Here is a 57,671-nt window from a genome sequence, read left to right as displayed (position 1 = left end):
TCGTTGTCAGCGCATATGACGTGAATATGATAGCGACGGTTTGGCACAATCACCTCTAAGCTTAGGTAGTGATATAAATAATAGTCATATCAATTGCTAAATAAATTGCTAACGAAATCAGGAGCATCTCAAATATTCTGTTTAGCAAATACTAGCCTAGCACAATATTACTGAGATGCGTTTAGTTTATTACTAATTCCATTAATATATTGCGGGATTATAACAGCTAGCTGATTATTGAGCAGATAAAAAACGCTTCTTAGGATAAACAAAGCCGCTTAAGGCGAAAGGTAATAGTGTATATCAGTCTGCTGGCCTAACAAATGCTGTATTACCACACCTAACTTCTCATCATATTTGGTCGCATAAAAGGTCAATGGTGGCGATAGATTCACCCTTGTTGCCTTATCACTCAACGCTTCATCAGCTGCAACCTCGGCGGGCAACGCCAACAACTGGTTTGTTAACAACAGTTGCTTGACGCGCTCAGCGATTGCTTGCCCTGAGTCGACAATTTGTATCGCTAATTGCTGCTCTGCAATCTCTTGGCGTAAAAACGCTTTAAAAAAGGGATAATGGGTACAGCCTAGTACCAACTGGTCGATACCATCTTGGGTGAATAGGCGTAATTGCTGGCGTAAATCCTGAGCGGTTTTACTATCTTTTGGCATACCTGACTCGACCCAAGGGACCAATTTTGGGTCAAAATACTTGGTTACTTTGGTGGCATGGGGGCTGGCAACGTTAGTGATGACATCGTTAAGTAACGTCCCATTTAAAGTCGCTTTCGTTGCCAATACCGCGACATGACCGGTTTTACTGGCTAAGACCGCAGGTTTTAAAGCAGGTACCAAACCGACAATAGGCAGCTGCGGATAACAGCGTCTGGCGGTCTCTAATGCATAAGCTGAGGCGCTATTACAGGCGATAACGATAAGCTTGCAGCCTTGTTGGTACAGCCATTCTACCGCTGTCAGCGTCAAAGCCTTAATATCTTCACTATCACGATTGCCATACGGCACATGCAAGGTATCGGCATAATAAACATAACGCTCATGCGGTAATTGCTGAGCCAAGTGTAGATAAACCGACAACCCTCCAACCCCCGAATCAAACAAGCCTATTGGCGCGATGCGATCATTTTTAACCGCATTATTTATCACGCTATTATTCGACATAACCTTTTTAATATTCGTATTATGATTAGTAAATATCAGTGAGGCTGTATCAAGGCTCTCATAGCTTGTATTGTTTGGAGCTGCTTTTACGGCAATTTTCATTGCTATCTTACCGCCGTTTTTATATAGATGTTAAATATTATCGGATGCTAAATATGTTTTATGCTTAGCTGAATGGCATTGATAATGCATAGGACTTACCGCCACTTTGCAGCGTTAGTATCGTCTCACCACCACGCTCTGTCAATTCCCCAATTTCCGTTAAATGATAAAAGGCGTTACGCCCAATCAGCGCGTGCAAGTTATTTCGTACCATCATATAAGGACGAACTTGGGTATCGCTTTCTGAGGGTTTATTTTCTTCGTTTTTATCATTATCACAAATACTGCTAGCATCAATATTGCTAGCATCAATATTACTGGCATCGTCTTCAGGTATATAAGCACGCAGACTAATCGTATGCTCATCATCTAAACGCACCACATCGCCCGTGGTGGTAGTAAATTCCAGCCAGCGCTTATCGTCTTCATCAACGATACCGACATCGTTAATCAATAACGGTGCATCTTCTACTTGAATACGCAGCTTTTGTACCGGTGTCTTTAAAAAATACTCAACCTTGCCAGCATTTTCCTCTTTCCATAAGATAGTGGCAAATAAATTGACTAATGACTGCCGGGTCATGTGCACGCCTTCGTGCCACCACTCGCCATTGGCTTTGATAGTCAAATCCATATCCTCTACTTGCTCAGGATGCCATTTTTCAAGAGGCGGTATGGCGCGTCCTTCACGTATGCCGGCTGCCGACTTAAAATACTGGCTAAGCGCATCCATATTTTTAAGCTCGGACGCTATATCATGTGGGGCTTGAGCGTTATTTTCAGCAGCGGTATCGACACTTTTATTGTTATCATTCATCATACAATCCTTTATTTAGTAATCAAAGTTTGGCAAATCTGTTATTACTATAAATTTTAGTTTCGGGTATGATGAAAGCCTATCGTCATTGTACCCCTACTCAGTCATTCTTACCTTAACATTGATGCCCAGAAATGCGTATCGTGTTTGTAGGACTTTTCTTTTATAATGAGTAACGATTTTTTATTTCAAATGGTTCAGTGGGTGTTGTATTAATGACACATTTTACGTTGTAGGTTGATATTTTTTATATCGGATATTTTTAATCTTAACGTCGTCAATTGATGCCGCAAAGACAGTTTTTATCGGGCAGCCATATGTCTGAGTAACGTTAGCGCCGCAAGCCTTATTATTCAATTGTTAAGCTAATGATGCCCTGAGATAAGCCACTACAAGTTTAGGAGTAGGTATGCAAGAGCAAGACAATCAAACGCCAGTCGTTGATAGTGACATCGTAAATAGCGATACCGTAAATACTGATACACCAGTAGCAGAAACGGCAACTGTAGAAGCTAAAGAAGTCGCCATGACTGAAGAAGCCGCTGAAGTTGAAGCGACAGCAGCTGCTGCTTCTGTGGTAGACGCTCCTGTGTTAAAAGAAACACCTGAGCCTGTCGTAGAACCAGTCGTCGCAGAGCCTGAAATCGAACGTGAGTCGATGGAATTTGACGTTATTGTCGTCGGTGGTGGACCTGCAGGTTTGTCTGCCGCCATTCGTCTACGTCAGCTCGCTATCGAAGCTGGTAACGATGAGTTTATGGTTTGTGTGGTCGAAAAAGGCTCAGAATTTGGTGCGCATACCTTATCTGGCGCGGTCATCGAGCCACGTGCTTTAAACGAGCTGATACCAGACTGGAAAGAAAAAGGCGCACCATTAAATGTGCCAGCCACTGAAGATCGCTTCTACTACTTGAATTCAGCCACTCGTTCAACCAAGGTTCCTGACCCTCTTATTCCAGCCCCAATGCACAACAATGGCAACTATATTGTTTCATTAGGCAATGTGGTTCGTTGGTTAGCCGTACAGGCTGAAGAGCTTGAAGTCATGATGTTCCCAGGTTTCCCTGCTGCTGACATTTTATACAACGATGACGGTTCTGTACGTGGTATCTTGACTGGCGATATGGGTGTGGCTGCCAGTGGCGAAGCCAAGGCCAGCTTTGAGCCTGGTTACGAGCTGCTTGCCAAGTACACTATCTTCGCTGAAGGTAGCCGCGGTCATTTGGGCAAACGCTTAATCAGTCGTTTCGGTCTTGATAAAGACTCTGACCCTCAGCATTACGGTATTGGTCTAAAAGAGCTGTGGGAAGTTGCACCTGAGAAACACGAGCAAGGTGTGGTCATGCATGGTCTTGGTTGGCCATTGACCGAAACAGGTTCTACTGGTGGTTGGTGGTTATACTTTGATGAGAACAACCAAGTAAGCTTTGGTCTTGTCGCTGATTTGTCTTACCACAACCCATATATGTCGCCATTCGATGAGATGCAGCGCTTAAAAACCCACCCTGTCATCAAAAACGTACTAGAAGGCGGTAAGCGCATCTCTTACGGCGCACGTGCGTTGACCAAAGGCGGCTTAAACTCATTACCAAAATTCACCTTCCCAGGTGGCGTGTTGGTCGGTGATGATGCTGGATTCTTGAACCCTGCCAAGATTAAAGGCACGCATACTTCTATGAAGTCAGGCATGCTAGCTGCTGAGGCAATTTTCGAAGCATTACAAGCTGGTCGTGAGCATGACGAAGTAGTGGCTTATACCACTATGTATAAAGAGTCATGGCTGTACCAAGACAACTACGAGTCGCGTAACTTCTCGCCTGCGATACATCGCATGGGTCTGTTTATGGGCGGCGCGTTTACCTTTATCGAGCACAACTTGTTGAAAGGTAAAATGCCATTTACCCTACACGACAATCTTCCTGACTACGATCAGCTAGAACGTGCGGCTCATGCCTACCAGCCAACCTATCCTAAGCCAGATGGCAAATTGATATTTGATAAATTATCGTCAGTATTTGTCTCTAATACCAACCACGCTGAAGATCAGCCAACGCATTTAAAACTGACTGATTCAACAGTGCCTATCTCTATTAACTTACCCCTATATGCTGAGCCTGCGCGCCTGTACTGCCCAGCGGGTGTTTATGAAGTGGTAAAAGATGCCGAAGGCGCTAAGTTTGTGATTAATGCGCAAAACTGCGTCCATTGTAAAACCTGTGACATTAAAGATCCGTCGCAGAACATTACTTGGGTGACGCCAGAAGGCGGCGGCGGTCCTAACTATCCAAACATGTAAACCATGCTTGAGATAAATATAGCTTAATAAAAAAACCGCTCTTAATGATAAGGGCGGTTTTTTAATGTTTATAACTTTAATGGCTCAATTTCTTGATTTACTAGGGCGTGTCCTCATTTTAAAAATGGTGATAAAAATGAGATAAATTGTAGCCAAACAAGGAAAATAGTGCAGTTAATATCGGGATATTACCAAGCTATTTGACGAAGTTTGGCAAAATTTAGCCATTTTTAGACCGTTTAGATGTCCATCGATTGAATTGAGGACACGCCCTAAGAAAGGCTAATCAGTCCACGCATCACGATTGGCTTCATCTTTTAATTTCACAAAGTCATCGGGATTAAACTTGATTTGATCGCCCGTTTTACCTTCTTTAATTTGTCTTTCATAATCGCGCAATATGCGCAGCGCTACGGGTGACAAGATTAAAATCGCTATTAAGTTAACGAGTGCCATGAGACCCATCGATAAGTCAGCGAAGTTCCAAATCGCAGGTAAGCTCGCAATTGCGCCGACAAATACCATGCCCAAAACCATAAAGCGGAAAATCATGATCATGACCTTGGCATTTTTCTCACCAGAGATAAATTCAAGATTAGACTCACCATAACTGTAGTTGGCGATGATAGAGGTAAATGAGAAAAAGAAAATAGCAATCGCGACGAAAATCACGCCCATATCGCCCACATACTGCGACAATGCTAGCTGGGTTAACTGAATACCTTCTTGCTCGACACTCGGGTCGACGACGCCAGAGAGAATAATAATAGCAGCGGTTGCGGTACAGATAACCAGCGTATCCATAAACACACCCAGCATTTGCATAAAACCTTGCACCGCTGGATGATCAGGATGGCTTTTTGCCGTTGCTGCCGCATTAGGCGCTGAGCCCATACCGGCTTCGTTAGAAAATAGACCGCGCTTGATACCGTTAATCATTGCTTGCGCAATACCATAACCAATCACACCGCCCGCTGCCTGCTCAAAGCCAAAGGCCGATTTTACAATCAAGGCAATCGCCGCTGGGAATTCGCTAAAATTGGTAACAATAATATAAAGCGCCAATAAGATATAAAGAATCGCCATAACCGGCACGATTTTACCCGCGATACGCGCAACCGAACGCAAACCACCAAATACCACTGGCGCAACCAGTAGCACCAATACCAAACCTGTCATCCATGTTGGAATACCAAAGGCTTCATTGGTCGCTTGTGCAATGGTATTTGACTGCACGCCGTTGAATGCCAAACCAAAAGCAACCAACAAACAAAGCGAGAAAAATATTGCAAGCCAGCGTTTACCCAAACCTTTTTCGATATAGTAAGCCGGTCCACCGCGGTAAACATTGTCATTGTGCGGCACTTTATAGGCTTGCGCTAAGGTTGACTCGATAAAACTGGTCGACATCCCCACGATCGCCGTCATCCACATCCAAAACACCGCCCCCGGTCCACCAAGATAGATAGCAATGGCTACCCCTGCCAAGTTACCCGTACCGACGCGCGCCGCCAGTGAGGTCATCAGCGCCTCAAACGAGCTGATACCACCATCTTTACGGCCTTGATTTGACACCCGTAATAATTGCCACATATGACCGAAGTGACGAAATTGAATAAAACGCGTAGCAACGGTAAAATAAAGACCGGCACCAATCAAGACAAACATTAGCAAGCCATACCAAGGATTGCTGGCGATTAACCAATCATTATTACCCCAAATAATACTAACACCGTAATTAACGATGCTATTAAACCAACCTGCTATGCCTTCATTCATAAGAACTCCTCACTTACGCTGTATAAATTTTGCTTATTTTTATCTAAAAATTCATTTAATCGATTAAAATAGCCAATAACCTTGCTAAAAATGCCTGCTACCAAGATACCGTGTGCATTCTATAGAGATTAAGACGCATTCCACTATCAAATTTGGTTATCATGCTAAGAAGTTTATTTACGAAATAAATGTTACTTACCCTTGAACTGCTATAGAATGGGTAAAGTAACAAATTAGAAGCATTTATTAGACAGTTATCGTACGATTTTAGTAAAATCAATCGTTGATACCAGTTATAAGAGCTTAATTTCTTGATAACATTGACCGCTTTGTGGTTATTTAGCAAAATTGAGATATTATTTGAAATTGAGTTTTCAATCACGATGTTTCTTAATAGCAATAAACTGGAGTTTATAGACAACGGCGTTCGGTTGATATTGACTTATTGGCATGAATAGCTAGCGTATTAAAAACTTTAAGACTCTTGTCAGGAAGACGGGATCGTAAAAGACAGCGGATTGTTCCACCCCATTGTATTTCCTCGATAAATCCCCTTTTTCTGCAAGATATACTTAAAAGCCGTAATCACCACCCTCGTTAACTTTTTATTTTAAAAAACACTCTGTTCATACGCTCTATTTCAACAATCTTTACCTGAACTTTTTTTATAGACTCGACTATTAAATACCTCATTTTGATAGCAGCAATTTTTAAATAACAGGTTGTTAGATGAGTATTTTTTAAAACGTTATGAATGGTGCACTTTTAAGTATTTTTATCATTTTGATGGTATGAGGCAGCAAATAGCTATTTCTTGTCGTTTATTGACTAACAAATAGCCAACGCCTCTTTCATGGGTAAGTATTTTTTTCAGCCAAGTACTTGAGTCCGATTGCATAAGCCACCTATATCGCAGTTTTATAGGGCTAATAGCGCGTGAAGCGCCACGCAATCAGCACTTGTTAGGCTCAAATCAATAATTATGTTTTTAAGCTAGACAAAAGGAGTTGTCCTATGGAGAACCACAACGATTCATCAGGTTATTGGCGTGCCAATCTCCGTCTCATTAAAGTTAGCCTTGTCATTTGGGCCTTAGTCTCTTATGGTTTTGGCATCTTACTACGTCCATTATTGTCAGGTATTAGAGTAGGCGGTACCGATATAAGCTTCTGGTTTGCACAACAAGGGGCTCTTATCGTATTTATCGCTTTAATCTTCTTCTATGCATGGCGCATGAATAAACTCGATAAACAATATGGTGTAGACGAGGAATAGTCCTATGAGTCAATTTACGATTAATATTATTTTTGTAGGTCTGTCCTTCGCTTTATACTTCGGTATTGCTTGGTGGGCACGTGCAGGTTCGACCAGTGAGTTTTATGTTGCTGGCGGCGGTGTACATCCGGTTATGAATGGTATGGCAACCGCCGCTGACTGGATGAGTGCGGCGTCATTTATCTCGATGGCAGGTATTATTGCAACCGGCGGCTATGCGGCATCAACGTATTTGATGGGCTGGACAGGCGGTTATGTACTACTGGCCATGCTCCTAGCACCTTACTTACGTAAATTTGGTAAGTTCACGGTTCCTGATTTTATTGGGGACCGTTTTTATTCTAAGACTGCGGCCATGATTGCCGTTGTTTGTTTGATTATTGCTTCAACCACTTATGTTATCGGTCAGATGACCGGTGCTGGTGTGGCATTCTCACGCTTCTTAGAAGTTGATAACACCACCGGTCTGATTATTGCGGCGGTTGTGGTTTTCTTCTACGCCGTACTTGGTGGTATGAAAGGGATTACCTACACGCAGGTTGCGCAGTATGTGGTTCTAATGATTGCGTATACCATTCCTGCCGTCTTTATCTCACTTGAACTGACGGGTAACCCGATTCCAGGTCTTGGTTTGTTCTCAAACCATGTTGAAGCAGGCATTCCTATTTTAACCAAGCTTGACCAAATCGTCGTCGACTTAGGCTTTACGGCTTATACCGCTGATGTGCCGAACAAGCTAAACATGGTGCTATTTACCTTATCATTGATGATTGGTACAGCGGGTCTACCGCACGTTATCATTCGCTTCTTCACGGTTCCTAAAGTTGCTGACGCGCGTTGGACAGCTGGTTGGACGTTAGTTTTCATCTCGCTACTCTATTTTACTGCTCCGGCAGTAGGTGCGATGGCGCGTTTAAACCTAATCGATACCATTTATCCACAAGGTGTTGATGCCCCTGCGATCGAATATGATCAACGTCCAGATTGGATGAAAACATGGGAAGATACCGGTCTTATTAAATATAACGATCTAAATAACGATGGTCGTATTCAGTTATATAGCGATAGCGGACTTGGTGCAGCAGAGCTAGCATTGGCTGCGGCTACCGCTGACGGTGGTGATGTTGCTGCCGCGACTACGACGGTTGAAGAAGCAAAAGCTGAGCATGCTTTAGAGCGTGATGGTGTGTTTGTTGATAGAGGCTGGGCAGGTAACGAGCTTGACGTCAACGCTGATATCTTGGTATTGGCTAACCCAGAAATCGCACAGCTACCAGGTTGGGTTATCGGTCTTATCGCCGCCGGTGGTTTGGCAGCAGCGCTTTCAACGGCAGCTGGTCTACTACTCGCAATCTCATCTGCGATCAGTCATGACTTAATCAAGCGTAACCTGAATCCAAACATTACTGATGCAGGCGAGCTAAAAGTCGCGCGTATCACGATGGCTATCGCGATTGTGGTTGCGACATGGCTCGGTATTAACCCCCCAGGATTTGCTGCACAGGTCGTTGCATTAGCCTTTGGTATTGCAGGTGCTTCACTGTTCCCTGCATTGATGATGGGTATTTTCTCGAAGCGAATTAATAACTTGGGCGCCATCGCTGGTATGCTCACAGGTTTGATTAGTATCTTGGTTTATATCTTCGTCTTCAAAGGCTGGTTCTTTATCACTGGTACGGCAAACTTTCCTGATACGGAAGAGTATTGGTTACTTGGTATCTCACCACTATCGTTTGGTGCGATTGGTGCATTACTTAACTTCATCGTCGCATTTGCCGTTTCTTATGCGACTGCACCACCACCAGCCCATATCCAAGAGTTGGTTGAAAGCGTACGTTCGCCACGCGGCGCTGGCGGCGCAATCGATCACTAAGCTTCGATATAAGCTAAAAAATGATGTGCAAATGATAAGTACTTTTTTACGATAATATATCACTCACAGGCAGCAGCTGCTTGTGAGTGATTTTTTTATCCATCGCTCTTAAAAGTAAAAATAATGAGAAACATGATCATAAGTGACATAATAAATGCACTTAACATACTTGTAATCGTAGGTTTGTTTTTAATAATTGGTATTAAATGCGCTAATGGCGTTAAGGAAAAGTCTTATGCTTTTTGAGTTTATCGCGACCATAGCCGCTGGGTTTGGTTTGGCTGGGATAGCATTGGTTATCACTCACCTGAGTAAACTTGCCGGTAAAAAAGCGCCAAGATGGCTTATTCCATTATTTGGTGCCATCGGTATCTTTGGCTTTCAAATAAGCCAAGAGTATAGCTGGTTCGGTCAGCAGGTCGCACAGCTTCCAGAAGGTGTCCATGTGGTCAAAAAAGTTGAAGAAGGCACGTGGTTTCGTCCTTGGTCATATGTTAAACCACAGACATTACGCTTTATCGCCGCTGATAGCGGACACGCTCGCGCCAACGCCGATGCGCCAAATATTTACTTGGTGAATTTATATTTATTTGAAAGACGTAGAAGTGTGCAGCAAGTACCTCAAGTGATTGACTGTGCCGCCCCTGCCCGTGCAGATTATGTGCTACAACAAAAAGGCAGTAAGCTCAGTATTGATGAGCATGTAAAACAGACCACCAAGTGGCGAGCTTTAGAAAAGAGCGACCCACTATATATCAATGTTTGTATCAATAAAAAATAACTCACTTATTGGGTTTTACAAACTTATTTATAAATATCTCTGTACTTGATTGAACAGGCTGTCTTAATATATGTGCCTAAAATAAAGTTAACGACGATTATTTACTCTGGTATAGGCGTGCTTAGAATTGGCACCCAACAACAAACCGGCGCATAGCCCACCAAAATGCGCCGCGAATGAGATACCTTGCTGCGGCATTAGACCTTGTTTAATGGTCAACCAATAACCCGTCCCCATCACGATACAAGCCAATAAGTAGCCCCAGCGCCTCGCAAATACTGCGCCGCCTATCATATAACCAAGCATCGCAAAACACAGCCCCGACGCGCCAATATGGATAGACAAAGGCGAGCCAAGCACCCAAGTCACCAATCCTGACGCCACGATTAATTTGAGTACCGTACGGTAAGCATTATTTTCAAACAGCCCAAACAAAAACAGAATTTGTAATAGCGTCAAGGTATTGCCCAATAAATGGGAAAAATTACCGTGCATCGTCCATGATGCAAACACCCCAATCATACTGCCAACGTCTAATGCTCGTGGCACAATACCAAAAATATTCCATAGACCAAAAAACACCGCTTCATTCAGCACATACATGCCCCACATGGGTATGAGCACAAACGCATATAAGCCGATGACTTGCTTAATCCGCTCCATCACCAAGGTTAGTAATTGCTGCCAATTCATATTAGGTATTACCTTTTTAAGCCTCTTAATCTTATGCAAGCGTTACATTTTATAAAAACGCTATCAACGACTGACAGAAACAAGTGGGTTCTCTACAGGTTTAAATGACAATAACGACGCGTCTTTATCAGCCGTCAGAATACTATTGGCATGAAGTAACGAGGTCGAATGATAAGGTACTAAAGCGGTCGGCACAAAACTACGAGCAGCATCAATATGTTTAACTGAATCATCGAAGAAAATATGCGGCGCAAAGGTTTTTAGCACCGATGTTTTCTCAAGTCCACCTAAAAAAAACGCCATATCGAGATCAACACCCCAGTCGCGTAGCGTTTTAATCGCCCGTAAGTCCGCAGGGGCATTACGAGCAGTGACTAACGCTATCTTCATGGGAGAAGTATGCAAGCTTGCAGGCAATCGCTCTTGCATTTTTGACAGCTTAATCAACAGCTCTGCATAAGGTCCTTTTTCTATCGGTAAATCCCGCATTTCGGCTTCACGCTCATGAAAAGCCCGCAACCCTTTTTGTTTATAAAGCAGCTCACCTGAATCATCAAACAATACCGCATCACCATCAAATGCGATACGCAGCTGCTTAGTATCGAGCTCATAAGTATTTACTGGTGTGGCATCTAATATCGCACAGGCACAAATATTGGCATCGGCAACTTGCTGAGCGTCATCACGATTGGTGGTCAAAAACAAATCCACATTAAAATCTTTAATATAAGGCGCTATAGGGCTTCCGGATATAAATGCCGAGCGAGAAATGGTTAAACCATGTTGACGAATTGCATTAAGCACCTGAATACCTGTATCAGGGCTACTTTTTGAGACGATAACCACTTCTACCAATGGCGTCTCGATACCTGCGTCCTGCGCCTCGCAATCATGGCAATAATTATTCAAATTTAACAATGCTTTAATAAGCGGATAGCCGGCTCCAATGCTGAGCGAATCATTCTCGCGCTCAGCCATATAGTCGCGGAACTCTTTAATCGCCTCGCTAGGTCGCTGCTGCAATAGTGCTATCAGATGATTTTCAGACTCTGATAAATCAAATAAAGCGGTTGCTGATATCGCAACGATCAAGGTATTGGTAAAATCAACTGCCATAGCTTTCTCTATTTATAAAAACTTTGTTAAAAAAATCATGTTAAAAATATCAAACGACCAGTTTACTACATCTACCTCAATCTATAATGTTAAGAAATTTCTATAAGTAAATCTTTGTTTTATGACGGGTTAAAAGACATAAAAAAAGCCTGCATACACAGGCTTTTTATTTTTTAATAAATCAGGTTTATAAGTAATTTTATATTATTAATAATGATTAACTAAGGTCAGCATCTTCATTAATGACAAAGCTCACAATCATAATGACATGATACTTATTAATCTTACCATCGGTAATACCAACTTTCTGCTCTTTTACCCAAGCACCTTGAACATTGTTAACGGTTTTGGCGATACGCGCCACGCCTTTTTGAATAGCGTCTTCAAAACTTGTTTCTGAGGTGCTGCTTACTTCAATATTCTTTGCAATAGTCATAATCATCTCATCCTTGTGATTATTAATTTTTATGATATTAAGTTAAGTTCATTTATAAAAGCCCATGCTTCTCTAGCAATCCTGCATCGATAACATGAACTGTAATAATCATAGCTTTAATAAGTCATCTCAACAATACATAGCTGTTAAGTTATGTATTAAGGATATGTAAAATAGTTTTTTAACCCCAACCCGTAGACAAAGAAAAGCCCCTTTAACATAAGTCAAAGGGGGTTAGATATAAGTCTGTTATTATTGTTTTGACTTCAATATTATTTGTAGTCTCATCAACATAAACCTAACTGAATCAAAGTTTAAGGTAATATCGAAATATTCTTTCTTTATTCTATAGCCATCACTACCCATAATAACGGGACCCATTATGTTAACGCCGTCATATCGATGGCCTCTACCCCAGTAGTAATGCATAAAGAAGCCATAGTATCATTGTGATAATATGGCTATAAAATTAAACTTCTATTTTTTATTTACAGACTCAGACAAACTTAAATAAAGCCTTTTATATAAGCTTGTACTTTTGATACTAATTTAACAACACCAAAGATATCGCCGGAAATGCTACTAAAAGAACCAATCGAACCAAATCAGAGACAATAAAGGGGGCGACACCTCGGAACATATCGGATAACTTAATATGCGGTGCCATTGCTTTAATGACAAAAATATTCATACCCATAGGCGGTGTGATTAACCCAAGCTCTACCGTTAGTACTGCGATAATACCAAACCAAACTGGATCATAACCCAAGGCGACAATAATTGGGAATACCACTGGAATAGTAATTACCAGCATCGCTAGGGCATCCATAAATAGCCCTAAAAGAAAGTACATGATTAGAATGCAAATCAGTACCACCATTGGGCTAACTGCCAATGTACTAATCCACGTAGCCAAACTATAAGACAGGCGCGATACTGAGATAAAATAGCCAAGCGCTTCAGCCCCAAGCAGCATAAAGAAAACCACGGCAGAGAGAGCAAGGGTTTCAATCAATGATTGCTTCAACCCTTTTATGCGCATTCCTTTAGCAAAGGCATAAGCCCATGATACAAAAGCACCAACCGCCGCCCCTTCTGTTGGGGTAAATAACCCAAAGAAAATACCAGCAATAATCACGATGAAGATAAAGCTAAAAGGAATCAGACCTGTCAAAGAGAGTAACTTTTGCTTCCAAGAAGTAGTTTCTCCGCGCTGTGCTAAATGGGGCTTCCAGCGCACCATAATCATCACCGTGATTGAATACATCACCATACCAAGAATACCCGGCAAGAAACCAGCGATAAACATGTCACCAACTGACTGCTGAGTTAAGATAGCATAGACCAGTAGCGCAATACTGGGTGGAATCATGATTCCCAAAGTACCACCAGCGGCTAAAATACCGCATGCGAAACCTGGTTGATAACCGTACTTCTCCATTTGTGGCAATGCCACTTTGGTCATAGTAGACGCCGTTGCCAATGACGATCCTGAGATAGAGGCAAAAATACCGGACGAGCCAATCCCAGCAATTCCCAGACTGCCCCTTACGCCACCAAAGATAGTTCGGGTCGCATCAAACAGTTTTCCTGCCATACCTGAATGAGAAGCAAAGACACCCATTAGAATAAATAACGGAATGGCACTAAAATCATATTTTGCCAAAACATCAACCGGCAAGTCTTTGAGCATCTGTACGGCACCAATGGGTGCAGTCACGGCACCAAAACCAATCAGACCCACTCCTAACATCGCAAGTGCAACAGGAACACGTAGCATAACCATCGCAATCATACATAACAAACCAATGGCACCAATAATTTCTGGACTCATGCGCCTGTCTCCTCAGCGTCAAAGAACTCGCCTGTTTTAAAAATATTAATGGATTCGATCAATGACCGAATGGCAAGTAAAATGCTTAAGAAGGCACTGATAGCGTAGATGGGCATCATGGAGATGCGAAGGTCTTGGGTGACTTTGCCGTACTCTATCGCATCAAAAGCGCTCTCATAAAGACCCCATGCGAACACGATACCGATGATGAAAAAACCCATCATAAAGGTGCCCATCATGTAACCTTTAACAGCTTTTGACATTTTTTGGGTGAATACATCTACAATGATTTGTGAGCGTTCAACAAAAGCAGCAAAGGCGCCGAGTAAAGCAAAAAGCATAAAGTAAGAGACGATCTCAACGCTACCTTTGACCGTAAATCCAAACTCACCTCCAGTGAGCTTGAAGATATAGCGTGCGATAACATCCAACATGGTGACCAGTACAATAATAATTAGACTGATACCGCCTATAAGCTGACATAACCGTGAGATAAGGGTGCTAAGTTTGACTAAAAATGCCATGTGACAACCACTCCTTTAGGTTAGACCTTACAGGCTGCACTGGCGGCTTTGGCTTTAGCATAAACACCATTTGCATCTAAACCTAGAGCACTGACATCAGCAAGATATTTTTTGGTGCCTTTTTCAAGAGGTCCTTTCCAGTTAGGATCATTCAGTGGATCAGGGATTTCAACAATTTCATCACCTTTGTCTCTAGCTGCTTTTATTGCCATGTCATCATGCTTATCAAATACTTCACCGACCTTATTAGCAAGCGCCATCCCTGAGTTTTTATCCAGTACCTTTTTTAAATCGTCAGGTAAGCTTTCATATTTTTCTTTATTCATAGTGACCATAAGAGCCGAGCTATAAAAAGGAATATTGGTATGGTATTTAGTAATTTCATCGATTTTAAAGGCAGTGACAGCTTCCCAAGGAAAACTCAAACCATCAACAACACCGCGCTGTAAAGAGGTGTACATATCATTGGCAGGCAACCCTACTGGTGAGGCACCCGCACTTTCAATGATATCACCAGCAACCGCAGAAGGACGACGAATGCGCATACCCTTCATATCTTCAGGCGTACGAATCAACTTATTAGTCGTATGCAACGAACCCGGTCCAGCGCCATACATAAACAACAGATGTGAATCTTGGTATTCGCTGGCTAAAGTACCATCTTCATATAGAGTTTGGAGCATACAGCTCATTTGAGTCGCTGAGTTTGATAAACCTGGAAGCTCAGTAATCTGAGTTAAAGGAAAGCGTCCACTAGTATAGCCATGTGCTTGTGAACCAATATCTATCGTGCCTTTTGCAGCGGACTCATAAGTCACATCTGCCTTAGCAAGACCTGCTGAAGGATAAAGTTCCACTTTTAGACGGCCGTTAGAGTCTGTTTCAATCTGCTTGGCCCAAGGCTCAAAAACCTCTGTACTAATCGATGATGTTGCTGGCCAAAAATGTGAAAATCTTAAGACGGTGGTTTCTTGAGAGGTTGCTGATGAACCATCAGTAGTGTCAGCAGATTGATTTGAGCAGCCTAAAAGACTGATTGCTGCCAATGCACTAATTGAAAAAAGAGGAGCTAACTTCATTATCAATTCCTTTTGATAATTACAACAATAAGAGGATAAAGCTTAGATTAAGTATCTCGCGTCAAAAAGAACTGATATGTTTACAAGTCAAAAACATCCTGCTTATAGACCTGTAACAAGATACTATCCAAAATTAGCAGCTATAATGATAGAAGTCAAATCATTTTGAATGAATGCTTTTATTAGACAGTTTATTAATTCGAAAAATCCTTCTAACCCCAACCCTTGGACAAAGAAAAGCCCCTCAACAATTAAGTTGAGGGGCGATTCAGGAATAGAGAGCTGACGATGACCTACTCTCACATGGCCGGAGCCACACTACCATTGGCGCGATGATGTTTCACTTCTGAGTTCGGGAAGGGATCAGGTGGTGCCATCATGCTATTGTCGTCAGCAAAGGGGGTTAGATATGAGTCTGATGTTGTTATTTTGACTTTAAGTATTATCTTTTAGTCTCATCAACATAAACCTAACTGAATCAAGGTTTAAGGTGATATCGAAATATTCTTTCTTTTATTCTAAAGCTTTCGCTTTACAAGATAGATTAATTAGAGCTTTGATACAAACCACTTGGGTGTTGTATGGTCAAGCCAAACGAGCCATTAGTACAGGTTAGCTACACACATCGCTGTGCTTCCACGCCCTGTCTATCAACGTCGTAGTCTTCAACGGCTCTTTAGGGAAATCTTATCTTGAGGTGGGCTTCCCGCTTAGATGCTTTCAGCGGTTATCCCATCCGAACGTAGCTACCGGGCAATGCCACTGGCGTGACAACCCGAACACCAGAGGTTCGTCCACTCTGGTCCTCTCGTACTAGGAGCAGATCCTCTCAAATTTCCAACGCCCACGGTAGATAGGGACCGAACTGTCTCACGACGTTCTAAACCCAGCTCGCGTACCTCTTTAAATGGCGAACAGCCATACCCTTAGGACCTGCTTCAGCCCTAGGATGAGATGAGCCGACATCGAGGTGCCAAACACCGCCGTCGATATGAACTCTTGGGCGGTATCAGCCTGTTATCCCCAGAGTACCTTTTATCCGTTGAGCGATGGCCCTTCCATACAGAACCACCGGATCACTAAGACCTACTTTCGTACCTGCTCGACTTGTGGGTCTCGCAGTTAAGCGCGCTTTTGCCTTTATACTCTATGAACGATTTCCGACCGTTCTGAGCGCACCTTCGTACTCCTCCGTTACTCTTTAGGAGGAGACCGCCCCAGTCAAACTACCCACCATACATTGTCCTCGGTATTGTTATACCTGAGTTAGAACCCCGACATGACCAGGGTGGTATTTCAAGATTGGCTCCACAAACACTAGCGTGTCTGCTTCAAAGCCTCCCACCTATCCTGCACAAGTCAGGTCAAAGTTCAATGTAAAGCTGTAGTAAAGGTTCACGGGGTCTTTCCGTCTAGCCGCGGGTACACAGCATCTTCACTGCGATTTCGATTTCACTGAGTCTCTGCTGGAGACAGCGCTGCCATCATTATGCCATTCGTGCAGGTCGGAACTTACCCGACAAGGAATTTCGCTACCTTAGGACCGTTATAGTTACGGCCGCCGTTTACTGGGGCTTCGATCAAGAGCTTCGCTTACGCTAACCCCATCAATTAACCTTCCAGCACCGGGCAGGCATCACACCCTATACGTCCACTTTCGTGTTTGCAGAGTGCTGTGTTTTTAATAAACAGTTGCAGCAGCCTGGTATCTGCGACTGCCAACAGCTCAAGGAGCAAGTCCTATCACCATCGGCAGCGTACCTTCTCCCGAAGTTACGGTACCATTTTGCCTAGTTCCTTCAGCAGAGTTCTCTCAAGCGCCTTGGTATTCTCTACCTGATCACCTGTGTCGGTTTAGGGTACGATTCGTTTATAACTATTGCTTAGAAGCTTTTCCTGGAAGCATGGTATTTGCCACTTCGCTGTACAAGTACAGCTTGCTATCAGATCTCAGTATAATGACAGTCCGGATTTGCCTAAACTGTCTACCTACATCCTTTCACCTGGACAACCAACGCCAGGCTGACATAACCTACTCCGTCCCTCCATCGCATTATAAACAAGTATCGGAATATTAACCGATTTCCCATCGACTACGCCTTTCGGCCTCGCCTTAGGGGTCGACTCACCCAGCCCCGATTAACGTTGGACTGGAACCCTTGATCTTCCGGCGTGCGAGCTTTTCACTCGCATTATCGTTACTCACGTCAGCATTCGCTCTTGTGATACCTCCAGCATGCTTTACAACACACCTTCACAGGCTTACACAACGCTCCCCTACCACTTGAAAACAAATTCAAATCCGCAGCTTCGGCTCCTAGTTTGAGCCCCGTTACATCTTCCGCGCGGGCCGACTCGACTAGTGAGCTATTACGCTTTCTTTAAAGGATGGCTGCTTCTAAGCCAACCTCCTAGCTGTCTATGCCTTCCCACCTCGTTTCCCACTTAACTAGGAATTTGGGGCCTTAGCTGGCGGTCTGGGTTGTTTCCCTCTCCACAATGGACGTTAGCACCCACTGTGTGTCTCCCGGATATCACTCATCGGTATTCGGAGTTTGCATCGGTTTGGTAAGTCGGTATGACCCCCTAGCCGAAACAGTGCTCTACCCCCAATGGTGTTCGTCCGAGGCGCTACCTAAATAGCTTTCGGGGAGAACCAGCTATCACCGAGTTTGATTAGCCTTTCACCCCTATCCACAAGTCATCCCCTGGCTTTTCAACGACAGTGGGTTCGGTCCTCCGGTGCCTGTTACGGCACTTTCAACCTGCTCATGGATAGATCACTCGGTTTCGGGTCTATGCCCTGCAACTAATTCGCCCTATTAAGACTCGGTTTCCCTACGGCTCCCCTAAACGGTTAACCTTGCTACAGAACATAAGTCGCTGACCCATTATACAAAAGGTACGCGGTCACCCTAATAAATTAAGGCTCCCACTGCTTGTACGCACACGGTTTCAGGTTCTATTTCACTCCCCTCACAGGGGTTCTTTTCGCCTTTCCCTCACGGTACTGGTTCACTATCGGTCAGTCAGGAGTATTTAGCCTTGGAGGATGGTCCCCCCATCTTCAAACAGGATTTCTCGTGCCCCGCTCTACTTAATATGTTAACTCTAATGTTTCGAATACAGGACTATCACCTACTACGGTCAGCTTTCCCACGCTGTTCTTCTACATTAGAATTAATCGGCTTCTCCCCGTTCGCTCGCCGCTACTAGGGGAATCTCATTTGATGTCTATTCCTAAGGGTACTGAGATGTTTCACTTCCCCTCGTTCGCTTCTTGTACAAGTACAAGATACCTACCTTATGGTAAGTGGGTTTCCCCATTCAGAAATCTCCGGATCACAGGATATTGCCGCCTCCCCGAAGCTTATCGCAGGCTGTCACGTCTTTCATCGCCTCTGACTGCCAAGGCATCCACCATGTGCGCTTCATTACTTGACCATACAACCCCAAGTAGTCTCGACTTTAAATAAGTCTTAACTTCAAAGTGTTATAAAATCTAATTATGATAACGATATCACCTATGTTTATACGCTTGATTCAGTTCTCTTTACTTTTTTAATAACTCACTACTGGGATAACAACTGATGTCGTTAAGTAGTGAGTTATTAAGGTTAGGAACAACGCGTGAACACGTGTTCCTAACCCAGACTCATATCTATGTTTTTAAATAGTTCTTACGCTCTCGTCGAGTCATAAGTTCTGTATAAAACAGAAAGAAGTAATCTTAGACAAATCACTTGTTTCTGTTGAATACCTATTGTATTTATTGGCATCTAAAGCTTACTTGGCGTTTATAGTGGTGGAGCCAAACGGAGTCGAACCGTTGACCTCCTGCGTGCAAGGCAGGCGCTCTACCAACTGAGCTATGGCCCCATGTAAAATGGTGGGTCTAAGTGGACTTGAACCACTGACCCCCGCGTTATCAACACGGTGCTCTAACCAGCTGAGCTACAGACCCAATTACGCTTGTTATAAACGTAAGCTTAAACTAAAGAACAACTTGTTGTGAATTCTTGCTGACCGAATGCCATCTATAAGGAGGTGATCCAGCCGCAGGTTCCCCTACGGCTACCTTGTTACGACTTCACCCCAGTCATCAACCACACCGTGGTGAACGCCTTCCTTACGGTTAGGCTATCCACTTCTGGTGCAATCAACTCCCATGGTGTGACGGGCGGTGTGTACAAGGCCCGGGAACGTATTCACCGCGGCATTCTGATCCGCGATTACTAGCGATTCCTACTTCATGGAGTCGAGTTGCAGACTCCAATCTGGACTACGATAGGCTTTTTGAGATTCGCATCACATCGCTGTGTAGCTGCCCTCTGTACCTACCATTGTAGCACGTGTGTAGCCCTGGTCGTAAGGGCCATGATGACTTGACGTCGTCCCCGCCTTCCTCCAGTTTGTCACTGGCAGTATCCTTAGAGTTCCCGGCTTAACCCGCTGGTAACTAAGGACAAGGGTTGCGCTCGTTGCGGGACTTAACCCAACATCTCACGACACGAGCTGACGACAGCCATGCAGCACCTGTATTCTAATTCCCGAAGGCACTCCCGCATCTCTGCAGGATTCTAGATATGTCAAGACCAGGTAAGGTTCTTCGCGTTGCATCGAATTAAACCACATGCTCCACCGCTTGTGCGGGCCCCCGTCAATTCATTTGAGTTTTAACCTTGCGGCCGTACTCCCCAGGCGGTCTACTTATTGCGTTAGCTGCGTCACTAAGTCCTCAAGGGACCCAACGACTAGTAGACATCGTTTACGGCGTGGACTACCAGGGTATCTAATCCTGTTTGCTACCCACGCTTTCGAACCTCAGTGTCAATATGATGCCAGAAGGCTGCCTTCGCCATCGGTATTCCTCCAGATCTCTACGCATTTCACCGCTACACCTGGAATTCTACCTTCCTCTCACCTATTCTAGCCTAACAGTATCAGATGCAGTTCCCAGGTTAAGCCCGGGGATTTCACATCTGACTTATCAAGCCACCTACGCTCGCTTTACGCCCAGTAATTCCGATTAACGCTTGCACCCTCTGTATTACCGCGGCTGCTGGCACAGAGTTAGCCGGTGCTTATTCTGCAGCTAATGTCATCGTCCATGGGTATTAACCATGGAGTCTTCTTCACTGCTTAAAGTGCTTTACAACCAAAAGGCCTTCTTCACACACGCGGCATGGCTGGATCAGGGTTGCCCCCATTGTCCAATATTCCCCACTGCTGCCTCCCGTAGGAGTCCGGGCCGTGTCTCAGTCCCGGTGTGGCTGATCATCCTCTCAGACCAGCTACAGATCGTCGCCATGGTAGGCCTTTACCCCACCATCTAGCTAATCCGACTTAGGCTCATCTAATAGCGAGAGCAACAAGTTGCCCCCTTTCTCCCGTAGGTCGTATGCGGTATTAATTCGAGTTTCCCCGAGCTATCCCCCACTACTAGGTAGATTCCTAAGTATTACTCACCCGTCCGCCGCTCGACGCCTGATAGCAAGCTATCATCGTTTCCGCTCGACTTGCATGTGTTAAGCCTGCCGCCAGCGTTCAATCTGAGCCATGATCAAACTCTTCAGTTTAATCTTGCTATGAAGCTCTTTAAAGAAGCTTCTAAACTTGGCTCATCTAATCTGGCAAAATCGCTAAAAATTATGTTCGTAATGAATTAACTTTGAGTTTTTCTGCTGTCTTAAATGATAATTTTTATAGTTAATAATCTCTCCGAAAAGAAAAGATAGTCAACTTTATTTTTTAGCATTCTGAATCAGCAAAAATCCACACAAGTTGTTCTTTAGTTATGCTTTTAAATAGTGTCACGCTACTGTCGTCCAGTAGATGATATATAGGGTATTTCTCTTTGCTATCCAGTCTAAGTTAATAACTTATCCTATCTAGCGAGCCGACTATCATATCATAATGATTTGGTTTGTCAAGCTTTTTTATAAATTGTTTCAATAAGTTATCTGGGTTTGTTATATGTAATTCACATATAAGTCATTCCAGTTCGTCTTAATGAGGTGCGTATTATAGACGTTTAATTTGTTAAGTCAAGAGGTAAATTATTTTTATTTTAAACTAAATTAATCTAAAATGAATTTTCTGGACTGGATGATTAAGTAGTAGCTTGGTTAAAACCCGCTATTGTTAATCAGTGGTAATCATCTCCAATCCGCCTTCCCTTCCGACTGGGTGGCATTATACGCGCTTTGATGTGGGGGTCAAGGGGGTTTGTCGGCTATTTTAGCGATTATCTGACCTCACCATCAATACTCTCTATTTATCAGTCAGTTAGGATTAAAAATAGTTTCACCTTTATTATAAATAGCCTTTTTTGCTTAAAACCGCTTATTGCTTATATATAGCTGTCTTTTATATATGGCATTTATCTATATATGACACTTTTATAGCTTACCTATCTTTTTGAAGAAGTCTTTATAGGCAGCGACTTTCTTATCTAAGGCTAGTGGATAAGCACGCGAGGTAGAAGGCAGTCTATATAAGGTAAGATTATTCACATCGGCTTTTTTATTATTTTCACTCTGCCACTCATAAGGATAATCCATACTTTGATTGGTCTTCGGGTACTTGGACTTGGCAGGTGGCTCGGCTAATAAATTGAGTAGCACCTCAGTTGCTTTACCGCCCGTGGTAAATAAGGTCTCAACCTTTGGCACTTGTGGCAAAATAATATCTAGGTCAACGGCGGTGACAACAGTTAAGTTTTTATCTGAGGCATTACCGGTTTCGCGGATAGCCTGACTAACTGTCGGGCAAGAAGCAATGCCGCGCTCGAACATAAAGGCGCGAATACGCTCAGGGTCAAAACGCTTTTCATCGCCTACTCTAAAGTAATTCACATCGTCAAAAAATACGCTGCCATAGATACGCCACATATCATTATAAAAGTTTGGATAGTGAAAGCGCATTGCCCATTTATCAGCGGTCGGTGGAAAAGTGCCCATCATCATCACGGTGGCATCAGGCGGTAGCACTGGACCAAACGGATGGGTTTCTACTTCTGCGGCGCGAGCTTCAGACAATATCGAGTTAGTATCCATTTTATGAGTATTATCATGCGTATGGGATGGTTGTGTAGTCATAAGATTCTTCATCAGAAAAGCGGTTTTTTTGCTATCATAGCAAGCCTAAACACTACTTCATTTATTAGGGCGCGATTATAGTCAAACATAGTCGGCTTAAATAAAATTAATCCTGTTATAAAGGCACTTGGCTTATTTTTGTATTAAAGCATTAAGCTTACTATTGATGGGCCAAATATAGGGTTGAAGTGCGGTAAGTGTTTGTATCTTTTATACTAATGGCAACCGCAGTAACTGCGCAAGCATCAGACCAAAAACCAAGAGAGACCTTATGAGCGACTTAAAAATCACCGTCATCGATCACCCGTTAGTCCGTCATAAACTCAGCCTCATGCGCGAAAAAGACTGTAGCACCTATAAGTTTCGTACATTGACCAAAGAGCTTGCACGCTTGATGGCGTATGAAGCGAGCCGTGATTTTGAAATTGAAACCTTCCCGATGGAAGGCTGGTGTGGTGAAATCACAGGTGAGCAAATCATCGGTAAGACCGCAACGATTGTGCCGATTTTACGTGCCGGTATTGGTATGCTCGACGGCGTGCTCGATTTGATTCCGACAGCGAAAATCTCTGTCGTTGGTTTACAACGCGATGAAGAAACTTTGCAACCCGTACCCTTCTTTGAAAAGTTTGTCAGCCACATGGACAAACGCCCAGCCCTTATCATTGACCCAATGTTAGCGACTGGCGGCTCAATGGTTGCGACCATCGAGATGCTAAAGAAAAATGGCTGTACCAATATTAAAGCCTTGGTATTGGTTGCGGCACCTGAAGGCGTTCGTGTGGTCAATGAAGCGCATCCTGACGTCACTATTTATACCGCCGCATTAGACAGCCATCTGGATGAGCACGGTTATATCATCCCAGGTCTTGGCGATGCGGGCGATAAAATCTTTGGTAAGCAGTTATTTAACAAGTAAGACAACGCCAATAAATAAAGACAAGCTGTCGTTATAAACCATGACACATGTACAGCACATCAATGATAAGGATATAAGATGAACGTATTGATTACAGGCGCAAGCGCGGGTTTCGGTAAAGCGTTGGCTGAGCGTTTGGTTGCCAATGGTCATCGGGTGATTGGCTGTGCTAGACGCATAGAAAAACTCAATGCGCTAGCAGAAACTTTGGGCGAGGCATTTTTACCTGTGGTCATGGATGTCAGTGACACGGCGTCTATTCCACAAATCATTGCTGACTTACCTGCTGATTTCAAGCAAATCGATGTCTTGGTGAATAACGCTGGACTGGCACTTGGCACCGAGCCTGCGCACAACGCCAGTCTTGATGATTGGATGCGTATGACCGATACCAATATTAAAGGTTTAATGGCGCTGACCCATGCAGTGTTGCCAGCGATGGTCGCACGCGATAGCGGTTATATCATTAATGTCGGTTCGATTGCTGGCAGCTGGCCTTACTTTGGCGGTAACGTTTATGGCGCGACCAAAGCTTTTGTCAAACAGTTTAGCTTAAACCTGCGCGCGGACTTAATCGGTACGCAAGTGCGCGTGACCAACCTTGAACCGGGTAATGTCGCGGGCACTGAGTTTTCAAACGTGCGCTATCATGGTGATGATGATAAGGCTGCTCAAGTTTATGATGGCTTTAAAACCATGACCGGCGATGATATTGGCGATATTTTATTATGGCTGATCGAGTCGCCTGCCCATATTAATGTCAATCGCTTAGAAGTCATGCCGGTTGCGCAAACTTATAACGGTCTGACCATTGCTAAGCAAGATTCTTAAACGCTTAACCGACCGTTTGGCTCATTAACGTAACTCATAAGACCGAAGCAATATAGATTCCTCTATGTTGCTTCTTTTTTTGCCTTTGATATCTATCTCATTGACCAAGCGCAATTCCTGAAAATCTAAAATCGATACCTCATTACGTAAGCGTTCGCTGGTACGTTTATTGTGGCGTATCGGAAATCCTAAAACTTGCTTACCAGTAATCACTATCTGATTGATAATCGTGGTTGTATTATTGATAGAAGATTTTGTACTTAGCTTCTGAGCATTGATGATGGCGGTAGCAGGATTGAGCGTTGTGCTTAAAACTTTTATCTGGCGCACGCTTTTTGGCATATCACCTGCAAAAAACAATACTTGCCCTAATGGCAAATACTGCGCGTGCCGCATTAATTCCTGACGAAATAGCAAAGGCATATCTGCATTAAAGCTGTCTTCTGTTTGTCGAGAGAACGCCGTAAAATTACTTTGTAAGTAACGTCCAAATACGCTGTTATTAATCCAGTCTTGATAAGTATCATTTTTTAACAGCTGCTTTGTGAAAGCGTCGGCATCTGCTGTGATATCTATTGTAAGCATCGCTAGTAACAGCGTCTGCGGATTGGTAAATTTTTGCTGCTGCCAGATTTGCGGATACAGGCTGCTATCAAGCAATGGTAACATCGACTTGTTCATACCTTAATATCCTTATATTTTACTTGCTGACGTTTGATTCGATTGGTCAAAGTCTATAACAAGTCGCTACTTTTACCGCTCAACTGCTTTCAACACTTAACAAATTTTATGCTATGGTCAGTTACCTATTTTAATATAGTAGTCCTTCATTAGTGGCATAAATAATTCCACAATAAAGCATTTCGGCTAAATCGGCTTTATAAAATTGCTTAATGAAAACAAGGTATACTGCCTTATGAAGAAAAATTTAATTAACTTTCCTGCTAACTACCAGTTGAAAACGATTAATATCGCTTTGACTGACGGTACATTGCTACCCGTATCTGTCATAGGCAATGGCAAACCCGTGCTGCTGCTACACGCTTATGGCATGGATGCACGTGAATTTTTGCCATTTATTTTACCTTTGGTTGGCAAATATGCATTTTACCTGCCGCATTTACGAGGATTTGGGGCGGCAAAAGACATCAAGCTGACCCAGTTTGATTTTGTGCGCCAGTATGCCGATGATATCAGTGTCGTCATTGAGCAAATTTGTTTGGCGCGTAATATAGAATCCTTACCTGTTGCCGCTATTTCGATGGGCGCGCAAGTGATGTGGGCGTATTTTGAGCGTTATGGCAGCGAAAGAGTCAGCCGCTATTTAAATATCGACCAAAGTCCTGCTATCCATAACCAGTCCGACTGGCAAGGTGGCTTGTTTGGCACACGGCAGCAAGAAGTATTCGATATCTTTCATGAGGTAATTGATAGGACGTTACCTTATGCTGACATCGAAAGCTTTACCCATCTGCCTTTTGCCCTAAAACGCCGTGCAACGGATGTCGAACGGCTTTTTTCTCTACTATCCGTTAATCGCACGCGCTCAAAAGCCTTTATCCAAGTGATGACCTATAAAAACGACCCCAAACTTGCGCTTTATGATCATAGTATTTGGCATCATAAGATGCGCTGCTTGCAAGCTTATTTGACATTGCCATATGACTTTCGCGGCGCTTTAGAGCGAGTCACCATTCCAGTGGTCAATCTGATTGGCGGGCGCTCAAAGCTATATGATGCTAAATGGCAGCAAAAAATCACCCAAATGCTACCTAATGCAACTGAGGTCGTATTGCCGCGCTCAGGTCATGCGATACCAATGGATGAACCTGTTGGGTTTTATAAAGTATTAAAAGGGTTTTTGCAGAATTAGTTGTTGATTTATATAAAAAAAGCGACCTTAACGGGTCGCTTTTTATTTGGGCAATAAATTTTGAACATTTTGAGATATCAATCAGCTAATACTTTAACTAACTCAAATCTAGCTACTTGCTTACCATCAACTTCAACAGTTTCAGTAAACATCGCTAATGGTCGTACCCACACGCCATACTCACCGTATAGGCAGCGGTAAACGACTAAGGCTTCTTCGGTTTCTGAATGCTGAGCGGTATGCAATACTTGGTAAAGGCTGCCTTTATAATGGCGGTAGATGCCTTGGGGAATGGCTTGGTTCATTTTCAAATCCTAAATTTTATTATAAATGTACGAATCACATACTGCCGAAGTATATTCATATCGCAAAATAAGTAAGGCCGACAATCAATGTCGACCTTATTTTTAATACCAATAGCTTGTCCCAGTCACTTATTAAGCAACCGTCACTTTCGCATAAGCCTTTTTGCCTGCTTGGATAACCACTGTCTGACCAGAGGTTAAGCTAAAGCCTGCATTGACCACTTCGCCATCTACTTTTACCGCGCCACGTTTAATCATATCTTTAGCAGATGAGCTGTTTTTGGCAAGCTCTGCTTGATTTAATATCTGCGTGATAAATAATGCGTCCTGCCCTTCTAACTCTAACGTCACTTCTGGTAAATCGACTGGCAATTCGCCATCAGCAAGTACGTTACCCGCTGATTTGTGCGCATTAGCAGCCGCATCAGCATCATGGAAACGCTCGATTAGTTCTTCAGCAAGAATACGTTTGATTTCTTGTGGGTTGCGACCGTTTTCCATCTCTGCCATTAACGCCTCAACTTCTTCCATCGGCTTAAAGCTTAAAAACTCAAAGTAGCGACGGATTAAAGTATCTGGCATCGACAGCAGTTTTTGGTACATGGTGCCCGGCGCATCGTAAATGCCGACATAGTTACCGAGCGACTTAGACATTTTATTAACGCCGTCTAGCCCTTCTAAAATTGGTACCGTGATACAAACTTGCGGCTCTTGCCCGTAACGACCTTGCAGGGTGCGCCCCATCAGGATGTTAAAGGTTTGATCAGTACCGCCAAGCTCGACGTCGGCTTTTAGCGCGATAGAGTCATAACCTTGCACCAATGGGTATAAAAACTCATGGATGGCAATTGGCGTTTGCGCCGCGTAGCGTTTAGAGAAATCATCGCGCTCAAGCATACGTGAAACGGTCAACTGGCTAGAAAGCTGAATCATATCGCCCGCTGACATATCCTTGAACCATTCAGAGTTAAAGACAATCTTAGTTTTTTCTTTATCCAAAATTTTAAAAACTTGTTCAGCATAAGTCTGCGCGTTGACTTTGATTTGCTCATCGGTCAATGGCGGACGCGTGCTGTTTTTGCCAGAAGGGTCACCAATCTTGGCGGTATAGTCACCGATTAGAAAATAAATCTCATGACCCAAATCTTGAAAATGCTTCAGCTTATTAATCAATACGGTATGACCCAAATGTAGGTCAGGCGCGGTGGGATCAAAGCCTGCTTTGATACGTAGCGGGCGATTCAGTTTTAACTTCTTAACCAAATCCTCTTCAGATAGGATTTCTTGTGTACCGCGTTGGATTAAGGCAAGTTGTTCTTCTAGGGTATAAGTTTGGGTGGTCATGATGCTCTCTTTATTGTCTTTATTTAAAGGGTAAAGCGTTTGGGCTATTTATACCAAGCCAAAAAAAATACGATTAGCAGCGTCAAACTCGTTGAGTCTACTATCTATTAAATGTAGTACTTGAACTCATTTATCACTACTCTGGTTTTTGGGAATGGGATTAAAGTTTCGTAGCCGGTAAAAGATGTTAGAATTTGACAGATATACTAGCGTTTTTTAAGGTAAATTGCCATGACCAACCCTGCATCGATTGCTGATACTAATGATAATACTCATTCGACTATAAATTATGATAATAATTTAGATAACACTTTGGATAACGGTCTAGAGAATAGCTTAGCGCATATTGACGACTTAAATTATGCCACCTTGACCGATGCGCTTGAGCAAACGGTGTTTGAAAACTTCGATGATGGCTTATATATCGGCATGATGTCTGGCACCAGCTTAGACGGTATGGACGCCGTGCTTTGTCAATTCGATGGTGAAGAAAACACTCAACAACCCATGCGACTATTAGCAACTCGTAGTCAGGACTTCCCACCGCGCCTGCGTGAAGTGTTATTGGCTTTATGTCAGCCTAATGGTGTCCAAGAGTTAGTGCCAACAGTGGGTGAACCAAACAGCGAATTAGACTGGTTCGGCTGGGCTAGTAAAGAATATGCTGAATTTGCCAGCGACGTGGTCAATAATTTATTGCAGCAGTCCAATACCGATGTAGAGTCGGTGTTGGCAATTGGCTGTCACGGTCAAACCGTGCGTCATCGTCCACAAATGGGCTTTAGCTTGCAATTGCTCGATGCCAATATCATCGCTGAGCGTACTGGTATTAGCGTGGTCAGTGATTTCCGCCGTCGTGATATGGCCGTTGGTGGTCAAGGTGCGCCTTTGGTTCCTGCCTTTCACCAAGCTTTATTTGCCGCCCCTGATAGCACACGGGTGTTATTAAATTTGGGCGGTATTGCTAATATCACGGTATTGCCAGCCAATGACAGTTCTGTTAATGATGCTCTTGTTAATAATAGCCCTGTCATTGGTTATGATACTGGCCCTGCCAATTTATTATTAGATGCGTGGACAGCATTGCATACTGATAAAGATTATGACGCTGGCGGCGCATGGGCGCAGTCAGGACAAGTCGTTGAGCCGCTACTTAACCAGCTGATAGAACATCCGTTTTTTGCGCGAACCTATCCGAAAAGCACGGGGCGTGAAGACTTTAACTTAGCATGGCTACAAAGCGAGCTGCAAAAATTTGACCAAGCATCTGCTCATATTCGCTATTCATCAGCCGATGTACAGGCAACGCTCACTGAATTGACCGCCATGAGTGCCAGTATGCAAATCAATATGTTTATTAATGCACAAGAAAATAGCTCGGTTTACGTCTGCGGTGGCGGTGCGTTAAACGACTACTTGATGACTCGCTTACAAGCACATCTGCCCCATTGCATGGTAGAAACCACTGCCAGCTTAGGGCTGAATCCCGCTTGGGTCGAAGCCGTCGCCTTTGCGTGGCTGGCACGCCAAACCCTAATGGGCGAAACCGGTAACTTGCCAGCTGTAACTGGCGCAAGTAAAGGCGTTGTACTGGGTCAGGTTTGTTTTGCCTGATTGGTCAAATTTTAGTTTACATACGTACACTTATGTGTTTTATAATGGCTTTTGAAATAACATCCTCTTAGGACCGTAAGTACAGGATATAGCGCATGAGCCAGCATAGCAGTTTACCGACCGACTCACTTACCGAGCAAACGATGAATAATACTCCCGTGGATATTGCTGCCAAACAGGCATATAAGCCAAGACAAAAACCACCGCACTACGAGCGTTCTGACGATATGCGCGTGGTGGTCACCGGTATGGGCGCGGTGACGCCTTTGGGATTAGATGTCGAAAGCTCATGGGCAAGCCTGCTTAACGGCGAGAGCGGTATCGCGCCAATTACCCATTTTGATGTGACTGACTATCGGGCGCGAATTGCCGGTGTGGTCAAGGATTTTGACGCCAAGCAATATATGAATGCCAAAGACGCGCGCCGCTATGATGAGTTTATGCATTATGCCGTTGCAGCGTCTGCTATGGCATTGAAAAATGCCGGCTTTATCGATGAAGTCAGCGCTGCTGATGCGCCTGTGCAAAATGTCGACCAAGAGCGCTTTGGGGTGATTTTAGGGTCAGGCATTGGTGGTATCCAAACCATTGAAAACAGTCGCGATACCCTGCGTGAAAAAGGCGCGCTGAAAGTGTCGCCTTTTATCATCCCTGGCTCTATCGTCAATATGGCAGCAGGTTTGGTTGCGATTAAACACACTTTAAAAGGTCCAAACCTTGCGACCTCGACTGCTTGTACAACAGCGACCCATGCAATAGGGATTGCCGCACGCTTGATTGCGTATGGTGATGTCGATGTCATGCTAGCAGGTGGTAGTGAAAAAGGCTCAAGCCCACTTGGTATATCAGGTTTTGGAGCGATGCATGCCCTCTCAACTCGTAATGACGAGCCAACCAAAGCCTCACGTCCTTTTGATAAAGACCGTGATGGTTTTGTGCTTGGAGATGGCGCTGGTGTCGTCGTGCTTGAAAGCCTTGCCCATGCTAAAGCGCGCGGAGCAACGATATTGGCTGAATTGGTTGGCTTTGGTATGAGTGATGATGCAAGCCATATTACCGCACCACCAGAAGATGGTAGCGGTGCGGCACGGGCCATGCGCAATGCCTTAAACGATGCCGGTATCGAGCCTGCCGCAGTTGGCTACGTCAACGCCCATGGGACCAGTACTCCTGCTGGTGATGTCGCCGAATCTATTGCGATTGAAACCGTCTTTGCGCCAGTGAAAGACAGCATATTGGTCAGCTCAACCAAATCTATGACTGGTCATTTATTGGGTGCCGCTGGTGGTGTTGAGGCGATATTTACCGTCCTTGCTCTGCAACATCAGCATGTACCGCCAACCATTAATTTGGACAATGTCGAAGACAACTGTAATCTTGATTATGTTGCCAATCAATCGCGCAAAGTTGAGAACTTACAATATGCAGTGTCTAACAGCTTTGGTTTTGGCGGCACTAACGGCTCATTGATATTTGCCCGTTGGCCGGTACAACCCTAAAGCTAAAAGAAATACCAGAAACAGCGCCAAAAAGCTTTTGATAGTCGCCGTTGTAACCTTGGTGTCAGATTTACTACGTTTGTCCACTTGCAGCCCCTTATCGTACTTGCGTATGATAAGGGGTAATTTTTGGAACATTTATGGAAGATACCATGTCAAGCTACTCATTTTCCCATCAGTTTTATCAACGCTGGACGTGTGCACCTGAGCCTATACGCGCGGCAATCACCCAAGAGCTAAAAGACATCACCACCTTACTGCAAACAGAGACGCCATTTGAGAGCTTTGTTTTTAGCACCCACGACTTAGACGCGCATCTTGACAATCTTTATGAGAATCATGACGCTGAGCAAGCTATTGCCAAAGCCATCGCGGACAAACAAGCCCAAGCGCGTGCTACTGCTGAAAAAGAACGGCTAGAAGAACAACAAAAAATACAAGCGGCAGAAGAAGCCAAGCGTAAAGCAGAGGCTAAGATAGAAGAAGAAACCCGACTGCGTGAAGAAGCAGCGCAACAAGCACCACAGAAAAATGAGCTATTAGCAGTGGATAAAAACAGTTCAGATAAAAACAATCTTGATGCTAAAACTGCTATCACTCATGCTAATGACACTAGCAAGGTCACAGCGCCAAGCGTAGATAAGGTTGATAATAGCGCTGATAGCAATACTGCTAAAGCTCAGCCTACTGAACCATCAAATGCCGTAAAAACTGATGTTAATAACGACTCTAGTGCTAGCTCTGAAAATAAAACTGTCAGTGAGCATGCCAATACGATTAGCGGCAATGCAATTAGCGATAGCCATATTGCTAATGATAAGCGCATTAAAGAAGATAGCAGCATTAAAACAATCAATGATAAAGCCAGCGCCGCCATCAAGCTGGCATTAAAAGATGCAAAGCTAAATACCACCCATCAAGAGCTAATCCGTGAGCTTGAAATGCAAATTGATGATTATCTTAGTGAACAAATGATGCTGATGTCTGAAAACTTAAAATCTTGGTTACGGGCGGAGATGACTCAAAATTTAAGTGAAGATAAAGTAGAAACGAATAAAGAATCGTAAAAAAGCTAAATATTGCTATCCGTTCATAAATCGATAGCAATAAATCTCTAGAATAGAAAAAGCCCCGTAAATTTACGGGGCTTTTTTTGTTTTAAATTCAGGAATATAAGCTTTTATTTTAGATAGCTTTTGTACGCTCGGTTAACCATTCAAGTGCCGCACCTTTAACTCGGTCTTTTAGCTCGGCATAAACTTGGCTATGATAGTCATTTAGCCAATCAATCTCTACTTGGGTTAATAATGCAGGCTCAATCAAACGCGTATCGATTGGGCAATAAGTGATGGTCTCAAAGTTTAAGAATTTGCCAAACTCAGTCTCAGTCGGACTCGCCACTGGCATATTGACCACTAAGTTTTCAATACGAATACCCCACTTGCCTTCACGGTATAAACCTGGCTCATTACTGGATATCATGCCTACTTTCATGGCGCGCTCTTTTGGCGTACTGGCACTATAAGCAATGACTTGTGGGCCTTCATGCACATTTAAGAAGTAACCAACGCCATGACCAGTACCATGACCATAGTCCATTTGTGCCTGCCATAATGGTGCACGGCAAATCGCATCGATGAGTGGTGAAGCAATGCCATCAGGGAAATGCGCTTTTGCCAAAGCAATATGGGCTTTTAGCACGGTGGTAAAGTCACGTTTGTGCTCAGAACTTACTTTGCCAATACCGACCACACGGGTGATATCGGTAGTACCGTTTTGATACTGGGCGCCTGAGTCAATCAGCAATAATCCACCTTCGCCCTCAGCGACGTCAAGGTAGCTGAATTTTTCTGGCGTCGCACGGTAATGCGGCAGTGCACCGTTTTCATTAAAGCCTGCAATCGTTGGAAAGCTTGGCGAGACATAATGCGGCTGCTGACTGCGTGCTTCGATGAGCATACTATCGACATCAAGCTCACTTAGACGCTCGCCGGCTGCTAGACGCTGCTCAAATGTAGCGAAAAACTCACTTAACGCCGCACCATCTTGACGCATGGCTTCACGTACATGATCGATGTCTGAATCAGATTTAACTGATTTAAGTAACGTACTTGGTGCCATTTGCTCGATAAAGCCAACATCGTCCGCCATTTTTGATAGCGTACCCACTGCCACTTTACTTGGGTCTAGCAGCAGCAAATCTTCTGGCGTTAATGTAGCCAATGCCTCTTGCACTGCTTCATAATCAGCAAGCGTGATACCGCTGTCTTTTAGGGCTTTTTCAATGTCAGCGCTGACTTTATTATTATCAATAAACAAGGTCGCTTTATCCGCATCAATCAGCATATGCGCCAAAAATACAGGGTTATAATCAACATCAGCGCCGCGTAAGTTGGTCAACCAAGCGATGTCGTCTAAGCTTGAAAGCAAATGATGGGTTGCGCCTGCATCCGCCATACCTGCGCGCACGGCGGCAAGCTTTGAGGTAGCAGACTGCGCAACAAATTGCTCATCGTGTTGGTATAGTTGTGCTGATGGCAGCGCTGGACGATCGCTCCATATGTCTGTCAATACATCGCGTTCAGTGATTAAGGTAATGTCGTTGGCATCAAAAGCGTCTAGTAATTTATCTTGCTCAGCGATAGACAGCACATTACCATCAACCGCCACACTATCGCCCTCGGCCAAGTGCGCAGCAAGCCAATCGATATGGTTTGGCTGACCGGGTGCCAGCTTCTCTAAAGTAATACCGGTGCCTGCTAATTGATGAGCGGCGTGTACCCAATAGCGGCTATCAGTCCACAGTCCCGCAAAATCAGCGGTAACGACCAGTGTACCGACTGAACCGGTAAACCCTGATAACCATAAACGCGCTTGCCAATACTCAGGCAAGTACTCAGATAAATGTGGATCTGCTGACGGCACGATAATCGCGGTCAGGTCTTGTGCCGCAATAGCAGCACGCAAGCTGGTAATACGTTGTTGAATTTCAGTTTTTGGAGTGACTTCTTGAGTAGACATAACGTCCCTTATTGTATATAAAAAATTAGTATAAAAGCACGAGCACCATGCTATTTAAAATGCTGCATAAAACGCTGTATAAGTAGAAAAAACCCTCTCAATACAGCGCCGTAGAATCGATACGTTCTCGATATATTGTTATTATAAACTGACATCATCAGCTGATTATTAGCGGTTAATTAAGTGGGCGTTTATTAAGTTTGCTACAGATACAAGCTAGCGCATATAACGATATGGGGATGATAACTGACTTATAAACGCCTTTAACAGCAATACCCATTTAATCGTGAACGAATCATGAACGAATCGTAAAAATGACCGATGACTCAAAATAAAAGAAGCCACTGTTTAGTAGCTTCTGTATTTTTATCACTTATCAAACGACTGCTATAAATAGCGCTAATACTCTTGTGCTTATATTAGCCTCTTACTTACATTCTTTGCTTACATTCTGATATTACTGCTGTTTTTAATCATATTGCTCATCGGTTTTGACAATGCTAATAAAATCAGCGCGGTCACTACCAAGAACATGGTCATAATAGAGAATAAATCCGGTAAGCCTTCGATTTTATCAGCGGTGACATGGCTACCAAAGAAGGCGGCGACCAAGTTACCCATCGCAATAGAAGCAAAAAACAGCCCCATGATTTGACCTTGCATCCCTTCAGGTGCCAAGCGCGTCATTGACGACATACCAACAGGGCTTAATGCCAACTCACCTAGCGTCAGTAAAAACAAACTGCCAACCAACCACAGTGGTGATGCCAAAGCACCGGGAGCGACCAAGATACTTTTGGAAGCCATAATCATCAGCCCAAAACCTGCCGCGGCTAACAACATACCAAGCGCAAATTTTACCATGCTATTAGGCTCAAGACCTTTAGCACCGAGCTTCACCCACAAAATACTAATAATGGGCGCTAATAATAAAATAAATAACGGATTGAGCGACTGAAACCAGATACTTGGGATATGAAAACCCATGACTTCTAAATCCGTATAACGGTCAGCAAATAAGTTAAACGAGGTTGGCTGCTGATCAAAACTTGACCAAAACAAGGTCGAACCAATAATCAATAACAGACAGACCAGTAAGCGTTTTTTATCAGAGGAGCTCAACCGTGATGACATAAACATCACCGCAAAATATAGTAGCACCACAGCTGCGATGGTATAGGTCATATACTCTGCGACCAATATCGGATTAAATGGCATCAAACCGGTGCTAATGAGCACAATCAATACCACAAAAATAGCCGCAACGCCTAGTACCCAGCGCCCTATATTTTGGAAGCGGTCATTTGCATGCTCCCAATCAGCGGTGATGTTTTTGGCACGCGCATAACGATTTAATGTCTTTCTGGCTGAAAAACGGTAAATCAGTAACGAAGCCAGCATACCAATACCACCGACGCCAAAGCCTGCATGCCACATGCCTTTTTCTCTAAAAACCCCAACAATCAGCGCTGCCAATAGCGCACCGATATTGATACCCATATAAAACAGCGTAAATCCTGCGTCACGGCGATTGTCCGTTTCGGGATATAACGCCCCAACCATGACCGTAATACAGGTCTTAAACAATCCTGACCCAATGACAATAAACATCAAACCGACAAAAAATAGCACCATGCCAAACATGGCTGACAACGCAATACATAAATGCCCAAGCGCAATAATGATACTGCCCCACCACAGCGCCCGCTCCTGACCAAGCCAGTTATCCGCCAACCAGCCGCCGGGTACTGCCGCCAAATATAATGAACCGGCGAAAATACCATAGATGGCAGAAGCCGTTGCTTCATCAAAACCGAAACCACCACTGCCAACCGTCGCCACCATAAAGAGTACTAATAATGGACGAATACTATAATAAGAAAAACGCTCCCACATCTCGGTGAAAAATAACGAGCTTAAGGGTTTAGGATGCCCCATAAAGCCATTATCTAATGCTTCTAATTCAGCAGCACTAGCGTTCGATTGTGAGTCTGTGCTCATAAATCTATTCCTTTAAAAACTACTGTAATGATGACCAAACTTCTAATTATTCTGCTAGGCGGTCACATAGGCGCATTATTGTTTCACTTGCCTAGAACCAAGTAAAGAAAAAAAGGTTTAATAATTACACAAACACTCACAAAAAAACCCGCCCTCAATTCGCTAAGGGCGGGTTTTTTGTGAGCTGTACAAATAAAACAATCGCCATGACCGTTTTAATTAATCAATACCATAGACGTTATAAGCAATATTATAAGAGATAGGTCTATGACAAAATCTATTGCTAGGTTTAGAAATTGCTAGGTTTAGAAATTGCTAGGTCTAAAAATTGAATCAGCAGCTATCTGAATAAAAATTACTCTGCTGTCGCAGCTTTTTCAGTCGTGCCAGCATCCAAATCAGCATCGGCTTGCTCGGCTGTCACATCAGCATCAGCAACCGCTGCTTGATTAACAGTACCTTCAGCCGTGGCTGTACCAGCTTCAGCGCTAACCACTGCACTGTCGGCATCAGTAGCTGGCGTTGCGTTAGCATCCGCTGCAGTATCGCTCGTTGCTGCTGCATCAGTCTCTGCTGCAGGCGCAGCCGCTGTTTCAGCAGTCGCAGCTTCTTCCGGAGCAGCAGTTGCTTCTGCTTCCTCGGCGGCTGACGCTTCAATGGTCTCAGGAGTGATATGCTCACCCGCTGGACGCAAGAAACCAGAAATGCCAATCAATAAGACGATACCTAAAAATAAGGCAACACCGCCTAAAGCATATAGGAACTCTTTCTTGGGGTTGTTATTAACGATATCTTCTGACATACCTTATCCACCTTGCACAGAATATTTAAAATATTGGGCTATTATATCGCAATTTATACTGATTTGTGAAAACCCTTAACTATTTAAAGGTTTTATTCATAAAAAAAGTGAAATCCGCTCTATATTGCCATGCTTAACGTATCAAATTGCTAAATGGCAACCTAGGCAACCAAACGCGTCCGCGGGGTCGCACGCTTGCCAAGATAGCTTAATAATAATAGAAGCGCAATAATGATTAAAATAGGATAATTACCAAAGTTCATAAACGGCGTATTACCAACACGGGCTTGAATATCACCGCGTAATACCGTGCGCTCAAACTGCGGGGCGCGCTCAACGATACGACCTTTATGGTCAATAATAGCGGTAACCCCCGTATTGGTCGCGCGCATAAACCAACGGCCATTTTCTAACGCGCGCATTTGTACCATTTGCAGATGCTGCAGTGGACCTGCTGAAGTGCCAAACCACGCATCGTTTGAGATGGTCAATAAAAAGTCAGTATTGATGGCGTTTTTACGGGTGGTATCAGGATAAGCAACCTCATAACACACTGCTGCGCCCAAGTTATGTCCACGAACCCGCAGCGGTGATTGATTGTCACTACCGCGACTGTAGCTTAAAATCTCTTGGCTACCCGCCAGATTAGGCAGAATATCTAACATGCCTTCAAACGGAATATATTCGCCAAACGGTACTAAGCGCTGTTTTTTATACAGTCCTTCTGCTTCCGCGCCTAACGCAATCACACTATTATAAAACGGTGGATATTTGTCAGTTTTGGCATCAAAAGCCGCTTCATCTTTATAAGGAATACCGGTCACCCAAGTGGTATTGGTTTCTTTGGCCATTTTTACCATTTCGGTGATAAAACCAACCGCATCAGTCTGAAACATCGGAATCGACGATTCGGGCCATAAAACAATGTCACGCCCCCACTCGGTACGCGTCAGATTTGCATAGATTTTTAGCGTTTCTATCTGATATTCAGTCAGCCATTTTAAATCTTGCGGGATATTGCCTTGGATTAATGACACCGATAAATCAGGCGTACCTTTTGGCTTCGTCCACTGTGGATTTATCAACCATAATGCGCAGCTGACAACCAACAACGCGCTGGCAGGAATCATATAACCGCCGCGACGACGCAGCAGCTCGACCAAACTTGCCGCCAATAATACCGCAACGAAAGAGACAGCAAACACGCCGGCAACGGGCGCTAATGACGATAGCCAATACTGCTCAGTAAAGGCATAACCGACAAATAACCACGGGAAACCCGTAAATAGCCAGGTTTTCATCCACTCTTGTAGTACCCAAAGCGCCGCAAATGATAACGGTTGCTTGCCGACCACCCGATTAAAAACCAACGCCAAGAAGCCATGGAATAATCCCATGCCCAAACCCATTAGCGCAATCATAATCAGCGCCAGCCAGACGGGCGTATCGCCATAAACATGGATAGAGGTATAGAGCCAAAATGCCCCCACACACCAAAGTCCCGTGCCATAAGCCTGACCAATGACAAACGCTCGCTTGCCGCTCATTTGCGGCATCAGTAACGCGTATAAAATAGCAGGTGATACCAAGGCGACTGGCCAAAAGCCATATGGCGCGAGCGCAAAGATAAACACTGCCCCTGCCAGCAACGCAATCAATATAGTCAGCACCATAGGTAAGCCCTTTGGCTTATCGGGGTTCAGGCGTTTTTGCAAATCAACAGTAGACAGACGCATAGCAGTTATCCAAAACCTTATTATTCAGTAATTTAAAACCTATAAAACCTATAAAACTTAAATGTTAACTTTGAGGGATTCAAGCAGTGGCGCATTCAACGCTTAATTGATAGCCCTCTATATAACGATAAAGACATTACTCAAAAATCAAACCTGCCCATGATACCAGTCTGTACCACTCAATGGGTAAATTTGCGTTGCAAAATATCGGTTTTAAAAGCGAAAAAAAACACGACCGCAATCGTGTTTTTATAGCTATAAAGACATCAAATGATAACGTTACTGATAAACTTGCTAGGCCGTTATGAAAAGCTTAATAATAAAAAGCTCAGTCATAAAAGCTCAGTCATAAAAAGCTGAATAATAAATTAATGGCTACCTATCAGTATTTGCTGGTCAGCATTGATTTTAGTGAGTTCTAAATTCTGAATAAAGCGCCCTTCGACATCGGTAATGGTGATTTGCCAATCATCGATAACCACGCTTTCACCTTCCAAATCACCAACGTAACCAAGCGCCTGCATGACCAAGCCGCCCATGGTATCGACATCGGTATCATCAAAGTGACTACCAAGCTCATCGTTACAGTCTTCTATCACGGTCGACGCTTGCACGCGCCAGGTATTTGGCTTTTCAGGGTCGGCGACAATATTATTGATATCACTGTCTTCATCGAAATCATCATGCTCATCGACGATATCACCAACGATCTCCTCAAGTAAGTCTTCCATGGTTACCACACCGCCGAAGTTACCAAACTCATCGACGACAATCGCCATATGCACTTGGGTACGCTGCAATGAGCGTAACAAAGTATCAGAACGCGCGGTTTCACTGATATAGAGTGGCTGACGGACAAGGTCTCTGAGACGTTTGCTGTCGATTTTGTCTTCTTGGTCGCGCACCATATGCACGAGGATAGGAATCAAATCTTTTGCCAATAAGATACCAATAACAGCGTCGTCGTCTTGGCTATCAAATACCGGATAGCGCGAGTGCGTGGTCTCAAGAATGATGTCCATTACTTCAGCAAGACTGGTACTTTCATGCAACCCAACCACTTGCGGGCGCGGGGTCATAATTTCGCGAACTTGGGTCGCAGGCAGGTCGAGCACGCCTTCTAGCATATCGACGGTATCAGGCTCTAAGAATTGACGCGAGTCCTGTACCAAACGAATCAGTTCATCACGGGTTTCGGGGGCGGTCGATAGCCAGCGTTTTAAGCCGCGCATCGACCAACTACTCGGGCTGGGAGTGTCGTCAGACATGGTGATGTGATTTAACCTCTTTAGTTAATAGAATGAGTTAATAGCAATTGTGAATGTCATGTAAAATCATAAAAAATGTAGATGGGGATTAAAGTAATAAATAAAACCGGCCATTTATCATTAGATGATTAAATAATAAATATAAATAGACCAGCTTAATGTGTTTCACTTTATCGCATGGCTTGCTGACATTCAACGACAAATTCACTCAAATTGTATTGTCAGTGTGTTATAAACTTTGCTATGGTCAAAGCCTTTATTTATCAATAACAAACACTATGTCCCTACGCGCGTTTTTCTCTCGCCTGCTCACGCCGCTCTCAAATAGCCATCGCTCAGAGAATGGCGCCGCTCATGGTCGCCAGCAAAAGCGGACGTGGCGATATTACCTTGTGCAGTTTTTTATCATTACTACCTTACTGCTATCTGCTATTTGGCTATTGATGGCGCTTTGGTATCAGTTTGGAATGCGCTCGCTCATCACGTGGCTGGCAACTATCGTGATTGTCGGCGTACTGATAGCCTTGCTTAGTAGCCATTATTGGCCAAAAACCGCTAAACAATTGAATAACCAGCAAGCGACTAGTCAATCAATTACTAAGGCAAAAACAAGCACAAACACAAATAAAAAATCAGCAAGCAAATGGCTAATGGGTTTATATGCCGCTATTTGGTTTGTCGGTCTTGGCTGGTTTCTATCTATCGAACCAAAGCAAAATCGCGATTGGATGCCTGAAGTCAGTGAGCGAGTCACGTATGAGCGTGATGCCAATAATCCTGATTTGGTTACTTTCAGCAATGTACGTAACTTTGATTGGCATACGGATCAGGAAGCGACCGAACATTGGGACACGCGGACCATTGATATGTCAAAATTATCTGGCGTCGATGTCACCAACTCTTATTGGATGGGACCGCTGATTGCTCATACTTTGGTCAGTTTCCGCTTCGAAAATGATAGACCGCTTGCCTTCTCATTTGAGATTCGTAAAGAAAATGGCGAATCGTTTTCGGCATTGGCAGGGTTTTTTAGACGTTTTGAATTAAGCCTGATTGCCGCAGAGGAGCGCGATATTATTTACACGCGTACCAATGCGCGTGGCGAGCAAGTTTATTTGTTTCCGGTCAGCAATCTACAACAGCATGAGGTCAAGTCATTATTTGAATCTTACTTAACCGCCGCCGATGAACTGAATGCCAAGCCAGCGTGGTATAACACCTTGATTAGCAACTGTACCAATATCATTTTTTATATGGCGCGTATTGTCAGTGGTGAGCGTCTGCCATGGGATTACCGGATTTGGGTATCTGGTTGGCTGCCAAACTATTTATACGACGTCGGCATGCTCGACGCCAATCCTGAAAAAGACGGTCAGCCTTGGTCAATGGATACTTGGTACGAGCGTACCCATATCAACGCCAAGGTTCGCGGCTTTGATAATCAGGCTAACTTAGAATCTGACATTAACAGTCACGAAAACAGCCGCCAGTTCTCTGAGCAGATTCGGCAAGGTATCCCTATGCCGCTATTAGCTGATTCGCAAACGGATGCCGAAGCAAGTGCTAAATTGGCGGCTGATGCTAAGGATTAACCCAATTTACCACCCGCGTTTCCATCTCTTCATCAGACATACCAATCTCGGAAACACAGCGCCCTGCTACGCCAACATTGGCAGCGCGCATTTGCTGCTGGGTTGCCACCGCATCTTGGGTTAATAACAAATGCCAACTTGGCAAACCCTGACCTTTATACAAGCGTTTATAAGCGCAGTGCGACGGTAGCCACATCATCTGTGGCAAATTCTCCATGGTCAGCTGAATACAATCGGGCACATGTTCTTGGCGCGTGTCATAGTGCTGACAATAGCCCGTCGCACAATCCATCAGCTGGCAAGTCACATCGGTATATTCGACCATTTCTGCTTCATGACTACTGTCATCGTCGCTAACGTGCTCATCGTCGATATATTTAATGAGACAGCAACTGCCGCAGCCATCACACAAGGCTTCCCATTCGCTATGGTTTAATTCTGACAGCGCAAAACGTGACCAAAACTGCGGGCGCAATGTTTCAGTCGATTTATTGTCGCTGTCCTCGTCATTGGCATTGTCGCTGCTAGTATTGCTAGCAGGAAATAGGCTCACGATTGGCTCTAGCCCTGAGCTTATTCCTGTATTTGAAGCAGCTTTGTTTTGCGAGGCTGAATCAGAATCTAAGTTGGCAGCAGATTGATTTAACAAGTTGATAGTCATAGCGTTGTAGTCGATTTTTTATAAAGAGACATTTTGATAAAGAGCGTTACAGTATTATAGCTGTTTTTGCTCAACTTGGGCGTTAAGGTAGTACGAGTAAGCAAAAGGATTGCGCTAGCATACGCATTATTCATATTTATAGAACAACACTCATAACATAAAAAAGGACAATAATATGTCAATTAAGACCTTTGAATTAATCAGTACCACTGAAAATAACGTCCAACTGATCAGCTATGTAGCGCTGCCAGAATCGGCCTCAGATGATAATCCGGTAGCTGGTATTTTGGTCGCGCCAGAATGGTGGGGCGTGGTCGATCACCCAAAATCGGTGGTTGAGCGTTTGGCAGAAGCAGGCTATGCTGCCGTGGCGATGGACGTTTACGGTGAAGGCAAACTGACCAGCGATGCAGCAATGGCAAATATGTGGATGACACAAGTACTTGAAGACCAAGACATGCTGATGGCGCGCTGCCGTTTAATCCTCAATGATTTTGGTGACCAATTGGCCGTTAATCGCGATAACTTAGCAGCGATAGGCTATTGCTTTGGTGGTAAAGTCGTCCTCGATATGGCGCGTGAAGGCATGCCATTAAAAGCGGTCGCTACCTTCCATGGCAATCCGTCGGCAAAACAGCCAGCGGACAAAAACTTTAAAGCTAAAGTGTTGGTCGCTCATGGTCGTGATGATTCGATGGTATCCATGGATGCGATTGAAGGTCTGAAATCTGAGCTAGATGCTGCCGATGTCGATTACACTATCGATGTGTACGACAACGCTAAGCATGGATTTACCAATCCGCATGCTGATGAGCGCGCTGCCAAAAATGGCGTCGACCTTGGCTATAATGAAGCCGCGGCTAAGCAAAGCTGGGAGAATATGCTTGAGTTTATGAAAAGCAACTTGGCATAAATCTCTGCAAAAAACGCCTATAAAAGGTAGTTAAAAAAGGGCTGCTTATCTATTAAGCAGCCCTTTTTATTTGTCTGATCGATTTTATGTTAATGACTTATCTTGTACTTCTGATTAAATCGCGTCATTATCACTTTATTATCAAGCGGATTGAGTGACGAGGATGCTATATCTATTAATGAGCCCGTTGGGTTGGCTGGCTTTTATTGTTCTATTAATCATGGTTGTGGTGCTATATAGCAAGATTAATCGGCAAATTGAGCAGCTGCGCCATGATACGACGGCGCTACAAGCTGAGCTTGAGCAGCTTGCAGATAGCGTGAATACAGCAAAGCCCTCGCACGCTGCGTATATAATTCCTACTCAAGAGAGCCGATCTGAATCAGTAGAACCATTAACACAATCAGTAGAAGAATTGGCTACCTCCGCTGTTCTCATTCCCGATGCTACTTTTATTCCTAATGTCGAATCTACAAAAAATCAGCATTTAGAAACAACACCTCCAGAGCTGCCGATACTATCAAAGTCACCACAATCGCCCTCACCGCCACAATCGAAAATCCCACAAAAAACTATCGCAGCTATAGAGCCGGACGAACGCTCCTTGCCTATCGTTACCTCCGTTATTCACTCTATGCAAAATTGGTTTTTTGGCGGTAATTTAGTAGTGCGCGTTGGGGTATTGGTATTGCTCGTCGGCGTGGTGTTATTGCTACGCTTATTAAGCGATTATATCGAAATCCCTATTACCGTGAAGCTCATTGGCATTGGTATTATTGGCTTAGGGCTTGCGGCGCTGGGATTAAAATTAGCAAAAAACCGTTTTGCTTATGGTATTACCCTGCAAGGCGCAGGTTTAGCGATTGCTTATTTAACCACTTTTTTTGCCTATAGCGCCTATCACGTGCTCTCAAGTGTGCCGAGCTTTATTGGACTTGGTATATTATCAGCCATCACCATTGGCTTAGCTGTGCGTCAAAATGCCTTACCGTTGGCATTGTTAGCGCTTTCTGGCGGCTTCTTTGCCCCTATTTTGACCAGTAGTGATATCGGTAATTTAGTAACCTTGTTTAGCTACTATTTATTATTGAATATCACCATTGCTATCATCGCTCACTACCGCACTTGGAAAATGCTCAATCTACTTGGTGTGATGGTTACCTTTGGACTGGCCTATTATTGGGGTGTGACTGAAAACTTAAGTGCTGTTATTGAGGCGCAGCGCTGGTCATTGGTATTACTGGTCGCGCTGCATGTACTGCTATATTTATTTGTCGTCATTCGCTACGCGCAACAAATCATCGCTTATAACACGCTTAATGAAGCAAATTTTGCTGATACAGATGCTGTAGATACTTTTAATAGTGTAAACAACGTCAACTACCTAGATAAGGTTCATCTAGGAAACAACTCCTATGTATTTCCTATTGATACCGGTTTACTATTTTCCGTACCGATATTGGCCTTTGGTTTATTTGCTGCGCTGTTAGACGCTGTTCCTAACGCGTTAACCATTACCAGTGCTGTTTTAGCGGCAATTTATTTGGGCATTGGCTGGGTGTTTGTCCAGCGTAGTCAGCGTTATGCCTTAATCACCGAGGGTATGCTGGCGTTAGGGTTTGGCTTTTTAGCGTTGGTCATTCCGCTGGCATTCGATGCTGAATGGATTGCCTTTGGCTGGTCGGTACAAGGGCTGGCATTGGTATGGTTCGGACGGCGCTCACTACGCGCATGGTCAGTATTGTTTGGGTTGTTATTACAGCTACTCAGTATCGCCATGCTGATGATAAATGTGGTCTTTACGATCAAAGATTATCCAACGCTGGCATTGACGATTTCAGCTCTTAGCTATCTAGCAACGATGTTTATCTTACGCGCTAGCAACTCGCCTGCCGTTTTAGATAACAGTCTAAGCCGCGCTTCACAGCAGCATATGCCGTCTGATTTACCATCTTCAATCACCGACATAACAGCAAATGTCGCTCAGTCGCTAGGTATTAGTAGCCAAGCCGCTCAGCAATGGCTTACCAGTATCAATAGCCAAAGTATGCCGTTTAACCTGATGTGGCGCAGTCCGATTTTGAGTCGTTTTTTGACCTTTACCGCAATGGTTTGGCTGCTGTATGTATTGGTCATCGATTTTGACCAATGGCTTACCAGCTGGCAATTAGCAACGACGGCACTGCTAGGGTTGGCAATGTTAACGAGCTTAGTTATTTATCAAGCAATTAATCACTATCATTCGTGGCGTGAGATTAGGCAGTTTAGCCATGGTTTATTGCTGCTATTTTATGCCATGTTACTGTTTCAACTGCCGCAAAAATATGAATTTAATTATCAATGGACAACCTTTCATTGGCCGATATTTATTACCTTACTCATAGGCTGGTTGGTCGTTGGGCAACTATGGTTAAAAACATGGCATAAAGAAGCGGAATTAAAAAGTTTTGATAGCGCGAGCTGGCTTGGTGCTGGAATTATCCTGTTGGCAGAAGCCATGCATTATGGCTTGCCCGATTCAAAAGGCGTCATGACTATTTTAGTTCCGGTTGCCTTTATGCTGGCTGGATTATGGTGGACACAGCGTCATGCCATGGCTCAATACGATGATAAGCAATCAAAAACAGCAAATTCAGCGCTTGCGCCTTATTGGTTCGATTGGCATCAGGCACTGTTAGACAGTGCCAAAATATTTGTGCCTATTGCTTTAGGCTGGGCTATTTTTACCAACTTCACTTACGATGGCGTCATTTGGCAGCTACCCTATTTCCCCCTATTTAACTTATATGATGTGACGTTATGGCTGGTGGTTTTTTACAGCTTGGGCGTTTATTTGCTCCGTCAGCCACATGGCATGAAATCGAGAAGCCTATTAAGCGCCATTCCTAAAAACGATATGCTATTAATTATCTTAGCGCTGATTGGCCTTTGGATAGGCTCTAGTATGTTGGTTAGAACGCTGCATGCATTTATCGGTACGCCTTTATGGACTGGCGGTTTATACGACGTTACAGGGGGCGCTTGGAATAGCGAACAAGTACAGACGGGGTTAACCATTTTATGGACACTCATTGCTTTGGTCGCCACTATTATCGCCAGCCGCTATGGACAGCGAACACTATGGTTTATGGGCATTGGACTGCTGGGCGTTGTCGTGCTAAAACTGGTAATCGTCGATTTATCACAAACCGAGGCAATTTGGCGGGTGATTTCCTTCCTTGGCGCGGGTAGCTTAATATTAGTCATTGGTTATTTAGCACCATTACCACCAGCGCGCGAGGATTTAACAGACGAGTCTGAAGGATAGTCTGCTCTAAGCGTTAAATGAAATTGTAACGTGATAACTTGATAACGTTGGGTGATAGCGCTGGTTGTGTAGTAAACTGGACGCCATTAAAGAGTAAGCAAAGAGTGTCTTACTTTTAGCATTTTTTATAAAAGGTTATAAAAGCAGATGGATAAGAGAGCAAGTATTCAGTGGTTCCCTGGGCATATGAACAAGGCCCGTAACGAAATCAAAGAAATCATGCCGCAGATGGACGTCGTCATTGAAGTGATTGACGCGCGTATTCCTTATAGTAGCGAAAACCCAATGGTCGCGGCATTACGCGGCGAAAAACCGGTCATCAAAATTTTAAATAAAGCCGACCTTGCTGATCCTGAATTGACCAAAGCGTGGATGGAATATCTTGAGCAACAAGATGGCGTTAAAGCTATCGCGTGCGACAATAATAAAGCCGATGACGTCAAACGTATCATTGCGCTATGTAAAAAAATGGTGCCCAATAAAGTCGGTACGGGTCGCCAAATCAAAGCCATGATTATGGGTATTCCAAACGTCGGTAAATCGACCTTGATTAATACCTTAGCTGGACGCGCCGTGGCAAGAACCGGCGACGAGCCTGCCGTCACTAAGTCGCAGCAGCTGATTAAGCTTGACGATGACATCATGCTCTATGATACCCCCGGTATGCTATGGCCAAAGGTCGAAAACGAAAATTCTGGCTATCGCTTGGCTGCAACCGGCGGTATTCGAGATACGGCTTTTGACTTCGCTGATGTGGCCAGTTATACCGCTGAGTATTTGATAACTGCTTATCCTGAGCTACTAAAAAGCCGCTATAAAATTGAAGAATTACCTAAGACCGATTGGGAGTTTTTTGAGATAGCTGGACGTAATCGCGGTTGTGTGCGCGCGGGTAATCAAGTTGACACTTACCGCATGTCTGAGATTCTGATTAACGAGTTACGTAGTGGCAAGCTTGGCGATATTACGCTCGAGACGCCTGCCATGACAGAAGCTGAAGAGCTGGTCGTCGCCGAACAACGCATCGCTGCAGAAGAGAAAAGAATCGCTAAAGAAGAAGAAAAGCGCTTACGTCGTTTAAAAACGCGGAAGAATCGGAAGTAGGTAGAATATTCTCTATAAGTATATTTGAAGTTCGTAGGGTGCGCCTAGCGCACCTGCTATATTTTATTATTTACCTTTAACTTATCTGCAGATTTACTCAAACTTTACTTGGCAAACAAGACGGTCAATTATAATTTCATCTTCTGATATTGAAAACGAAGCTCACCCGCTGTTGTCTTGTATCAATCGTATTACACCCCATAAACGTTCTTAATCTCAAATTCATATATCCCTGTTCAATTTACAAGGAATACTCTTGCCTACTCAATTTTCTCAATCATCAACCAACCTCAACTCCCTCGCCCCACGCCTTCTCGACTGGTTTGCAATTAATGGTCGCCACGACTTACCTTGGCAACAGCACCAAACTGACACGCCCAATCCTTATATCGTTTGGCTATCAGAAGTCATGCTCCAGCAAACGCAAGTAACGACAGTGCTGCCCTACTTTGCCCGTTTTATGGATAGCTTTCCGACCGTGCAAGATTTAGCCGCAGCAGAATGGGATATGGTGGCGGAGCATTGGGCGGGGCTTGGCTACTATGCGCGCGCGCGTAATTTACATAAAGGCGCGAAGCAATTGGTCGAAGTAATTAATGAGACCGGCGACTTTCCGCAAACCTTAGCCGGTTGGGAAGCGATATCTGGCGTTGGCCCGTCGACTGCTGGCGCGATTATGGCGATGGGGCTACATCGCTATGGCGTTATCTGTGACGGTAATGTCAAACGCGTCCTGACACGCTGGGCAGCAATTGATGGCGATATCACTAAATCTGCCACCACTAAAGAGCTGTGGGCATTAGCAGAACGTCTAACGCCTAGAGAGAACTCAGGATTATTTGCGCAAGCGATGATGGATATGGGCGCAACCTTATGCACCCGTGGCAAACCTGCTTGTCTGTTATGCCCATTACAAGATGATTGCTTAGCGCACGCGCAAGGTCGCGAAACCGATTATCCAGTCAAAGCAAAAAAGCAGCCCAAACCCAGTAAGTTTAGCAATGCCTTACTGATTAAAGATGCAGATGGCAATATCTTATGGCTACAGCGCCCTGATAACGGAATTTGGGGCGGATTGTGGAGTTTACCTTTACAGTTTGTTAAAAAAACCGCAGGCAAAATGAATACTAAAACCGCCGCAGAAAAAACGACTCAAATTGACGATACATTATTAAAAGTGGCTAGTAATGAAAAAGTATACGAAACAGAATTTACCACCGCTGAGCAAATTATCAATGAATGGCTGATAAAGAATAATTTAGCAGCAGCACCAATGAATAAAACCTTACTTGATGACGCGCCTATTAAACACTCATTAACCCATTTCCATTGGTATTTAACGCCGCAATCAGTGACTTTAAATAATGAGCAAACGGCTGATTTAACCCAAGCATTACAAGCAGCAGAGATTAATATTAACTGGTTAAATGCTGATGCTGCGCAGGCGACACTAGGATTGCCGCGCGCGATGGTTAAGATTTTAGAATAATGAGTGAATGCAACTAAATAACATTCATAAAAAAAGCGACTCACAATAAATCATGAGTCGCTTTTTTAATTTATACAATACTAGAAGCTTATAATTTAGAACTTAAGACTTCGGCACCCGTAAGCGCATCAAGCCTTCTTGTTGGACCGTTGCTACCAATCGACCATCTTGCCAAAACTGCCCATGGTTCAGACCCATGGCATTGGATGTGGTATCACTCCACATGTCGTATAGCAGCCAATTATTTAAGTCAAATTCACGATGAAAATGCATCGAGTGGTCGATACTCGCCGCTTGTAAGCCACTGGTCATAAAGCTTACACCATGCGACATCAGCCCCGTACCTACTAGATAGAAGTCGGATGAAAATGCCAACAGTGCTTGCTGAATTGCTATGGGTTGATTGCCCAATTCACGAATACGCAGCCAGTTTGCTTGTTTGGGTTTCATCGGTTCTGGATGAATTGGGTCACGCGGTTTGACCGGTTTAATTTCGACGTGACGACGACGCATAAAGCGCGCTTTAAGCGCATCTGGGACTTTACCGACGTACTCTTCTTTTAAATCCTGCTCGGCAAGCAAATCCTCTGGCGGCGGATAAACGGGCATATCTTCTTGATATTCTAAGCCCTCTTCCATCGGTGAAAACGACGCAATCATCGAAAATATTACTTGCTCAACAGGCGCTTTGCCGCGTACCTCTTTATATTGAATCGCCGTTACTTCGCGCGCAGACAGGCTGCGGCCATCACGCAGGCGGCGTACTTTATAAATGACCGGCTGATTGATATCACCACCGCGCAAAAAATAGCCGTGCAGTGAATGACAGGGTTTGTCTTTATCCAGTGTATGCGCCGCTGCCATAATCGCTTGCGCCAGCACTTGTCCACCAAAAATACGACTGCCAACATAGTCGTGGCTTTTACCTTCAAAAACATCAGGGCTGACTTCAATAAGCGCGACAGTAGCCAGCAGCTCATCTATCAGTTGCGGATAATCAGACATGACGATACGTTTCCTTATTTTTATCAATAACGCCAAGCATCTGGGTATAAGCACCTAACGATATTGATCTCGATACCATATGCTTAAGCCAATACGGCGTTTTAATTTAAAATAATATGAAATGGCTTGCAGTAAACTACAAGATAACGCTTAGAGCGCGCAATAAATGACCAGTAAAACGATTGCTAAGAACTCATTATAAAGCGAAAAGCCAATCATCTTAACGAATATTAACGGCTTTGACTAGGCAGTTACCGCGCAATGTTAAGCATAAAACAACTATCTAGGATAGTGTTAATAAATAAAAAACGAGATACCTACTGCCATCTCGTTTTTATATTTACCAAACTTATGGTTTCACGGCCACGAGCACACGAATAGAGTCTGGCACGAGCGATAAATTACCTAGTGCTTGTTCACCTTGGGCTTTTAGCTGCTCTAAGCGCTCAATTTCTTCTGGGCGGACGTTAGGATTGATGGTTTGCAAATGCTTTAGGCGTTTGATTTCACGCGACCACTGCTGGCTAAAACGCGCACTGGCTTGTTCACCAATGTCTGCTAGCTGCTGGCGGGCAATATCTTCGGCTTCATAATAACGCTGCTCAATCACATCGCCACGTACTTTAATCACTTGGCGGGCGCGGTTTTTATCCAAACGTTCAATATGCGGCATAATCATATCGGCGCTGATACGCGCGGATAAATCACTGCCCTGCTCACTGATAAAGACACGGATATTTTGTGTGGTTAAAGTCGCAGGCAAATTGAGCAATCTTGGCGCAATCGCTTCGACGCGGAAATTTACCTCGAGCAGCACCATACCTTGCGGGACGGCAGCGCTCTTTAGCATCGCCACCGTGGTATTACCAAAGGTGCTGGTACTTGCCAGCTCATAAATCGCGCGCATCAACGGATGCTCGTGGGTGATAAATTCGATATCTTCACGCTGCAGCGCTTGCTCACGCTCAAAGGTCAAGGTCATACCATCTTCATCGCCAAGTGGCAGACCGTCGATATAGTCACTAATCTCAGTGCTATCAATCGGTGCAATCACCCATGAACCATCACGCTGAATATTGTGGTCGATATTAGCGGAAGCAAAAAAGCGCTCGATAAATTGCGGCAATAGATTATGCCCATCAAAATCACGCATAGCATCAGCGATACGCCCAGCAACACGCGGACGGCATGAGTTATACTCTAAAAGACGATCGCGACCGGCTTGCAACTGCGCCTCAAGATCCAAACGCGTCTGTAGCGCGTCATCAATGATATCTTGCAAAGTGGTGCGGTTAGCGTCGTTATCCGCGCCTTCAAGCATCGGCTTTAGGTCTTGGATATACTGCTCTTGCACGCTTTGGGCGGTCGGCGAAATCTGATTAAACATATTTAGCGCGTCGTTATACCACCGATATAGACGCTCTTGCGCCGTACCTTGTACATAAGGGACATGCAGCATAATCTGCTGCGTTTGCCCGATACGGTCTAGGCGACCGATACGCTGCTCTAAGGTATCTGGGTTAGCAGGCAGGTCCCACAATATCAACTGGCTGGCAAACTGGAAGTTACGACCTTCCGAGCCAATCTCCGAGCACAATAATATCTGTGCGCCTTCACTATCAGCAAAGAACGCTGCCGCTTGGTCACGCTCAAGCAAGGTCATCTGCTCAGTAAAAATGGCGGTTTTAATACCGGCATGCAGACGTAAGACGGCTTCTAAGCTTTCAACCGTCGCCCCACTACGCGCAATCAACAGCACCTTTTTATGCTTAAGCTCACCCTTTAAGATATCAATCAACCACGGCACACGTGGGTCATCTTCTAGCCAGCTACCGTCAGGTTGGTTTTCTTCGCCCCATAGCTGCTCGCGCAATTTACCCTTGGTTTGATAGCTGTCAACCCATGCTTCAGGTAGCGGCAATGGATACGGCTGGCTGCTACGACCATAAAAGCCTTTGACGCTTTCACGGGTATTACGGAATAAAATACGCCCCGTACCATGACGGTCAAGCAACTCATTGAGCGCATAAGTACGCAGTTTTTCGTCGTCATTAATGTTTGCTAATTCATCGATACTAATAGTAAGCAGTTGACTTAACGCCGCAATTTGACCATCACTTAACGGCTTATCTTCGATTAAGACACTCGCAACCGCTGCGGTTTCGGCAAAGGCTTCTTGACCATCGATAAATTCATCCAAATCATCAAAACGATCGGGGTCCAATAAACGCAGACGGGCAAAGTGACTTTGCGCGCCAAGTTGCTCAGGCGTCGCGGTTAATAGCATCACGCCCGGTGTTTCTTCAGCAAAGTCAGCAATCAAGTCATATTTATCATTGCCACCTTGCGCTTCATCCCAATGCAGGTGATGCGCCTCATCGACGACCAATAAATCAAAACCGGCTTCCATCGCTTGGTCATACAAATCAGGGTGGTCGAGCAATAAATCCATACCTGCAATAATACATTGCTCAGTAGCAAAGACGTTTTGCTCAGGGTCGTGTTCTTTAATCGCTGCCGTACGTACCAAATCAAATAAGGCAAAATTTAGATTAAAGCGGCGGCGCAGCTCAATCATCCACTGATATTGCAAACTGTCTGGTACAAGGATTAATACGCGCTCAGCTTTGCCAGTCAGTAGCTGCTGATGAATAATCAAACCCGCTTCAATGGTTTTACCCAAACCGACTTCATCAGCTAACAGCACACGCGGCGCGATACGCTTACCAACTTCATGGGCGATATACAGCTGATGCTCAATAATATCGACGCGCGCGCCCATTAGACCTTTGAGTGGGTGACCCGCTAGCGCCGATTGCATACGCAAGATATCTTGACGCAGCTCGTACCAATCGCCACGTTCAATACGACCAGCAAGCAGACGCTCAAGCGGCTTGGCAAGCGTGATATTGGCCGCCAAACGGGTTTCCATAATGCCTTTTTCATGCTCATCGACACTGTATTTGAGCACGCCCATCACTTCTTCGACCGCGGTTACGGTATAGGTTTTACCGGCTTGGTCAGAAATGCTATCGCCTTCTTTGAACACCACGCGCGATAACGGCGCAGAGTTTTTTGCATAGACGCGGGTCTCTTCACTTTGTGGAAATAAGATATGTACACAGCGGTCATCAACATCGATGACCACCCCCAAGCCAAGCTCAGACTCCGTATCAGATAAATAACGTTGACCAACGGCAAATTCGGTGCTGTGCAATGAAGCGATAGAGATAGTCATAAGGCGATGTCTTTTGTACTCAGATGATAAGAAAATAGATAGTTAATGAGGCAAGCTACGTTTACTGGCCAAGCTAGCGTTGCTGGCTTGATAGCTCGATAGCTCAATGTCATTAATAAGCTGCTGGTCATTGGCGATATCAGCAACGCCCAACTTAAAAGCTAGGTCGATTGATAAAACAGACCATTATATAACGTTAGCGCCTAGATGAGTGCGTTAAGTTGACTTTTCAAGAGCAGATTTTGCCAAGATTGCCGCAAAGCCAAGCATAAGTTGGTCTTATAAAACAACAAGATAACGACTCGCAAGTAAACAAAAAATATTGCCCTCATATAATTGTTGCTGTATTGTTAAAAAATGCAATAAGTTATTTCTTTATGCGGCTAATTTGGCTAAGTGTTTCTGATTAATCATCTCTGGATAAGTGTCTCTGGCTAAATATCTTTGACTAGATACCTCTGACTGAAGCTCTACAGTATTTAGCTGAGCCATATTGAAATGACTGCCTGCGTTGTCTAAGTTTACCAAGTGCCTATTATCTATCATCTATATTTAAGCATTAACGGTATCTAATCCCACTTTTATAGATTTACAGTCATTATAGATTCACAGTCATTATAGATTCACAGTCATTATAGATTCATAGTCGTTATAGATGCTGTCTAAACGCTATAGAGATAGTAGTGCTTATTATAGTCCATTTAGTTATCGAGCTTATAATATTATACATAATTATATTTTATGAGAGTAATGATAACTTTGAGTGTCATATCGCATTAATCCCTTTAATCCCTTTAACAATCTTCTTTGTGCTTCTTATCATCCAAGGACAAACCCCATCATGAGTGCCTCCAAAAAAGTTGGCTTTTTTAACCAAGTCAGTACCCAAGTGACGACCATTCTATTTATCGCTTTTGCGGTCGTACTGGCGGTCGTCGTCTATGTTGTTGATAAAGAAGGCTATGAGAAAATTCGCCTTGAGTCAGCAAAACTGGTCGCCGAGCGTGGTAATACTGCGGTCAATAGTATCTCAGCCGATATCAATCGGGTGATGCGCAGTGCCCTGCTACTGCAACAAAGCGCGCAAACGCTGCCACCACAAGAAGCGATTTTACAAGCCAGTACCGCCAATGCCTTTGATAAGCGCGATTATAACTTGTTAGGTAGTGGCGGCATTTGGCCTGAAAAAGGCGCACTTGGTGTCAATGCTGCAACCCATCCGTTTTTGATGGTACGTCAAAATGGCGATTATCAAGCGGTACTCAGCGACCCAAACCCTACCAATCCTTATTATCAAGAAGATTGGTTTAGCGTGTTGAAATTGCTCAAACCTGAAAGCTGTATCTGGAACCATGTACGCGCGAGCCAAACCAAAGGCGAGCTGGCAATGAGCTGCGGTGTTGCTATCGAGCGTGACAATCAGTTCTGGGGCGCCAGTACGGTTAACTTTACCCTAAACCAGCTACAAGAAAATATCGTGAAGCTAAGCGAAAGCTCGGGCTCAGGTTATATTCTATTGCTGGATAACAGTGACAAAGTTATCGCTTCGTCTAACCCTGAGCGCTTAAGCTATATTGATGAAAAAACCGGTACGCCGCTTGATATCAAACAAGTTATCAACTCTGACCCTGCTTGGAATCCGGTATTAAACTTCTTGGAAGCTCAGCGTAACGAGACTATCGAGCGCGTTGCAGCTAGCGTATCGCCGCAAGTACAGCAAGTATTGAATACGATTGATAAAGCAGAAACAGGTGATTCCAAAGGTTATTATTTGGTCAACTATGCCGCTTATCTAAATAATAGCGAAAACAAGCAAAACGCGATGGATAGTCGCTTATTGCAGAGCTTTGAGCTGACTAAAGACAACTTCTACAACGGCAGTCAAGCGTATGTGTTTGAGATTCCTGAGACTTATTGGAAACTTATCGTTGTCCAGCCTGACGCTGAAATTAACGCCATTGCCGATAATCTCAGTGAAAACTTGATTAACTGGATTGCCTTGGCGCTATTAATCACAGCGGGTGTGATTTACTTTATGTTGACTTTCTTAGCCTTTAAACCGCTAAAAGAAACCACGGATAAAATCTCGCAAGCGGAAAAGCTGATTAACGACAAGCAATACAATAAGCTGAGCGAGGTTAAATTCGCTGAAGGTCGCAACGAGATTGGACTGGTGAACGGCTCTATTAATGACCTACTAGACCGTATCCAATCTAATGAAGGTAAGCTTGCCAATATTAACCAGCAGCTAGAGATTAAAGTCGAAGAACGTACCGCTGAGCTGCAAGATACGCTAAAAGAGCTGAAAAACTCTCAGCTACAATTGATTCGTTCAGAAAAAATGGCGACTTTAGGTCAAATGGTTGCTGGTGTTGCTCATGAAGTAAATACACCATTATCTTATGTGCAAAACAACCTTGAAATTATCGGACAGCTAACTGAGCAATACGAAGAGCTGATTGAACTGGTACAAGGGTTAAAAGCCGTTAAAACGGATGCCGCTGCTGATGGCAAAATTGACAAGCTATTGGCAGATATCGTCCGTGCTTCCGATGAAATCCAAGAAGATGATTTGTCCGCTGAGCTCAAAGAGCTGATTAAAGATTCGTTATTTGGCGTTGAGCAAATTACCGAGATGGTCCTAAATCTGCGTAACTTTGCCCGTCTTGATGAATCAAAAGTGAAAACCATCGATGTGCGCGAATGTATCGAAGCCTCATTGAAAATCGCTGGCAACTCTATCAGACATCAAGAAATTGTCACTGATTTTGCGCCAACGCCTGAAGTTAAATGCTCGCCGTCACAGATTAACCAAGTCTTGGTGAACTTGCTCAATAACGCCGCACAAGCCATGGGAGAAAAACCGGATGGCAAAATCGAAGTGCGGACGCGCTCTGATGACAGCAATGTCTATATCGATGTCAGCGACAACGGCAAAGGTATGAGCACAGAGATTATCAATCAAATCTTTGAGCCGTTCTTTACCACTAAGGGCGCAGGCGAAGGTACGGGACTTGGTATGGCCATCAGTCAGCAGATTATGGAGCAGCATAATGGCGACATTCAAGCGGTCTCGACCGAAGGTGTTGGCACCACCTTTACCTTAACGTTACCGATTGATAATGATTTAACGGAACAAAGCCTAGCAGCGTAAGCGCTAGGTTCTGTCTTATTTTAATTGCTATTTTAATGATTATATAAAGCTATAGCACTATTATTCATCATAAGGATACCATCATGAATGAATTGGAAATGGAAACCCCTAGCACGGAGTTAGGGTCTGAAGCGAAGCCGAAGTTGGCGTTCATTGACGATGAACAACGTATTTTACGTTCGATGAAACTGCTGTTTCGTAAAACACATGACGTTTTTATCACCACTGACCCGACTGAATATATCGACTATATCAAAAACAACCACGTACACGTGGCGGTCAGTGACCAGCGTATGCCTGAGCGCGTTGGTGTCGATATCTTGCGCGAAGTCAAAGAAGTATCGCCGTCTACCATGCGGATTTTATTGACCGGTTACGCCGATTTAAACGCCATTATCGGCTCTATTAACGATGGAGAGATTTATCGTTATTTGACCAAACCTTGTAAATCTGAAGAGCTGCTTGCCGTTGTCGGTCGCGCCACCGAAATCGCTTTGACCTATAACCCAGACGAAGACGCTGAGCAATTTGACAGCTCAGGCAACAAGCAAACGCTATTGGTCATCGATGAAACCAACGATCTGATTGAACAAATACGTAAGCAGTTTTCGAACAGCTATAGAGTCCTGCATGCTAAGGGCTTAGAAGAAGCTTATGATTACTTGGCGAATGAAGATATCGGTGTTTGTATTACCGACATCAATGTCAGCGGCGAGAACATCGCGCCGATTATCTTTACCTTAAAACAAGATGCGCCGCACTTGGTGGTTTTAGTACAAACCGAGTTCCAAGATGCAGGCTTGTTAATTGACTTGATTAATAAAGGTCAGGTCTATCGCTGCTTACCAAAACCAATGCGCGCTAGCTTACTTGAGATTAGCGTCAACCGCGCCTTCCAGCATCATACAAAACTGAAAGCCAGCCCTGAATTGGTGAAGCGCTATGAAGTCGAGCACGATCCTGAAAATGATGTGCGTATTGATTTAAGCAGTCGCGTACGTAGTCTGATTGGTAAATTGCGTAAGCGCTTCTCTTTATAAGCATTTTTCTTTATAAGCGTAAAAACGACATAAGCACAAAAACTCTTGTCGCAAAAAATAAAACCTCTATTT

The 57,671-nt window shown here is 44.1% G+C and carries 39 protein-coding genes, 2 tRNA genes and 3 rRNA genes (1 of these 44 running past the window's edge); 17 read left to right on the top strand and 27 right to left on the bottom strand.

Annotation, left to right across the window (positions count from 1 at the left end):
- The 3 genes from JMX94_RS09800 to JMX94_RS09790 form a co-directional block, all read right to left on the bottom strand.
- Positions 1 to 47 carry the 5' portion of a DUF4062 domain-containing protein gene (locus JMX94_RS09800; RefSeq protein WP_227673595.1) on the bottom strand. It extends 985 nt beyond the left edge of the window, so the window shows 47 of its 1,032 coding nt (coding positions 1-47); the start codon lies at positions 45 to 47; its stop codon lies beyond the left edge, outside the window.
- 231 nt (positions 48 to 278) lie between these two features.
- Positions 279 to 1,178, bottom strand: coding sequence for a glutamate racemase (gene murI / locus JMX94_RS09795; protein ID WP_201565172.1), 900 nt, complete (start codon positions 1,176 to 1,178; stop codon positions 279 to 281).
- Positions 1,179 to 1,344: 166 nt separating this feature from the next.
- Positions 1,345 to 2,097, bottom strand: a complete 753-nt coding sequence (locus JMX94_RS09790) for a DUF1285 domain-containing protein (RefSeq protein WP_201565186.1) — start codon at positions 2,095 to 2,097, stop codon at positions 1,345 to 1,347.
- A gap of 409 nt (positions 2,098 to 2,506) precedes the next feature.
- Here JMX94_RS09790 and JMX94_RS09785 point away from each other — a divergent pair, with 409 nt between their 5' ends.
- Positions 2,507 to 4,393: an electron transfer flavoprotein-ubiquinone oxidoreductase gene (locus JMX94_RS09785; protein WP_374220413.1), complete on the top strand. Its 1,887-nt coding sequence runs from the start codon at positions 2,507 to 2,509 to the stop codon at positions 4,391 to 4,393.
- 282 nt (positions 4,394 to 4,675) lie between these two features.
- On the opposite strand, the gene JMX94_RS09780 is transcribed toward JMX94_RS09785, so the two are convergent.
- A complete protein-coding gene (locus JMX94_RS09780; protein ID WP_201565171.1) occupies positions 4,676 to 6,172 on the bottom strand; it encodes a sodium:alanine symporter family protein in 1,497 nt (498 codons plus the stop codon).
- 1,014 nt (positions 6,173 to 7,186) lie between these two features.
- On the opposite strand from JMX94_RS09780, the gene JMX94_RS09775 reads away from it, so the two are divergent.
- The 3 genes from JMX94_RS09775 to JMX94_RS09765 all read left to right on the top strand — a co-directional run bounded on the left by JMX94_RS09775 (position 7,187) and on the right by JMX94_RS09765 (position 10,101).
- Positions 7,187 to 7,447, top strand: coding sequence for a DUF4212 domain-containing protein (locus JMX94_RS09775; RefSeq protein ID WP_201565170.1), 261 nt, complete (start codon positions 7,187 to 7,189; stop codon positions 7,445 to 7,447).
- A 4-nt stretch (positions 7,448 to 7,451) separates the two neighbouring features.
- Positions 7,452 to 9,320 carry a sodium:solute symporter family protein gene (locus tag JMX94_RS09770; protein WP_201565169.1) on the top strand — a complete coding sequence of 623 codons (1,869 nt, stop codon included), beginning with the start codon at positions 7,452 to 7,454 and terminating at the stop codon, positions 9,318 to 9,320.
- A 235-nt stretch (positions 9,321 to 9,555) separates the two neighbouring features.
- On the top strand, positions 9,556 to 10,101 hold the full coding sequence (locus JMX94_RS09765) for a hypothetical protein (protein WP_201565168.1): 546 nt from the start codon (positions 9,556 to 9,558) through the stop codon (positions 10,099 to 10,101).
- A gap of 87 nt (positions 10,102 to 10,188) precedes the next feature.
- On the opposite strand, the gene JMX94_RS09760 is transcribed toward JMX94_RS09765, so the two are convergent.
- The 12 genes from JMX94_RS09760 to JMX94_RS09705 all read right to left on the bottom strand — a co-directional run bounded on the left by JMX94_RS09760 (position 10,189) and on the right by JMX94_RS09705 (position 22,841).
- Entirely contained in the window at positions 10,189 to 10,794 is a 606-nt protein-coding gene (locus JMX94_RS09760; protein WP_201565167.1) for a rhomboid family intramembrane serine protease, read from the bottom strand.
- Positions 10,795 to 10,857: 63 nt separating this feature from the next.
- The gene (locus JMX94_RS09755) at positions 10,858 to 11,910 is read right to left on the bottom strand and encodes a 5'-nucleotidase (RefSeq protein WP_201565166.1); all 1,053 of its coding nucleotides are present in this window, start codon (positions 11,908 to 11,910) and stop codon (positions 10,858 to 10,860) included.
- Between the two features lie 217 nt (positions 11,911 to 12,127).
- A complete protein-coding gene (locus JMX94_RS09750; protein WP_201565165.1) occupies positions 12,128 to 12,346 on the bottom strand; it encodes a dodecin family protein in 219 nt (72 codons plus the stop codon).
- Between the two features lie 544 nt (positions 12,347 to 12,890).
- Positions 12,891 to 14,180: a TRAP transporter large permease gene (locus tag JMX94_RS09745; RefSeq protein WP_201565164.1), complete on the bottom strand. Its 1,290-nt coding sequence runs from the start codon at positions 14,178 to 14,180 to the stop codon at positions 12,891 to 12,893.
- Entirely contained in the window at positions 14,177 to 14,704 is a 528-nt protein-coding gene (locus JMX94_RS09740) for a TRAP transporter small permease (protein ID WP_201565163.1), read from the bottom strand. The genes JMX94_RS09745 and JMX94_RS09740 overlap by 4 nt, the downstream gene beginning before the upstream one ends.
- A gap of 20 nt (positions 14,705 to 14,724) precedes the next feature.
- Positions 14,725 to 15,783, bottom strand: coding sequence for a TRAP transporter substrate-binding protein (locus JMX94_RS09735; RefSeq protein WP_201565162.1), 1,059 nt, complete (start codon positions 15,781 to 15,783; stop codon positions 14,725 to 14,727).
- A 280-nt stretch (positions 15,784 to 16,063) separates the two neighbouring features.
- Positions 16,064 to 16,178: ribosomal RNA gene (rrf, locus tag JMX94_RS09730) — 5S ribosomal RNA — on the bottom strand.
- 186 nt (positions 16,179 to 16,364) lie between these two features.
- A 23S ribosomal RNA gene (locus JMX94_RS09725) occupies positions 16,365 to 19,227 on the bottom strand.
- A gap of 359 nt (positions 19,228 to 19,586) precedes the next feature.
- Positions 19,587 to 19,662, bottom strand: a tRNA-Ala gene (locus JMX94_RS09720).
- Positions 19,663 to 19,670: 8 nt separating this feature from the next.
- A tRNA-Ile gene (locus JMX94_RS09715) sits at positions 19,671 to 19,747 on the bottom strand.
- A gap of 76 nt (positions 19,748 to 19,823) precedes the next feature.
- Positions 19,824 to 21,362: ribosomal RNA gene (locus tag JMX94_RS09710) — 16S ribosomal RNA — on the bottom strand.
- The 16S, 23S and 5S rRNA genes sit together here with 2 tRNA genes alongside, the layout of an rRNA operon.
- Positions 21,363 to 22,184: 822 nt before the next feature.
- A complete protein-coding gene (locus tag JMX94_RS09705; RefSeq protein WP_201565184.1) occupies positions 22,185 to 22,841 on the bottom strand; it encodes a DNA glycosylase in 657 nt (218 codons plus the stop codon).
- Between the two features lie 313 nt (positions 22,842 to 23,154).
- On the opposite strand from JMX94_RS09705, the gene upp reads away from it, so the two are divergent.
- Together upp and JMX94_RS09695 are read left to right on the top strand one after the other, a co-directional pair.
- Positions 23,155 to 23,802 carry a uracil phosphoribosyltransferase gene (gene upp / locus JMX94_RS09700; protein WP_149490868.1) on the top strand — a complete coding sequence of 216 codons (648 nt, stop codon included), beginning with the start codon at positions 23,155 to 23,157 and terminating at the stop codon, positions 23,800 to 23,802.
- 78 nt (positions 23,803 to 23,880) lie between these two features.
- Positions 23,881 to 24,633, top strand: a complete 753-nt coding sequence (locus JMX94_RS09695) for an SDR family NAD(P)-dependent oxidoreductase (protein ID WP_201565161.1) — start codon at positions 23,881 to 23,883, stop codon at positions 24,631 to 24,633.
- Between the two features lie 24 nt (positions 24,634 to 24,657).
- Here the strand turns inward: JMX94_RS09695 and JMX94_RS09690 are convergent, their stop codons facing one another.
- On the bottom strand, positions 24,658 to 25,314 hold the full coding sequence (locus tag JMX94_RS09690) for a hypothetical protein (RefSeq protein ID WP_201565160.1): 657 nt from the start codon (positions 25,312 to 25,314) through the stop codon (positions 24,658 to 24,660).
- A 235-nt stretch (positions 25,315 to 25,549) separates the two neighbouring features.
- On the opposite strand from JMX94_RS09690, the gene JMX94_RS09685 reads away from it, so the two are divergent.
- The gene (locus JMX94_RS09685) at positions 25,550 to 26,506 is read left to right on the top strand and encodes an alpha/beta fold hydrolase (protein ID WP_201565159.1); all 957 of its coding nucleotides are present in this window, start codon (positions 25,550 to 25,552) and stop codon (positions 26,504 to 26,506) included.
- A gap of 77 nt (positions 26,507 to 26,583) precedes the next feature.
- Here JMX94_RS09685 and JMX94_RS09680 read toward each other — a convergent pair whose 3' ends face one another.
- On the bottom strand, positions 26,584 to 26,811 hold the full coding sequence (locus JMX94_RS09680; protein ID WP_201565158.1) for a DUF1653 domain-containing protein: 228 nt from the start codon (positions 26,809 to 26,811) through the stop codon (positions 26,584 to 26,586).
- A gap of 132 nt (positions 26,812 to 26,943) precedes the next feature.
- Entirely contained in the window at positions 26,944 to 28,155 is a 1,212-nt protein-coding gene (gene tyrS, locus JMX94_RS09675; RefSeq protein ID WP_201565157.1) for a tyrosine--tRNA ligase, read from the bottom strand.
- A gap of 231 nt (positions 28,156 to 28,386) precedes the next feature.
- Here tyrS and JMX94_RS09670 point away from each other — a divergent pair, with 231 nt between their 5' ends.
- The 3 genes from JMX94_RS09670 to JMX94_RS09660 all read left to right on the top strand — a co-directional run bounded on the left by JMX94_RS09670 (position 28,387) and on the right by JMX94_RS09660 (position 32,335).
- The gene (locus JMX94_RS09670; protein WP_201565156.1) at positions 28,387 to 29,769 is read left to right on the top strand and encodes an anhydro-N-acetylmuramic acid kinase; all 1,383 of its coding nucleotides are present in this window, start codon (positions 28,387 to 28,389) and stop codon (positions 29,767 to 29,769) included.
- A 143-nt stretch (positions 29,770 to 29,912) separates the two neighbouring features.
- Positions 29,913 to 31,268 carry a beta-ketoacyl-ACP synthase II gene (gene fabF / locus JMX94_RS09665; RefSeq protein WP_227673597.1) on the top strand — a complete coding sequence of 452 codons (1,356 nt, stop codon included), beginning with the start codon at positions 29,913 to 29,915 and terminating at the stop codon, positions 31,266 to 31,268.
- A gap of 140 nt (positions 31,269 to 31,408) precedes the next feature.
- Complete coding sequence (locus JMX94_RS09660) at positions 31,409 to 32,335, top strand: hypothetical protein (protein ID WP_201565154.1); 927 nt, start codon at positions 31,409 to 31,411, stop codon at positions 32,333 to 32,335.
- 118 nt (positions 32,336 to 32,453) lie between these two features.
- On the opposite strand, the gene JMX94_RS09655 is transcribed toward JMX94_RS09660, so the two are convergent.
- From JMX94_RS09655 to JMX94_RS09635, 5 genes are all read right to left on the bottom strand, one after another.
- Entirely contained in the window at positions 32,454 to 34,289 is a 1,836-nt protein-coding gene (locus tag JMX94_RS09655; protein ID WP_201565153.1) for an aminopeptidase P family protein, read from the bottom strand.
- Between the two features lie 444 nt (positions 34,290 to 34,733).
- On the bottom strand, positions 34,734 to 36,290 hold the full coding sequence (locus JMX94_RS09650; RefSeq protein ID WP_201565152.1) for a peptide MFS transporter: 1,557 nt from the start codon (positions 36,288 to 36,290) through the stop codon (positions 34,734 to 34,736).
- 355 nt (positions 36,291 to 36,645) lie between these two features.
- Entirely contained in the window at positions 36,646 to 37,092 is a 447-nt protein-coding gene (locus JMX94_RS09645) for a hypothetical protein (protein WP_201565151.1), read from the bottom strand.
- Between the two features lie 161 nt (positions 37,093 to 37,253).
- Positions 37,254 to 38,828, bottom strand: a complete 1,575-nt coding sequence (gene lnt / locus JMX94_RS09640) for an apolipoprotein N-acyltransferase (RefSeq protein ID WP_201565150.1) — start codon at positions 38,826 to 38,828, stop codon at positions 37,254 to 37,256.
- 368 nt (positions 38,829 to 39,196) lie between these two features.
- Complete coding sequence (locus JMX94_RS09635; RefSeq protein ID WP_201565149.1) at positions 39,197 to 40,096, bottom strand: CBS domain-containing protein; 900 nt, start codon at positions 40,094 to 40,096, stop codon at positions 39,197 to 39,199.
- A 278-nt stretch (positions 40,097 to 40,374) separates the two neighbouring features.
- Between JMX94_RS09635 and JMX94_RS09630 the strand changes: the two genes are divergently transcribed.
- A complete protein-coding gene (locus tag JMX94_RS09630; protein ID WP_201565148.1) occupies positions 40,375 to 41,688 on the top strand; it encodes a DUF4105 domain-containing protein in 1,314 nt (437 codons plus the stop codon).
- On the opposite strand, the gene JMX94_RS09625 is transcribed toward JMX94_RS09630, so the two are convergent.
- Entirely contained in the window at positions 41,678 to 42,163 is a 486-nt protein-coding gene (locus JMX94_RS09625; protein ID WP_227673596.1) for a YcgN family cysteine cluster protein, read from the bottom strand. The genes JMX94_RS09630 and JMX94_RS09625 overlap by 11 nt on opposite strands.
- 361 nt (positions 42,164 to 42,524) lie before the next feature.
- Between JMX94_RS09625 and JMX94_RS09620 the strand changes: the two genes are divergently transcribed.
- From JMX94_RS09620 to mutY, 4 genes are all read left to right on the top strand, one after another.
- Positions 42,525 to 43,262, top strand: coding sequence for a dienelactone hydrolase family protein (locus tag JMX94_RS09620; protein WP_201565146.1), 738 nt, complete (start codon positions 42,525 to 42,527; stop codon positions 43,260 to 43,262).
- A gap of 178 nt (positions 43,263 to 43,440) precedes the next feature.
- Positions 43,441 to 46,569 (top strand): DUF2339 domain-containing protein, encoded by a 3,129-nt coding sequence (locus JMX94_RS09615; RefSeq protein ID WP_227673593.1) that lies wholly within the window; start codon positions 43,441 to 43,443, stop codon positions 46,567 to 46,569.
- A gap of 147 nt (positions 46,570 to 46,716) precedes the next feature.
- Positions 46,717 to 47,673 (top strand): ribosome biogenesis GTPase YlqF, encoded by a 957-nt coding sequence (gene ylqF / locus JMX94_RS09610; RefSeq protein ID WP_201565144.1) that lies wholly within the window; start codon positions 46,717 to 46,719, stop codon positions 47,671 to 47,673.
- Positions 47,674 to 47,929: 256 nt separating this feature from the next.
- Complete coding sequence (gene mutY, locus JMX94_RS09605) at positions 47,930 to 49,162, top strand: A/G-specific adenine glycosylase (RefSeq protein ID WP_201565143.1); 1,233 nt, start codon at positions 47,930 to 47,932, stop codon at positions 49,160 to 49,162.
- A gap of 102 nt (positions 49,163 to 49,264) precedes the next feature.
- Here mutY and JMX94_RS09600 read toward each other — a convergent pair whose 3' ends face one another.
- Positions 49,265 to 50,167 (bottom strand): acyl-CoA thioesterase II, encoded by a 903-nt coding sequence (locus tag JMX94_RS09600; protein WP_201565142.1) that lies wholly within the window; start codon positions 50,165 to 50,167, stop codon positions 49,265 to 49,267.
- Positions 50,168 to 50,516: 349 nt separating this feature from the next.
- A complete protein-coding gene (gene rapA, locus JMX94_RS09595; RefSeq protein ID WP_201565141.1) occupies positions 50,517 to 53,405 on the bottom strand; it encodes an RNA polymerase-associated protein RapA in 2,889 nt (962 codons plus the stop codon).
- Between the two features lie 841 nt (positions 53,406 to 54,246).
- Here rapA and JMX94_RS09590 point away from each other — a divergent pair.
- Together JMX94_RS09590 and JMX94_RS09585 are read left to right on the top strand one after the other, a co-directional pair.
- Positions 54,247 to 56,559 (top strand): sensor histidine kinase, encoded by a 2,313-nt coding sequence (locus JMX94_RS09590; RefSeq protein ID WP_201565140.1) that lies wholly within the window; start codon positions 54,247 to 54,249, stop codon positions 56,557 to 56,559.
- An 83-nt stretch (positions 56,560 to 56,642) separates the two neighbouring features.
- A complete protein-coding gene (locus JMX94_RS09585; RefSeq protein WP_183620982.1) occupies positions 56,643 to 57,599 on the top strand; it encodes a response regulator in 957 nt (318 codons plus the stop codon).
- The last annotated feature ends 72 nt before the right edge of the window (positions 57,600 to 57,671 follow it).

The sequence above is a fragment of the Psychrobacter sp. CMS30 genome, assembly GCF_904846565.1.
GTDB classification, from domain to species: domain Bacteria; phylum Pseudomonadota; class Gammaproteobacteria; order Pseudomonadales; family Moraxellaceae; genus Psychrobacter; species Psychrobacter maritimus.
Note: the sequence above shows the minus strand (reverse complement) of the source record. Positions and strands in the feature narration are given on the sequence as shown.

Bases quoted from the DNA above. Each gene is read 5' to 3' on its own strand.
- JMX94_RS09745 (WP_201565164.1), bottom strand. From the start codon at position 14,180: ATGAGTCCAGAAATTATTGGTGCCATTGGTTTGTTATGTATGATTGCG.
- JMX94_RS09615 (WP_227673593.1), top strand. From the start codon at position 43,441: ATGAGCCCGTTGGGTTGGCTGGCTTTTATTGTTCTATTAATCATGGTT.
- JMX94_RS09660 (WP_201565154.1), top strand. From the start codon at position 31,409: ATGGAAGATACCATGTCAAGCTACTCATTTTCCCATCAGTTTTATCAA.
- JMX94_RS09685 (WP_201565159.1), top strand. From the start codon at position 25,550: ATGAAGAAAAATTTAATTAACTTTCCTGCTAACTACCAGTTGAAAACG.
- tyrS (WP_201565157.1), bottom strand. From the start codon at position 28,155: ATGACCACCCAAACTTATACCCTAGAAGAACAACTTGCCTTAATCCAA.
- rapA (WP_201565141.1), bottom strand. From the start codon at position 53,405: ATGACTATCTCTATCGCTTCATTGCACAGCACCGAATTTGCCGTTGGT.
- fabF (WP_227673597.1), top strand. From the start codon at position 29,913: ATGAATAATACTCCCGTGGATATTGCTGCCAAACAGGCATATAAGCCA.
- murI (WP_201565172.1), bottom strand. From the start codon at position 1,178: ATGTCGAATAATAGCGTGATAAATAATGCGGTTAAAAATGATCGCATC.
- JMX94_RS09650 (WP_201565152.1), bottom strand. From the start codon at position 36,290: ATGAGCACAGACTCACAATCGAACGCTAGTGCTGCTGAATTAGAAGCA.
- JMX94_RS09705 (WP_201565184.1), bottom strand. From the start codon at position 22,841: ATGGATACTAACTCGATATTGTCTGAAGCTCGCGCCGCAGAAGTAGAA.
- JMX94_RS09765 (WP_201565168.1), top strand. From the start codon at position 9,556: ATGCTTTTTGAGTTTATCGCGACCATAGCCGCTGGGTTTGGTTTGGCT.
- JMX94_RS09790 (WP_201565186.1), bottom strand. From the start codon at position 2,097: ATGAATGATAACAATAAAAGTGTCGATACCGCTGCTGAAAATAACGCT.
- lnt (WP_201565150.1), bottom strand. From the start codon at position 38,828: ATGCGTCTGTCTACTGTTGATTTGCAAAAACGCCTGAACCCCGATAAG.
- JMX94_RS09785 (WP_374220413.1), top strand. From the start codon at position 2,507: ATGCAAGAGCAAGACAATCAAACGCCAGTCGTTGATAGTGACATCGTA.
- JMX94_RS09680 (WP_201565158.1), bottom strand. From the start codon at position 26,811: ATGAACCAAGCCATTCCCCAAGGCATCTACCGCCATTATAAAGGCAGC.
- JMX94_RS09590 (WP_201565140.1), top strand. From the start codon at position 54,247: ATGAGTGCCTCCAAAAAAGTTGGCTTTTTTAACCAAGTCAGTACCCAA.
- ylqF (WP_201565144.1), top strand. From the start codon at position 46,717: ATGGATAAGAGAGCAAGTATTCAGTGGTTCCCTGGGCATATGAACAAG.
- JMX94_RS09635 (WP_201565149.1), bottom strand. From the start codon at position 40,096: ATGTCTGACGACACTCCCAGCCCGAGTAGTTGGTCGATGCGCGGCTTA.
- JMX94_RS09690 (WP_201565160.1), bottom strand. From the start codon at position 25,314: ATGAACAAGTCGATGTTACCATTGCTTGATAGCAGCCTGTATCCGCAA.
- JMX94_RS09655 (WP_201565153.1), bottom strand. From the start codon at position 34,289: ATGTCTACTCAAGAAGTCACTCCAAAAACTGAAATTCAACAACGTATT.
- JMX94_RS09645 (WP_201565151.1), bottom strand. From the start codon at position 37,092: ATGTCAGAAGATATCGTTAATAACAACCCCAAGAAAGAGTTCCTATAT.
- JMX94_RS09770 (WP_201565169.1), top strand. From the start codon at position 7,452: ATGAGTCAATTTACGATTAATATTATTTTTGTAGGTCTGTCCTTCGCT.
- JMX94_RS09750 (WP_201565165.1), bottom strand. From the start codon at position 12,346: ATGACTATTGCAAAGAATATTGAAGTAAGCAGCACCTCAGAAACAAGT.
- JMX94_RS09600 (WP_201565142.1), bottom strand. From the start codon at position 50,167: ATGTCTGATTATCCGCAACTGATAGATGAGCTGCTGGCTACTGTCGCG.
- JMX94_RS09695 (WP_201565161.1), top strand. From the start codon at position 23,881: ATGAACGTATTGATTACAGGCGCAAGCGCGGGTTTCGGTAAAGCGTTG.
- JMX94_RS09760 (WP_201565167.1), bottom strand. From the start codon at position 10,794: ATGAATTGGCAGCAATTACTAACCTTGGTGATGGAGCGGATTAAGCAA.
- upp (WP_149490868.1), top strand. From the start codon at position 23,155: ATGAGCGACTTAAAAATCACCGTCATCGATCACCCGTTAGTCCGTCAT.
- JMX94_RS09775 (WP_201565170.1), top strand. From the start codon at position 7,187: ATGGAGAACCACAACGATTCATCAGGTTATTGGCGTGCCAATCTCCGT.
- JMX94_RS09630 (WP_201565148.1), top strand. From the start codon at position 40,375: ATGTCCCTACGCGCGTTTTTCTCTCGCCTGCTCACGCCGCTCTCAAAT.
- JMX94_RS09740 (WP_201565163.1), bottom strand. From the start codon at position 14,704: ATGGCATTTTTAGTCAAACTTAGCACCCTTATCTCACGGTTATGTCAG.
- JMX94_RS09620 (WP_201565146.1), top strand. From the start codon at position 42,525: ATGTCAATTAAGACCTTTGAATTAATCAGTACCACTGAAAATAACGTC.
- JMX94_RS09780 (WP_201565171.1), bottom strand. From the start codon at position 6,172: ATGAATGAAGGCATAGCAGGTTGGTTTAATAGCATCGTTAATTACGGT.
- JMX94_RS09670 (WP_201565156.1), top strand. From the start codon at position 28,387: ATGACCAACCCTGCATCGATTGCTGATACTAATGATAATACTCATTCG.
- JMX94_RS09585 (WP_183620982.1), top strand. From the start codon at position 56,643: ATGAATGAATTGGAAATGGAAACCCCTAGCACGGAGTTAGGGTCTGAA.
- JMX94_RS09755 (WP_201565166.1), bottom strand. From the start codon at position 11,910: ATGGCAGTTGATTTTACCAATACCTTGATCGTTGCGATATCAGCAACC.
- JMX94_RS09735 (WP_201565162.1), bottom strand. From the start codon at position 15,783: ATGAAGTTAGCTCCTCTTTTTTCAATTAGTGCATTGGCAGCAATCAGT.